We start from the raw sequence: 53,698 nt of genomic DNA on the forward strand, positions 1-53,698 counted from the left end.
GCGATCGTCACGAGATGCGGGCCGGGGTGCGGTGGACGCGGTAGCGCCGGCGCGATTGGCTTGAGGACAGGGCGGGCAACCGTGAGTCTCAGGCGATGCGCATACGACACGGCGCGGTCACAGCGGTTTGGTCGATGGTCTGGGGTGCGCACACCAAGCCCCGGGCGCTGAGGCCAAATCGTCCGCGGACGGAGAAGTCGTGTGGTCCTGACGCCCGGGGTCTGTGCGTCAAGGCTTGCGGTGATGCGGCGGCCCGACCGGGTGCGCGCATCAGAGAAGCCGCAAGGCGACGGGGGCAATAGTGCAACGCTCCCCGAGGAGAGCACGAAGGACACCGTTAAAACCATCCGCGCAGGGAAGGCCGGGCGACCGGCAACACCTGTGGTCCACCCCGTGTGCATGTCCTTGTACACGGACTCGGGTGCCACCGGCGCCCGGCCTTCCCTGCGCCCTCCGGCAACCGAAGGGCGCAAGCAACGAAGCAAAGCTCGGGCGAAATCCGCTGCGAGAACGCGAGGTCATGCATGCATCCGGATACGATCCGATATGACGAAGCCGTCGCGTTCCCCGGTTTGCGCCGCGGAGCCGCCACGAAGCGATCACGCCGCGACGGCGCGCCCGCTCCTCTTCAAACCCACATATTGCAGCTCGGCGAATACGCCGGTGGCGATGGCTTGCGCGACGACCATGAGCTCGCCGGCGAGGTTCGGCGACACCGCGCCCGAGAGCAGCAGCGCGATGCTGCCGACGGTCCAAGCGGCATTGCCGATCACGACCAGCAGCACCAGCGACTTCGCGACCGTGGCCCGCGAGGCGAGCCAGCCGACCAGGGCGGTGTAGGCAATCAGGAACAGGCCGCTCTCGCGCAGCAGCGCTTCGGGCAGGTTGAACAGCGCAGCGAAAGCGCTCGCGCCGAAGGTGAAGCCGAGCGCGGCGACGCCGCTGAAGAGGGCGTCGGCGAAGAGGGCGCGGCGCAGGAAGGTGGATGCATCGATCATCTCAGGTCTCCTTGGTTGGGCTGGGGTGGAACTTTAGCGCCGACCGCGCCACCAGGCGCGGAGCAGACGGGCGAGCCGGAACGGGCAGAGGCTCCTGCCGACGCCGTGCTCGAAGGCGATGACCTGCGCGACCACATAGTCGCCGGTCGAATGCAGCAGCGGCTCCGGCATGTTGAGGCTGCGCGCCAGCATCCGGGTTGCGAACGCCATGGCCCAGGGCAAGACGTGGTCTGCGACGGTCCGGTAGAGCAGCAACGCGATCATGGTCATCTCCTGTTGCGACCAAAGATGCGCGTGCTCGTCCCCCATTTCGATTACCTCGGTGGTAATGGAAGCGCCTAAATTCGCGTGCTAGTTTTTGATCATGAACGCACATGCATCCACCGTACGTACCGAACGCAGCCAGCCGGTCCATATCGGCGACCATTTGCGGGAATGGCGGCAGCGCCGCCGCATGAGCCAGCTCGATCTTGCCGGCGAAGCCGAAATCTCGGCGCGGCATTTGAGCTTCGTCGAGACCGGTCGCGCCGCGCCCTCGCGCGACATGGTGCTCAGGCTCGCCGAGCGGCTCGACGTGCCCTTGCGCGAACGCAACGTGCTGCTGGTCGCAGCCGGTTTCGCTCCGGCCTTTCCGCAGCGCCCGCTGGAGGATCCCGCCTTGAAATCAGCCCGTGCGGCGATCGACCTCGTCTTGAAAGCACATGAGCCCAATCCGGCGCTCGCGGTGGACCGGCACTGGAACCTGGTCTCCGCCAACCGCATGGTGGCGCCGCTGCTCGACGGCATCCCGCAGCATCTGCTCGGCCAGCCCGTCAACGTGCTGAGGCTGGCTTTCCATCCCGAGGCGCTGGCACCGCGCACGGTCAATCTCGCCGAGTGGTGCGGGCATCTCCTGGAACGGCTGCACCGGCAGTGCGAGGCGACGGCCGATCCGGAGCTGATCAAGCTGTACAACGATCTGAAGAGCTATCCGATTCCGGCGCGCTCGGCGCCGCTGCCAGCCGACAACGTCGCGATCCCCTTCAAGCTGAGGCATGGCGGGGAGATCCTCAGCTTCTTCTCCACCACCATGGTGTTCGGCACGCCGGTCGACATAACCCTGTCGGAGTTGGCGCTGGAGACGTTCTTTCCGGCGGACGAGCGCACCGCCGAACGGCTGAAGCAGATGGCGGCCGGGCTGCGCTAGCGCCGTTTACAGGACGGAGCAGCGCTCGCATAATCGGCGGATGGACACACGCTCCTTCCGGCGATTGCGGCCGGCCAATCCCATCGGCGATCTCCTGCGCGGCTGGCGCACCCGTCGTGCATTGAGCCAGGCGGAGCTGGCGTTCGAGGCCGGCATTTCGGTCAAGCATCTGAGCTATGTCGAGACCGGAAAGGCGGCGGCCAGCCGGGACATCCTGCTGCAGCTCGCGTCCGCGCTCGATCTGTCGTTGCGCGATCGCAATGCGCTGCTCGAGGCCGGCGGCTTCGCGCGGCAATATGGCGAGCGCGATCTGTCGGCGCCGGAGCTTGCCGAGGCGCGGCGTGCCATCGACCTGCTGCTCAGCCGTCACGAGCCGTTCCCGGCGATCGTCACCGACCGGCGCTGGAACGTGATGCAGGCCAATCGCGCCGCCGCGCGCCTGATGACCATGCTGCTTGGCCCTCTCCGCATGCAGCGCCCGCTCAACCACATGCGCATGTTCCTCGCTGCCGACGAACTCAAGCCTTTCGTCGAGAACTGGTCGATTGTCGCAGCCGCGCTGCTGGCGCGGGCGCGGCATGAGGCGATGGCCGCGCCGCTCGATGAGGCCCTGCAATCGACCTGGCGCGAATTGATGCGGCTGCCGCAGCTGCCTGAGGCGACCGAGGACAACGCGGCCCCGGGGCCGCTCTGCGAGGTGCGCCTGCGCAAGGGCGATATCGGCGTTGGTTTGATCGGTGCGGTGCTGACGCTCGGCACCCCGCAGGACGTCACGCTGCAGGAGCTTCGCGTCGAGATGTTCATGCCTGTTGATGCCGCCTCCGAGGCCGCCTTGGTCGCGCTTGCAGATCAGGACGCTTGAGCCTGCACGGCTTCGCGCCGCTCGAAGCTCATGGCCTGCATCACCTCCGCGAACGGCCCGTTGCGGTCACTCAGTGTCGCCGTGGTGAGGCCCGCGCCATGGGCGCCGACGCGCGTCGCGGCGCGGATCAGGATCCATTCGCCCTCGGGCGGACGGAAGAAATAGAGGCTGATCTCCGGGTTGATGAAGGTCCATTGGCGCATGTCGACGATCTGCGCGACGCCGCTGGAGAAGTCCGCGGCCTGCACCGCCTGGAGCAACGGCGTGTTGGGTTCGCCCTCGACCAGCGGCGCATCGAGCCGCATCCAGGCTGCCGCCGGGCCCGGCTTCTCCAGGGCGCCCTCGATGAGGCGCACCGACACATTCTGGAAATAGCGGCTCCATTTCTGCGCAAAGGCGGGCGGCGGGCTGCCGGCCTCGGGACCACTGTCGGGGGCCAAGGGCCTCGCGAATGGATCGATGGGCGACTCGCCGCTCGGCGCCGTCAGCAGCGCCGTGCAGCGGCCGATCTCGGTCTCGCCGTCCATCAGCCGCACCTGCAGGGTCTTGGCCTTGCGACCGTCGCGCAGCAGCTCGCTGACCGCCCTGAACAGGCGCAGGCCCGCCGGCCGCCACAGATCGAAGGTCAGACGCCGCACCGCAAAGCCGGATTTGGCGGCGAGGCGCTCGACCTCGCGGGTCATCAGCGCGGTGGTGGCGCTTCCCTGCAGCATGTCCGGCGACCACGGCCCGCCGGCATGCTCGGTGGCCCGGAACAGATCGCCTTCCGGCTCGAAAATGGCGTTCATCGCGGTCTCCTCTTTGGGCTTGATCGTGGCCGTGAGTATCGGGGCGGGGAGAACCGGTCACAATAACCGCAGAGGTGAAGTCGTGAGCCATGCAGGACGGGTGCCTTGCGCCGCCTCCGGTTCGGCCTATGTTCGGGCGGACCCTCGAAGTGCCCGAAGGAGGCGCCTGACATGAGCACGCTGAAACCGCTCCAGATCGACGTCGTCTCAGATGTGGTCTGCCCCTGGTGCTATATCGGCAAGCATCGCATCGAGAGCGCGCTGGCGCTGGTGCCTGACGTTCCGGTCAAGCTCAATTTCCGTCCCTTCTTCCTCAATCCCTGGGTGCCGCGCGAGGGCATCAGCCGCGAGGCCTATCTCACCCAGAAGTTCGGCTCGGTCGAAGCCTATAAGGGCATTGCGGGACGCGTCGTCGCGGCCGCGAGCGAGGAGGGGCTCGTCTACAAGCCGGAGCTCGTGGCGCGCCAGCCCAACACGACCGACTGCCACCGCCTGATCCTCTGGGCGGAAGCGATCGGCAAGGCGCCTGAGATGAAGCAGCGCCTGATGGAGCTGTACTTCCGCGACGGCGGTGATCTCACCGATGTGAACGTGCTGGTGCAGGCGGCAGCCGACATCGGCCTCGACGCCGACGACGTGCGCAAGCGCCTCGCCACCGACGAAGACGTCGCGCGCGTCTCGGCAGATGCGCAGGAAGCCGCCGACAAGGGCATCTCCGGCGTGCCGACCTACGTCTTTGCGCAGAAGTACGCCGTCTCCGGCGCGCAGGATCCGAACCTGCTTGCCCGCGCCATCCGCCAGGTCTCCGAGGAGATCAACGCGCAGGCGGCGGAGTAACTTTTTATTTTCGGAGCCGGCGAACCACGCCGCGCGCGGCCTCGTGCGCGGCGTTGAGGCCGACCAGCGCGCCGTGAATGAGCGCCACGACCGGGTCGTGCCGCCGCAGCGGGATCAGCACATCGCCAATCGCGAGGCGTCCGCGCCAGATCGGGTTGATCATGGGGTGATCGGCATTCGCCGTCGAGTCCGCGCTGGCGACGGCGGGGTCGGCGCAGAGATGGCGGGTGAGGTCGAGCGTGAGCTGCACGCCCGGCGAATATTTTGCAAAGCGCTCGTCGATCCCGAGCTTGAAGAAGAAGGCACGATCCTGATGGCGCAACACGATGCCGGCGGCAATCGGCGTCGCGCCGGCGCGAAGGGTGACGATCTCGCACTGCGCGGTCTCTGCCAGCGCCGGCACGGCGCGGCGAATGAAGGTCGCGTCGCCCGGATGCTGGACCAGCGCGGTGCCCCGCTTGCCCTTCCAGCCGCTCGCTTCGAGCTGCAGAAAGGTTTCGAGCGCACGTCCGATCTGGTCGGAGCTGCGCGCGATCTCGAACACGACGGCGCCGTGCTCCTCGAGACGGTGGCGCTGGCGCCGCAGCTCCTTGAGCTTCTTGGCGCCGAGCGCCTCGCGCAACAGCGTGTCGCCATCCTGCGTCGCATCGAGGCTGGCGCGGATGTAGGAGCTGAGGATTCTCGGCTTCAGGCCGTCGCGCTTCAGCACCTGGTTGAGTGATGCCATGGCTGCGCCATCGAGCGCGACGTCGGTCAGCACGAGCGCATGCGCGTCGGCCTCGCGCGCCTGCTGCAGCAGACGCGCAGCGGCTTCGAGCGGAGCGTCGCGGTCGAGCAGCGGGCTGCACAGCGTGCCATAGGGATGCGCGCTCACCAGGGCGGGCAGGGGAATCTTCAAAGCGCGCCAGAGTGAGACCACCGGCATCAGGCCGATCAGCCGGGCCGAAGTGCCGTCAAATGCGGACAGTGCCGAGGCATCCGTGCGACCGCGCGCAGTTGCGCTGACGGCGAGCTCCCAGGCGGGCAGGTAATATCCGTTCGGCTCGATCGCCCGCTGCGCCAGCGCGCGCCATTGGCCGGTGTCGACGGCCGCAAGCGGAACAGGCGCGCGCGCCATCGCGGCATCCCTTGCCGATGCCGGATTGATCGCAGCCTGATGCGCGATGTCGACCACGTCCCGTCGTCCCCGTTCACACGAGCTGGGGCCCGTGCCACCGGCCATGCTTAGCGCAAAGATTGGAAAATACCGTTGGCACGCCGCCGCAATTCGAGCGGTGGTGTTAACATTCCATTCAGCATCCGGCCGCGGCTTGACCCTGAGGAATCGTGGCTAGTCTCCCGGCACGAAATGATCGCGGGTGCTCGCGCGGCCGCCGCTGGTGGTATCGGTGATGGTGATCTCGATGTCGCGGGAGGTCTTCGGCAGGTCGCTGGGCCCGACCTGTACCGAGAGCCTGACCTCGCGGGTCTGATCCTGCCCGACCTCGATGATGGGCTTGCCGCCGGGTTCCGCCTCGATGCCGGCGACGCGAATGGTCGCGCCCGGCAGACCGGAGACTTCGAGCGCAAACGATCGCTGTGCACTCTTGTTGAGGATACGCACGGTGTAGTCGTTGCGCACGCCGCCGTCCGAAAGCTGGACGAAGAAGGGATTGCGCTCGTGCAGTACGTTGACGTCCATCGTCGCGCGAGTGGCGAGAGTGTACAGCATGATGCTGCCCACAATGGCGATGGCCGCGGCATAGATCAGCGTGCGCGGACGGATGATGCGGTAGATCGCCGGCTTGCCCTCGCGTCGGCGCTGCATGTTGATGTCGGTGTCGTAGCCGATCAGGCCCTGGGGCCGGCCGATCTCGCGCATGACGTTGTCGCAGGCGTCGATGCACAGGCCGCACTGGATGCAGCCGAGCTGGATGCCGTGGCGGATGTCGACGCCGGTTGGGCAGACATTGATGCACTGATGGCAGTCGACGCAATCGCCGGCGGGATCGCCATGGCCGCGCGCGGCATCCGCCTTCTTCACCGACATGCGCGGCTCGCCGCGGTCACGCCGATAGGTGACGTTGAGCGCCCATTCGTCGGTCAGCGCCGCCTGGATCCGCGGCCACGGGCACATGTAGATGCACATCTGCTCCCGGGCGTGACCGGCAAAGACATAGGTCGTGGCGGTGAGGATGCCGATCCAGAGATAGGCGATGAACGGGGCCTGGAAGGTCGCGAGCTCCTTCACCAGCGTCGGCGCGTCGGAAAAGTAGAGCACCCAGGCGCCGCCGGTCCACCAGGCGATCATGATCCAGAGGAAGTGCTTGAGCGCGACCTTGCGAAGATGGTCGAACGTCCAGTAGCGCTTGTCGCCCTGCATGCGCTCGCGCCGGTCGCCCTCGACCCAACGCTCGACCGCGTAGAACAGGTCGGTCCACACCGTCTGCGGGCACATGTAGCCGCACCACAGCCGTCCCGCGACCGCGTTCATCAGGAACAGAATCATCGCCGCGATGATGAGGAGACCGGTGAAATAATAGACCTCCTGCGGCCACAGCTCGATGAAGAAGAAGTAAAAGCGCCGATGCGGGAAGTCGATCAGCACGGCCTGGTCGGGCAGGCCGGGTCCGCGATTCCAGCGCACGAACGGCAGCAGATAATAGGTCCCGAGCGTGACGCACAGGATCGCCCATTTGATGCGGCGGAAAGGGCCATGCACCGATTGCGGATAGACCTTCCTCCGCTTCTCGTAGAGAGGTCCCTCGATGAAGGTGTCGTCGGTCATCCCATGCTCCCCGCGTTTTGCGAAGGCGAGAGTCCGACTTGCCGGCGCAGAAGAGCCGGCAAAGAATCTCCAGCACTGCGCGGACTTTCGGGCTCGCGATGTTGTAGTATATCGTTTGGCCGTCACGCTTTGGTTTGACCAAGCTCAATGCGCGCATCTTTCCGAGATGCTGGGATAGCGCGGCCATGGTATTTGCGTCCTACGCAAGGGCGCTCTCGCTCAGGAGAGGTCATGGTCACGACGTCTTTTACGCCGATCGCGTCGCTCGTTGGCGGTGCGATGATTGGCCTCGCGGCCGTTCTGCTGATGTGGGCAACGGGTCGGATCGCAGGCGTCAGCGGCATCGCGGCGCGGCTGTTTCCGCCCTATGAGGACAGCGAACTCGCTGGGCGCCTTGCCTTCGTCGCCGGTCTTGCTGCTGCGCCCGTGCTGGTCCGGCTCGTCACCGGAGGTCTGCCGGAGCAGACGATCGCGGCGGGGCCGGCCCTCCTGATCATCGGCGGATTGCTCACGGGTTTCGGTTCGGTGTGGGGCAGCGGCTGCACCTCGGGCCACGGCGTTTGCGGCCTGTCGCGGCTGTCGGTGCGCTCGCTGGTTGCGACCATCACCTTCATGGCCGCCGGCATGGCGACCGTGTTCTTGATGCGGCACTGGAACTGACGGCGATGGCAATCCTGGTTCAATTCGCGATTGGGCTGATCTTCGGCCTCGGCCTCATCGTCTCCGGCATGTCGAACCCCGCAAAGGTGCTGAACTTCCTGGACGTCGCCGGCATTCAGGCAGGGACATGGGATGCAAGCCTCGCCTTCGTGATGGCGGGCGCGGTGGCCGTGACCTTCGTCGGCTTCAGCCGCGTTCTCAAGCTTCCGCGTCCATTCTTCGCTGATCGATTCTATTTGCCGACGCGGCGAGACATCGATCCCAGGATCGTCGCAGGTCCGGCGATCTTCGGCATCGGCTGGGGGCTGGTAGGCTTTTGCCCGGGGCCGGCGCTGACCGCGCTCGGATTTGGCTCGCTCTCCGCCGTCATCTTTGTCGTGGCGATGTGCGCCGGCATGGTGCTCGCCCGCTTCATCGCTCAGCTGCCGTCATCGACGCGCTACATCACGCCGGCCGATCCACTCGAAACCTGAGGTTACGGGACCGGGCGAATAGTCTCGCCCGGTCTCCGACCATCAAGCCTTCATCGCTCACCAGCTACCGACGCCGACGCTGACGCCGGGCGCGCGAATGCCGACGCCGGCGCGCGGGCCGTCATCGTAGTGGCGATGATAGCTCCGGCGCTCATAGTAGCGGTCGCGCGGCATGTAATTGTAGGAATCGCGCACGATCACGCGCGACCCGCCGCGCGTGCGATAGCAGCGACCATCCTCGTCGCAGACGAGTCGCACCTGCTGCACGAGATCCGGATTGGTGTATTCGCTGGTCGTATAGATATCGGAAGCCTTGGCCCCCGAGGCGGCGGCCAAGGCCCCCACGCCTGCCAGCAGCGCAATAGTCAACGTCCTCATCATGTCCTCCTCGAAACTGCCCTCGGCGGTAACAAGAAGGGGAGGCGGTGATCGTTCCGGGTCATCTACAGGTTTTTCCCGGAACCTGTCGTCAGGGGCGGGTTCCTAGATCGGCTCGTAAGTCTCCGTGCCGCAGATGTCGTCGGCGTCGGCGCGCCGGCGGTCCACGACCCTGCCGTCGTTGATCGTCACGATGTAGGTCTGGGCGCCGAGCGACGTACCGGTCGCCGAGGTGAGCTGCGCGCGGACGCACGCGGTCCAGCCCGGTCCTCGCAGCTCACGATGCGGCGGGGCGACGTGAACCTCGCGCGGATAGGACGTTGCGAGAAAGACGACGTCGATCTGCTCGCGCACCACGCGCTTGACGTCGGGCGGCGCTTCCGGCGGCTGCTCGGGCTCCTTCATGCGCATGAATTCCGGCACCGGTGCGCGGCTGTCGGCAAAGCCGCAGGCACCGAGCGCAAGCGCGCCAATGAGCAGCGCCGCATGAGCAATGATCCGCAACATCCGTGGAGGTCCCCTGCGGGCCAACAGATAGGCACGATTGCGATCCGACGAAGTCCGGGCCGATCAAGATTTGCTGAAGTCTCGGAACCCGCGGCATTGCTGTTCCGCGATTGGGGGCTGGCTTGTACCCCAGAGGTGGGGGATTGCGGTAATGCGGATTCTGGTCATCACGCCGCCGTGCTGGCGCTGAGGGCCGCCTCGGCGCAGGCGCAGTGCCCGCCCAATGACCGCGTCGAGTCGATCGACGTTGCGGGGCTCATCATCGCTCGCGGGTGTTACGCGCGTGATTGCGAGCCAGTCATGATGGTGGTGTGCACGCGATGCGAACCTTCGTTCACATCGCGCCCGCTATTGCACGAAAGCGAGGCCGACGCGCTTGTCGCTGCGCCAAACTGTGCGACAATGCCGTACGAAATGGTCACAGGCGATCGAGAGCGTGACCGATTGCGGCAACATGACGGGAGTGTCGAGGTCGATCGCCGCGCCGCCCGCCGACATGTTTCGCACCGTGCAAGGAATGCCGCTGTTTTCGAACGTGATCTTTCCGCCCTTGAAAACACGGTGACGTTGCGATGTGCGCTTCTCAATCATCTGCATCAGTCCTGCCGATGAGTATGAAGTAGTGCATAGAAATTACGTTGAACTAAACTCAATACTGGCGCTACTTGCACGGCGTTTCAGACTTTGTTTACGACGTTAGAGCGGCGAGCCGCTCGTGCGAACCTGCCCAAAGAGCCTGCCCAAAGAGCCTACCCAAAGAGCCTACCCAAGTGCCTTTCCTTTATGGCGTGACACGCCGATGGAGATATTGATGAAGACTTCGCTTTCGATTTTGTTCGCCGCAGCGCTCTCGCTGGCCTCGATACCCGCCCACGCCGTCAAGTGGGACCTCTCGACCATGACCTGCAAGCAGTTCCTCGAGAGCGGCGAGGACAACATCGGCGTCGTGCTGACCTGGATGGACGGCTGGTACAAGGGCGACGAAGACAACGCGATCATCGACACCGACATCTTCATCGAGAATGCCAAGAAGTTCGGCGCCTATTGCGGAAAGAATCCGACCGTCAGCGTCGTCACCGCGGTCGACGAGATCCTCGGCAAGTGACATTTGCCGGCGCAATGACGGCAAGCGCGATCGCGCTTGCTGTCCCGACCCGATTTCCATCGAGAGCCGCGTCGAGCCTTGCGCTCCGTGCGGCTCTCTCGTTTTCAGCGCGCGTTCACCCCGGCAGCATCGCGAACGCGCTCGACACCATCGCGGTCGGCTTGCCGTCGGCGGCCGAGAGCAGCGTGACGCGGCCAAAGCTCATGGTGCGCCCGAGCCGCACCACGCGCGCATCCGCCAGCACGTCGGACGCGGCGATCGCGCGCATGAAATGCGTGGTCTGATCGACCGTGGTCATGGGACGGTAGCCGCGATTGGCCGCGAGGATCGCGATCACCATTGCGGTATCGGCGAGCGCCATCAGGGCCTGGCCGCAGACCACGCCGCCATTACGGCACAGCCGCTCCGAAAACGGCATGCGCAGCAGCGCGCCGGGCTGCCAATCCGGGACGTCCGCGCGCGGCACATGCTCGATGCGCTCGACCGCGAGGTTGAGGTCCTGGACCCAGGGCGCAAAGACCTCGCCGAGGATGCGTCTGGCGTCGGCGAGGCCGAACTCGGCTTCTGGCTGCGTTTGCATTGCTGTCGCGCTCTCCTGTGTTGCCGGATGTTTCGCCGCATTGTGCGCGCATCGGCGAGGCAAAGTCACCCGGTCTGGCGCCGGCCGCCTCGGCTTGAAAATGCCTGACTTGGCCCGATATGATGCCTGGCTTGGGTAGGGGTGGATGATGTTGCGTCGCTGTATCCTCGTCTTTTGCATGGGCCTGCTCGGTCTCGCGCTGAGCGGGTGCACCAAATGCGGTCCGATCTGGGACGATTGGCTGCAGACGCCCAAATCATGCCGATCGGATCGGCACTAGCGGCCACCGGTCCGTGACCGGGCTGACGAGGATGACAGGGCGCGGGGCGATCCGCGCCTCATGGAAGACTTAAGGAGTGAATGATGAAGCTTTTCCGTTTGGCCGCGGTGCTGGCCGTGCTGGCGGGACCTGCCTACGCGCAAATGCCCAACATCAATTTGATGCAGGATGCCCCGAGCAAGTCGCCGGAGGAGAAGGCCATCGAGGCCGAACGTGAGAAGGCCTACAAGGAAACACTGAAGAAGATTCCGGATACCAAGGCGTCCAGCGATCCCTGGGGTGGCATGCGTGCCGAACAGCCGAAGCAGCCGGCGGCGCCGAAGGCGTCGTCGGCCGCAACCAGTGCGCCGAAGAAGGCCAAGAGCGGGACGGCCGCCAATTGACCCGTTCCGGGGAGGCACAATGCTCCTCGGAAGGACTCCTCTTGATCCGGCCCGCGCCCTACATTGTCGGTAGCGTAGTGCGCAGAGGAAGGCAGGACATGGCCGATCGTCCGCGGGATCTCGCCGAGCGGATGGCGCGCCGGCGCAAGGCGGCCGGCAAGCCCGGCCAGTCCGCCGGCGATGGCTATCTGCGCGAGACCTTCACGCTGCCGCGGGCGGCGGCACGGGAGCGGGCGCAGGCCTTCTTCGCCCGCTACCCCAAGGCCGGCTATATGAGCGAGGTCGAGACCTGGCGCGAATTGCCCGGCGGCGATATCGAGTTCACCATGCGTCGGCTGCCCAGCGCCGACTGACGCGCGCTATGGCGCAGAGGGCGAAACGGTTCAGGCCGTCTTTCGCCCGATCGCCTTCAGCTCGCGGTCGATGCGCAGCTGCACGCGCCGGATCGCCAGCAGGTCGATCCGGGTCTCGGTCTTGCCGGTCTTGATCCGGTCGCCGATGCGAAACTGCCATTGCCAGATTCCGGGAATCGCCGTCTTGGCGATGGTGAACTCGACGCCCCTGTGATTCATGGTCACCTCCCACGATTCACCCTCATGCCTGCAAACATGTTGGTCGTCGCAATATTCCGCAGGCAAGAAAAATGTCGCCCGCGGCCTCCGTGGTTCTCCGACCATGAACAAAGTTCCTGGAGCCCGGCCGGGGTGCGTTCGGCAGGCCGCGGTTCCAACCTGCGGCGCCGGATCCGCTTTAGGTTAACGGCATGTGCCTTGCTTGCCCGACTCGCGGGCAAGCAACCATGGGCGCCTCATGCTCGGCATTCCCCGCCGCTACTCGCATTTCGTCTTCGGCATCATCCAGTCCGGGCTGACCTCGCTGATCGCGGCGGGGATCGCCAGCTTTCCCGCCGGCAGCCCGATGCTCTTCGTGCGGCACTGGATGGTGTCCTGGCTGATCGCATGGGCCGCGATGCTGCCGGTCGTGCTGCTGGCGGCGCCCGCGATCCGCGCCTTCTCGCTGCGCCTGACGCAGGAGGAGCAGGAGCCCCGCGCTGGCCGGTAGCCGGGCGACCCTAGCCGGCTGGCTGACGACAGCCTGACAGGCGAACCGCCGGCAGGTGCGCGATCGAAAGGCCGCACACTGGCCCCGTACCGGTCCCAATTTCGACATCCGTCCGCACCACTGCGGACACACCCGTCGGCAAGATTTTATCCGTTCGGCGCAGCCATGGGGGAAACGTGGCGCACCGGAAACGGGGTGGCATCATATGGATAACGTAGAGCGGTCATTCGCCGCCGCGACGGCGGCTGGCTTCGTCGTGCTGGTGATAGGTCTGGTTCTGCTGGCGGTGCTCTAGCAGGCGCTGCTGCAGACGGAACTGACGTGCTGGGCCGTCCTATCGAAGGCGCCGGCGCGCCTTGCCTCTCAAAAGTGGCAAAACAACCCCATGCACAGTAGGGGTCCTGGCGATTTCATCGCTTCGCCAAGGGGTTGCTGGTAGTATTTAGCTACCTGGTGCATCCGCGGTCGCGGCGCCCCGACCGGCGATACCGATCGGGGGTTCCGGGCAAGGAACAGAGCGGAGTGCCGCATCGCGGGCGGGCCTGGCCCGCTCCGGACGGCGGTCCTGGCAGTGCCTAATGAACCTTGATCTCGTTCAGCGGCAGACGGAGCTCGGCGGCGCGCTCTTCGCGGTCCTTCTTGCGGAACTCGTTTTCCTTGCGCTCGAACTTCACCATCTCCTCGTGGGCGGCGTCCAGCAGCGGCTTTCGCCTCAGCGTGTCGTGGTGCGTGTCGTTGTTCGTCATGACCAGAGATCCCCAAAAGTTGCGGTCCCATCCCCACAGAAGGCCCGAGACCGCGAAAAGGTTCGGTGCCGTAGGATTACGGAAACATGACGGCGCCCCGGTCGCGCGTCGTTGATCCCGGTCATGTTCGCTTCGAGGAACCCGGCGCAGGCCCGGCTATTTCGGCGGCTGCAGCCCTGGCGATTTGACCCAATCGTTCAGATGATTGGCAACGTCGGCCTGGCGCGCCTTCTTGAGCAGCGCGTCCCGCTCCGGCCCGGGAGGTAGCTTGGACGCCTGCTCGCGGACCTGCTTCACCCATGCCGACAGCCGGTCCTGAAGGGTCAGTTGCTGCTTGAAACGTCGTCGCTTCAACATGGCGCGCTCTTTCCTTGCGAGGAGGCGGGAGCGCGAGGTCAGCGTTCTCATCACCGATAGTGGCCAGGGTCCGCGCGGTGATGATGCATTAGGATCCAGAAATGGATCCGCGTCTGTTCAGTTGTGCACGCAGTGCGGACGGCGTGACGTCCAGCATGGCCGGTTCGACCAGCTCCGTTGTCTCCTGGTCCAGTCAAAATCGGGCAAAAGAACATATTGCGAACCTAGAACAAATGGGGTACATTGCTTTTATCGCCGAGCTGCCTCGCAACCGTTTGTCCCTCACGCGAATCCTCGCCATAAGGAGCACGACCCAATGTCCGCAACTGCCCTGCGTATCGTCGAAGGATCCTCCATGGACAAGAGTAAAGCTCTGGCCGCCGCGCTCTCCCAGATCGAGCGGCAGTTCGGCAAGGGCTCGGTGATGAAGCTCGGCAAGAACGACCGCTCCATGGACATCGAGGCGGTGTCCTCCGGCTCGCTCGGGCTCGATATCGCGCTCGGCATCGGCGGCCTGCCCAAGGGGCGCATCGTCGAGATCTACGGGCCGGAATCGTCCGGCAAGACCACGCTGGCGCTGCATACGGTGGCGGAAGCGCAGAAGAAGGGTGGCATCTGCGCCTTCATCGATGCCGAGCACGCGCTCGATCCGGTCTATGCCCGCAAGCTCGGCGTCAACATCGACGAGCTCCTGATCTCGCAGCCCGACACCGGCGAGCAGGCGCTGGAGATCTGCGACACCCTGGTGCGCTCGGGCGCGGTCGATGTTCTCGTGGTCGATTCGGTGGCGGCGCTGGTGCCGAAGGCCGAGCTCGAGGGCGAGATGGGCGATGCGCTGCCGGGACTTCAAGCACGGTTGATGAGCCAGGCGCTGCGCAAGCTCACGGCCTCCATCAACAAATCCAACACGATGGTGATCTTCATCAACCAGATCCGCATGAAGATCGGTGTGATGTACGGCTCGCCGGAAACCACCACCGGCGGCAATGCGCTGAAATTCTACGCCTCCGTCCGCCTCGACATCCGCCGCATCGGCGCGATCAAGGAGCGCGACGAGGTGGTCGGCAACACCACGCGCGTCAAGGTGGTCAAGAACAAGCTGGCCCCGCCGTTCAAGCAGGTCGAGTTCGACATCATGTACGGCGAGGGCGTCTCCAAGATGGGCGAGATCCTCGATCTCGGCGTCAAGGCCGGCATCGTCGAGAAGTCCGGCGCCTGGTTCTCCTATGACAGCCAGCGCCTCGGCCAGGGCCGCGAGAACGCCAAGGCGTTCCTGAAAGGCAACCCCGACATCACCGCCAAGATCGAGACCGCGATCCGCCAGAACTCCGGCCTGATCGCCGAGCAGATCCTGGCCGGCACGCCGGAGCGCGACGCCGACGGCGAGGAGCCGGCGGACGAGTAAGACCTAACGCGAAAATTTTTCGCGAGGAGCGGGCACTGAGGACGTTGAGTTGCCGACGTCTTCGGTGCCCGTTTCGTGTTGCGTGAGGGCGCGTCGACGATGAAGCGTGTGATTCTGACTAGTTCGTCCGGCGTTGGTCTCACCTATGCCGGTCGTGCTGACATGGTCGTCCCGTTGATCTTTCGGTTCGTTTGGGGGCCGTTGCCTACGTCGCACCACCTCGAGGACTATCTTACGGGAGGCTATTACAGGGGCGATCCGGAGGTGCGGTGGTCCGATCTTGTTGGCCGGTTGCCTCAGACCGGTCTCGCGCACAAGGAGACTGGCCTGGTTTGGTTTTGCGAGACCTATGGCGTCGAGTTCATCGAGCTGTGGTTCGACCCTGAGCCTAACAGTCAATTGCAACTGATCTGGATCCTGGACTATTTGCGGTCCCATCCATCGATCACCCATTGTCTTAGACTGCGACGAGTCAATTTCGATCTGCGCGAAGCGGACGGCCCGCAACTTCGCGATCGTACGGTGCGGGAATCGGAGATCGCAGAGTGCGACTTCGAGATAGCCAACATGGCCTGGGAGGCGTATCGGGCGCCGACGCCTGAACTTTGCTTCGGGTTGCTGACAAGGGATTTACCCAGGCTACCTTTCCTGAAGCCGGCTCTGGAAGCGTTGCTAGCTGAACTGCCGTCACCAATCACCGGATTGGGCGCGACGGAGGCGCGGCTTATCGAGCTGATTGCAAGGGGGCACAACCGTACAAAAGAACTGTTTCAGCCGGGCGGGCTGCTCGAAACGCGCGTGTTCGACCAGTGGGAGCTGGGTCCGTTGCTCGAAGGGCTTGCGTCGGGCCCGATGCCGGCGGTCGCAGGTCTCGATCCGAAACTCGCGACGCTCGCCCCGCACGATGCGCGAGGTCGCAACGCCGCCTATCGTCGGAGCCGGTTGTCGCTGACTGAATTTGGCAAAGCGGTTCTGGAAGGCCGCGAAGATTTCCGTCGCCACAATCCGATTCGACGTTGGTGGGGCGGCACGCTGCTCACCAATGAACGGCTTTGGCGGTGGGATGGCGAGCGCCGGTTGTTGATTGCGCCCTAGCGGCGCACGCAGTGCCGTAGGGCCGAAGGCGTAATCCACCACCGTTCGGTTCAGCGGACGCAGAAGTGGTGGGTTACGCGTCGCGGACTGCGCTTTGCGCAGCCGCGAGGCTAACCCACCCTGCACATCCTACTCCGCAGCTTCTGCGTAATCGCTCACCGGCGGGCAGGAGCACACGAGGTTGCGGTCGCCATAGACGTTGTCGACGCGGCCGACGGGGCACCAATATTTGTCAGAGCGCGAGACGCCGTCGGGGAAGCAACCCTCCGTGCGGGTGTAGGCGCGCTTCCAATCGTCGTCGGCGATGTCGTGCACGGTGTGCGGGGCGTGGCGCAAGGGCGAGGCTGCGATCTCAAAGCGACCGGCCTCGACCTCGGCGATTTCCTTGCGGATCGCGATCATGGCGTCGCAAAAACGATCCAGCTCGGCCTTGGATTCCGATTCGGTCGGCTCGATCATCAGCGTGCCCGGTACCGGGAAGCTCATGGTCGGGGCGTGGAAGCCGTAATCGATCAGGCGCTTTGCGATGTCGTCGACGGTGACGCCACTCGTCGTCTTCAGCGGACGCGGATCGACGATGCACTCATGCGCGACGCGTCCCTTCTCGTTCTTGTAGAGCACCGGGAAATGCGGATCGAGGCGCGCTGCGATGTAATTGGCGTTGAGGATCGCGATCTCGGTGGCGCGCTTCAGGCCTTCACCGCCCATCATCAGGATGTAGATGTAGGAGATGGTAAGGATCGACGCCGAACCGAACGGCGCGGCCGAGACCGGACCGACCGGCGCGTCTGCCTTCGTCGCGGGGTGGCCGGGGAGGAACGGGGCGAGATGCGCCTTGACGCCGATCGGGCCCATGCCGGGGCCGCCGCCGCCATGCGGGATGCAGAAGGTCTTGTGCAGGTTGAGATGGCTGACGTCGGCGCCGTAATCGCCGGGCCTGGAAAGGCCGACCTGCGCATTGAGGTTGGCGCCGTCGAGATACACCTGGCCGCCATGGCCGTGCACGATGTCGCAGATCTCGCGGATGTGCTCCTCGAACACGCCGTGGGTCGAGGGATAGGTGATCATGACAGCTGCGAGGTCGTTCGCGTGCTTCTCCGCCTTGGCGCGGAGATCATTGACGTCGACGTCGCCGTTCTTCTCGCAAGACACCACCACCACGTCCATGCCGACCATCGCGGCCGAGGCCGGATTGGTGCCGTGGGCGGAGGAGGGGATCAGGCAGATCTTGCGATGGCCCTGTCCGCGCGCGGCATGATAGCCGCGGATCGCGAGCAGCCCGGCATATTCGCCCTGCGCGCCCGAGTTCGGCTGCAGCGAGATCGCGTCATAGCCGGTGATGTCGCAGAGCCATTTCTCCAGGCGTGCGAACAGCGCGTGATAGCCTTGAGCTTGCTCGCGCGGGGCGAACGGATGCAGCGAGCCGAATTCCGGCCAGGTCAGCGGCATCATCTCGGTGGTCGCGTTCAGCTTCATGGTGCAGGATCCCAGCGGGATCATGGCGCGGTCGAGCGCGAGGTCGCGATCACTGAGCTTGCGCATGTAGCGCAGCATCTCGGTTTCCGAGCGATGCGCATGGAAGACGGGATGGGTCAGGAACGCGGTCCCGCGCTTCAAGTCGTCCGGCAGCGCCTCGCGCGTCTCGGCGTCGATCTCGGCATAGGCAAGCTTGCCGCCGAAGGCGCGCCAGACGGCTTCGACCGTCGCGGGCGTCGTGGTCTCGTCGAGCGCGATGCGAAGGGCGGTATCACTGATGCCGAGATTGATCTTCTCGGCCAAAGCGCGCGCGACGATCTCCTCGCGCTTGCCGCTGCAATCGACGCTGAGCGTGTCGAAGAAGCTTTCGCTGGCAGGCGCAAAGCCGAGCTTGCGCAAGCCGGTCGCGAGCACGGCGGCGCGGCGATGCACGTTGCGTGCGATCTGGGCCAGGCCCTCGGGACCGTGATAGACCGCATACATCGAGGCGATCACGGCGAGCAGCACCTGCGCGGTGCAGATGTTGGAGGTCGCCTTCTCGCGGCGGATGTGCTGCTCGCGGGTCTGCAGCGCGAGCCGATAGGCCGGCGCACCGCGGGAATCGACGGAGAGGCCGACGATGCGGCCGGGCAGCGAACGCTTCAGCGCATCGCGCACCGCCATATAGGCGGCGTGCGGCCCGCCATAGCCCATCGGCACGCCGAAGCGCTGGGCCGAGCCGATGGCGATGTCGGCCCCGAGCTCGCCGGGCGAGGCGAGCAGCGTCAGCGCGAGGAGGTCGGCGGCTAGAATCGCGAGTGCGCCCTTGGCCTTCAGCGCGGCGATCGCGGGCCTGAGGTCGCGCAACGCGCCCGAAGAACCGGGGTATTGCAGCAGCGCACCGAGCACGTCCGATTTGTCGAGATCGGTGAGGGGATCGCCGACGACCAGAGTCCACCCCAGCGGCTCGGCGCGGGTGCGCATCACGGCCAGCGTCTGCGGATGCACGTCCTTGTCGACGAAGAAGGCCCTTGCCTTGACCTGCGAGTGGCGCTCGGCGAGCGCCATGGCTTCGGCCGCCGCGGTGGCTTCATCGAGCAGCGAGGCGTTGGCGACGTCGAGCCCGGTGAGGTCGCAGATCATGGTCTGGAAGTTGAGCAGCGCCTCCAGCCGGCCCTGGCTGATCTCGGGCTGATAGGGTGTGTAGGCCGTGTACCAGGCCGGGTTCTCCAGGATGTTGCGCTGGATCACCGCGGGCAGGATGGTGCCTGAATAGCCCTGGCCGATCAGCGAGGTGAAGACCTGGTTCTGGCCGGCGAGCTCGGCCATATGCGCAATCGCCTCGGTCTCGCTGAGCGGCTTGCCGAGATCGAGCGGGGCGGCCTGTCGGATCGAGGCCGGCAGCGTCTCCGCCATCAGTGCATCGACGCTTTTCGCGCCGACCGCCTCCAGCATCGCGGTGACGTCGCGCGCGGACGGGCCGATGTGGCGGCGGACGAAACTGGCGGTGTCGCCGTTGGATTTGCGGTGCGCGGTCATCATTGGGTCCTCGCTTCAGATTTCGCTGTCAGTGTCATGCCCCGCGAAGGCGGGGCATCCAGTACTCTCCAGCAGCGCGGATTGAACCGAGGGGCCGCGGCGTACTGGATCACCCGCCTTCGCGGGTGATGACACTGAGCATGAGGTTAGACTTCGCTTCATCTCACGCCGTATGCGCCTTGTAGGCGGCTTCATCCATGAGGCCGCCGAGCTCGCTTCTGTCGGCCATCTTGATCTTGAAGAACCAGGCCTTGCCTTGCGCATCCGAGTTCACCAGCGCCGGCTCGGATGCGAGCTCGGCATTGGTCTCGAGCACTTCACCCGAGATTGGTGCGTAGACGTCCGAGGCAGCCTTGACGGACTCAACGACGGCGGCGGCTTCGGCCTTCTTCAGCGCGCGGCCGACCTTGGGCAGCTCGACGAACACGACGTCGCCGAGCTGCTGCTGCGCGTAATCGGTGATGCCGACCGTGGCGACATCGCCGTCGATGGCGAGCCATTCATGGTCGGAAGTGTACAGCGTCGTGGTCATGTCTCGTCCTCAGCGTTTGTAGGTGTTTTTCACGAAGGGCATGGCGGCGACCTGTAAGGGCAGTCGCTGGCCGCGCACCTCGGCGAAGAGCTTTGTGCCAAGCGCGCTCAGATTCGTGGGCACGTAGCCCATCGCAACCGGCGCATTCAGGCTCGGGCCGAAACCGCCCGAGGTGACTTGTCCGATCGGCTCGCCGCCCGCGTCATTCGCAAACAGCAGCGCGCCCTCGCGCACCGGCGCGCGGCCCAGGGCGAGCAGGCCGACGCGGCGGCGGGATGCGCCGCCATCGAAATGGGCGAGGATCTTCGCAGCGCCGGGAAAGCCGCCGGCGCGTGCACCGCCGGTGCGGCGGCTTTTCTGTACCGACCATTCCAGCGCGGCCTCGACCGGCGTGGTCGTGGTGTCGATGTCGTGGCCGTACAGGCAGAGCCCGGCTTCCAGCCGCAGGCTGTCGCGGGCCCCGAGGCCAATCGGCAGCACGTCGGGATTTTCAAGCAGCACCTTTGCGAGGCGTTCGGCATCGCCTGCTGGAACCGAGATCTCGAAGCCGTCCTCGCCGGTGTAGCCGGAGCGCGAGACGAAGCACTTGATGCCGGCGACCTCATGCGGGCCGGCGTCCATGAACTTCATGTCGGGCGCCTCTGCACAGAATTTCGCCAGCGCCGCTTCGGCCTTCGGGCCCTGCAACGCGATCAGCGCGCGGTCGGCAAGCTGCTCGATCACGCAGGCGTCGGACAGGTTGGCGCGCAGATGCGCCTCGTCCTCGGCCTTGCAGGCGGCGTTGACGACCAGGAACAGGTGATCGCCGAAATTGGCGACCATCAGGTCGTCGAGAATGCCGCCGTCGTCATTGGTGAACTCGGCGTAGCGCTGCCGCCCTGCGGCGATCGCCACGATATCCTGCGGCACCAGCCGCTCCAGCGCGCGGGCGGCGTCCTCCACATTGCCGGATTTCGGCCGGAGCGCGAGCTGGCCCATGTGGGAGACATCGAACAGGCCCGCTTTGGTGCGGGTATGGAGGTGCTCCTTCAAGACGCCCGCGGGGTACTGCACGGGCATGTCATAGCCCGCGAACGGCACCATCTTGCCGCCCAAGGACACATGGAGGTCGTAGAGGGGGGTACGTTTCAGGGTGTCTTGGTCGTGCGCTAGCATCTTGAGGGCCCTCGGCGGTTCCCCGGGGAGGATTCCCCGATGGACACCAGTCGAAGCCCCATCTGTCGCTGTGCCTGAGAGTATTATCCCGTCGGCGGACGCTGTCCGGGCCTACACCCGTCGGCGCCTCTTTCCAGATGCTGTCAAAGCCACGCGGTCCTTTTGCCTGAGAGTTTCCGGGGCGGTTGCTCCTTCGGCGCCGGCTGCCTAAAGCCGGTCTCTCCCGACGTGGCCGTACGATACAGATGGGTAGAGACCACAGCGGAGCCAAGCCTGTCAACGCGACACTCGCGCCTTTCAACCGGATTGCGCGGCTGCGGCAACCCTCTGATCTCTCTGCACAGTTTCTGGACAGCGAAGCTGGCCTTGTCTAAAAGCGCTTTGGCCCGCAGATATCAGCCTTAACGGTCCGGTTTGGACCGCGAAAAGCGGGCCCAAGCATACCCGATTGGATGAACATGAGCGGCGTCAACGAGATCAGGTCGACCTTTCTGAACTTCTTTGCCGAGAACGGCCACGAGATCGTGCCGTCCTCGCCACTCGTGCCGCGCAACGACCCGACGTTGATGTTCACCAATGCCGGCATGGTGCAGTTCAAGAACGTCTTCACCGGCGTCGAGAAGCGGCCCTATCAGCGCGCCACCACCTCGCAGAAATGCGTGCGCGCCGGCGGCAAGCACAACGACCTCGACAATGTCGGCTACACCGCGCGCCATCTCACCTTCTTCGAGATGCTCGGCAATTTCTCGTTCGGCGATTACTTCAAGGAGCGCGCGATCGAGCTCGCCTGGAAGCTGATCACGAGCGAGTTCGGGCTGAAGAAGGACAAGCTGCTCGTCACCGTCTACCACACCGACGACGAGGCGGCCGGCCTGTGGAAGAAGATCGCCGGCTTCTCCGACGACCGCATCATCCGCATCCCGACCTCGGACAATTTCTGGGCGATGGGCGACACCGGGCCGTGCGGCCCGTGCTCGGAGATCTTCATCGACCGCGGCGAGCACATCTGGGGCGGTCCTCCGGGGTCGCCGGAAGAGGACGGCGACCGCTTCCTCGAATTCTGGAATCTCGTGTTCATGCAATACGAGCAGGTGACGAAGGAGGAGCGCGTTAATCTGCCGCGTCCCTCGATCGACACCGGCATGGGCCTGGAGCGCATGGCCTGCATCCTCCAGGGCGTCGAGAGCGTGTTCGAGACCGACCTGTTCAAGAACCTGATCGACGCGACCTCGTCCGCGCTCGGCAGCGGACCGAACGAGCAGAACGTCGGCTCGTTCCGCGTCATCGCCGATCACTTGCGCTCGTCCGCCTTCCTGGTCTCGGACGGCGTGCTGCCCTCGAACGAGGGCCGCGGCTATGTGCTGCGCCGGATCATGCGCCGGGCGATGCGCCATGCGCAGCTCTTGGGTGCCAAGGAGCCGCTGATGCACCGGCTGGTCTGGGCGCTGGTGCGCGAGATGGGCCAGGCCTATCCGGAATTGATGCGCGCGGAAAAGCTGATCGAGGAAACGCTGCGGCTGGAAGAGACCCGCTTCCGCAAGACTCTCTCGCGCGGCTTGGCCATCCTCGACGAGAAGAGCGCGTCCTTAAAGAAGGGCGACATGTTCGACGGCGACGTCGCCTTCACGCTCTACGACACCTACGGCTTCCCGCTCGATCTGACGCAGGACGCGCTGAAGTCGCGCGGCATCGGCGTCGACCAGGCGGCGTTCACCGACGCGATGGAGCGCCAGAAGGCCAAGGCGCGCGAGTCCTGGAAGGGCTCGGGTGAGGCCGCCTCCGAGGCGATCTGGTTCCCGCTGCGCGAGAAGCTCGGCGCCACCGAATTCCTGGGTTACGAGACCGAGAGCGCCGAGGGCGTGGTCTCGGCGCTGGTCAAGGACGGCGCCGAGGTGACGAGCCTCAAGGCCGGCGAGACCGGCGCGATCGTGCTGAACCAGACGCCGTTCTATGCGGAGTCCGGCGGCCAGGTCGGCGACACCGGCGTGCTCTCGGGCGAGGGCGGCATCAAGGTTCGCGTCACCGATACGCAGAAGAAGCTCGGCGATCTCTTCGTCCATATCGGCACGGTCGAGAGTGGCGAAGTGAAGCTCGGCACGGCGCTGCAGCTCGAGGTGGATCACGCACGCCGCTCGACCATCCGCGCCCATCACTCGGCGACTCACATTATCCACGAGGCGCTGCGCCAGGTGCTCGGCGATCACATCGCCCAGCGCGGCTCGATGGTCGCGCCGGATCGGCTGCGCTTCGACTTCGTGCATCCGAAGCCGATCACGGCTGAGGAGCTCGCCCGGGTCGAGGACATCGCCAACGACGTGGTGTTGGAGAACGACGAGGTCACCACGCGCGTCATGGGCGTCGACGAGGCCCGCGAGGCTGGCGCGCGCGCGCTGTTCGGCGAGAAATATGGCGACGAGGTCCGCGTCGTCTCGATGGGCAGGACCGCGCGCGAGCGCGGCGCCAACGCGCTCGGCTGGTCGGTCGAGCTCTGCGGCGGCACCCATGTGAAGCGCACCGGCGATATCGGCCTGATCACGGTCACGAGCGAGAGCGCGGTCGCCTCCGGCGTGCGCCGGATCGAGGCGCTGACGGGCAACTACGCGCGAAAACATGCCAACGACACCATGGCGCTGGCGAAGATCGCGGCGAACGAGCTGCGCACCTCGCTCGACGACGTGCCGGCGCGCATCTCGGCGCTGATGGAGGAGCGCAAGAAGCTCGAGCGCGAACTCTCCGATGCCCGCAAGAAGCTGGCGATGGGCGGCGGCGCCGCAGCCGGCAACAACGGCGCAGCGTCGGGCGTGCGCGAGGCCGGCGGCGTCAAGCTGATGGCGCGTGCGGTCGAAGGCATCGAGATGAAGGATCTCAAGAGTCTCGCCGACGACGGCAAGAAGCAGATCGGCTCCGGCGTCGTCGCCATCGTCGGCGTCACCGGGGACGGCAAGGCCGGAATTGTGGTCGGCGTCACGCAGGACCTCACCGCGCGCTTCAATGCCGTGAATCTCGTGCGCATCGCCTCCGAGGCGCTCGGCGGCAAGGGCGGCGGCGGCCGGCCCGACATGGCCCAGGCCGGCGGCCCCGATGGCGCCAAGGCGTCCGAGGCCCTGAGCGCGATCGAAAAAGCGATGGCGGGCGCTTAGCTCAATGTCTACCGGACTGGCGAGCGCTCAGCCCTCTTCAGGAACACGTAGTCGGCGGAGTAGGGCGCGCTCCTGAACTCGCCGGCCTTGTCGCAGGCACCGTCGAGCTTGCCGCCATGGGTGTTGATGCGCTGGACCGTGGTCACGGGCGTGAGTGTGCCGCTGCCGCGATGCGAGGTGACGTTCAGTTTCAGCCAGGGAATGTCGGCTGCGGTCGCGCCCGGCGCATTGCCGGCGGCTTTACCCGTCACCGCGCTGCCGTCGGCGAGCTCCCAGTTCGGCCCGGCATAGTGTGATCGGCATGGTCGCATCTCCGCGCGAGGGCCACAGAATTGAAAAAGGGCCGCGCTTTGGCGCGGCCCTTGATCATGTCTGGCCCAGTCGGGCGAAATTGCGGACAGCTTACGCCGCCAGCTCTTTCGTGAGGTTCTCGGCGACCTTGTCGAGGAAGCCGGTGGTCGAGAGCCAGCGCTGGTCGGCGCCGACCAAGAGCGCGAGGTCCTTGGTCATATAGCCGGCCTCGACGGTGTCGACGCAGACCTTCTCCAGCGTGGCCGCGAACTTGGCGAGCTCGGGGTTGTTGTCGAGCTTGGCGCGGTGCGACAGGCCTCTCGTCCAGGCGAAGATCGAGGCGATCGAGTTGGTCGAGGTCTCCTTGCCCTTCTGGTGCTCGCGGTAATGGCGGGTCACCGTGCCGTGGGCAGCTTCCGCCTCGACGGTCTTGCCGTCGGGGGTGAGCAGCACCGAGGTCATCAGGCCGAGCGAGCCGTAGCCCTGCGCGACCGTGTCGGACTGCACGTCGCCGTCGTAGTTCTTACAGGCCCAGACATAGCCGCCGGACCATTTCAGCGCCGAGGCCACCATGTCGTCGATCAGGCGGTGCTCGTAGGTCAGGCCCTTGGCGTCGAACTCCTTCTTGAACTCGCGGTCGAAGATGTCCTGGAAGATGTCCTTGAAGCGCCCGTCATAGACCTTGAGGATCGTGTTCTTGGTCGACAGGTACACCGGGTAATTGCGCAGCAGGCCGTAATTGAAGGAGGCGCGGGCGAAGTCGATGATGGAATCGTCGAGATTGTACATCTCCATCGCGACGCCGGCGCCGGGCGCCTTGAACACTTCCTTCTCGATCACGGTGCCGTCCTCGCCGACGAACTTCAGCGAGAGGGTGCCCTTGCCGGGGAACTTGATGTCGGTGGCGCGGTACTGGTCGCCATAGGCGTGGCGGCCGATGATGATCGGCTTGGTCCAGCCGGGAACCAGGCGCGGCACGTTCTTGCAGATGATCGGCTCGCGGAAGATCACCCCGCCGAGAATGTTGCGGATGGTGCCGTTCGGCGACTTCCACATCTGCTTGAGATTGAACTCCTTCACCCGGGCTTCATCCGGGGTGATGGTGGCGCATTTGACGCCGACGCCGACCTTCTTGATCGCCTCGGCGGCGTCGATCGTCACCTGATCGTTGGTGTGGTCGCGGTATTCCATGCCCAGGTCGAAATAGAGCAGCTCGACATCGAGGAACGGGGTGATCAGCTTGTCCTTGATGTACTGCCAGATGATCCGGGTCATCTCGTCGCCATCGAGCTCGACGACGGGATTGGATACCTTGATTTTTGCCATGATCGGGGAAGCCTCTTGGGAACGGCGCTTTCGGCGCGCCACGGGAATATCCGCCGCCTCTTAGCACCTGATAGCAGCGGGCGAAAGCCAAGGGATTATGCACTTTTAGCTCATCCAGCTTGCGCAGGCGGGAAGCGGCCGGCCGGCCCTCGGCCCGGCCTTCGGGCCCGTTTCGGGCGAGATTCAAAGTCGAATCCAAGTCGTTATTTCCCTTGAGAATTTTGTCAGGACAGGCAAACGACAGACCGCGAGGCGGCCCGGTCGTGGGGGCCGCTTGAATCAATTCCTAAGGCGGCCTTGCCAAGGCCTTGAGACGAAGAGTGGAAGCGAAAGCAGATGTCGGGGACTGACAAGAGCAAAGCGGGCCTTTCCCTCGACGGTCCCATCGTGATCCTGGTCGAGCCGCAGCTCGGCGAGAATATCGGCATGGCCGCGCGCGCCATGGGCAACTTCGCCCTCGACCGGATGCGCATCGTCAATCCCCGGGACGGCTGGCCCAACATCGCGGCCCAGCGCGCCGCGGCCGGTGCGGACCATATCCTGGAGAAGGCGCAGCTGTTCGACACGGTCGAGCAGGCGGTTGCCGACCTCGACCTCCTGTTCGCCACCACCGCACGCCCCCACGACCAAGCCAAGCCCGTGGTCGGGCCGGAGGCCGCAGCGGCCGAGATCGCAGGTCACGTCGCGACCGGCGGCAGGGCCGGCATCCTGTTCGGCCGCGAGCGCTGGGGTCTGACCAACGAGGAGGTCGGGCTCTCCAACCGCATCATCACCTTTCCGGTCAATCCGGGCTTCGCCTCGCTCAACCTCGCCCAGGCCGTGCTGCTGGTCGGCTACGAATGGTTCAAGCGCGCGACGTCGGGCGAACTGCCGCACGCCATGCCGGAGCGCTCCGAGCGCGCCTCGCAGCACCAGATGCAGGCCTTCTTCGACAATCTCGTGCGCGAGCTCGACAAGGTCGAATTCCTGCGCCCGGCCGAGAAGCGCGACACCATGCTGGTGAACCTGCGCAACATCTTCACCCGGATGGAGCCGACCAAGCAGGATATGCACACGCTGCACGGCGTGATCATGGCGATCGCCGAGGGGCGCAAGGGTCCGGCCAAGGGCGGCGTGCTCGATGGCGAGCAGGCCACGCGCCTGCGCGCGCTGCTGGCCGAGCACGGGCAGGGCGGCGGCGTGCCGGACAGCGGCTCGACCGTGCGCGGCCTTGCCCGCCTGCTCCGCCGCAACCCGACCGACGCCGAACGCCTGCTCTGGCAGGCGCTGACGCGTGATCGCCGCTTCGCAGGTGGGTTCAAGCGGCAGACTCCCGTGGGGCGCCACATCCCCGACTTCGTCTCATTCCCGCACCGGATCGCGATCGAGCTGGTGAACCCGGGCGAGGGGGAGGCGATTGCGGCCGATCGCGCGGGACGGCGGACTTGGCTCGAGGCGCGCGACTATCGGGTGCTCGACATCCGGGCAGTGGATGTGGAGCGCGATCTCGAGGCGGAGCTGGTGCGGCTTGCCGGGATGTTGGGACAGTAGAATCTCAGCGGGCCGCGGCGTCATCGAAGCGAGCGGATGCGGTGACGATGGCGGCAAGCAGCGCGGCGATCAGGATGATGGCCAGTGCGGCCGTCCACCCATAGGCTTCAACGGCACTTCCGACCGCGACAGGCCCGGCCACCTGGCCGAGATTGCTGCCCTGCATCACCAGACCGGTGACAACAGGAATGAGTGCGGCGGATGGCGCGAGCAACGGGATCGATGAGATCAGGACGGCCGGCATCAGGCCACCAACCGCCGCGAACAGGATGCACAGCAGAAGCGTCGGCGTATCGCTGAACATCTGCAAGAAGATGCCAGGACCTGAAAAGCCCATGGCCAGACAGGCCGCGAAGATCAGCACTGAACGCCGGGCACCGCGCGCGAGCAGGTAGCCGGCAGCGACATTGCCGATGATGTTGCTTGCGGTGGCGAGGGCACTGAGCATGCCGGCCGTGCCATGGGGGATGTTCATCCGTTCCATCAGCAGCACCGGGAGGAAGCTGAACAGCGCGAAGAACATCAGGCTGTAGAGGACAAAACATCCGGCCAGCAGAAGCGGGCCTTTGCTTGCCGCCACGTACACGGCATCGGACATCGTCCGTCGCCACGATGCCGGGGTGCGCTTCGGAGCGGCCGGAATACTCATCCACGCGGCCACGATGGCGATCGCTGCAGGACCGGCGCTGCCCCACCACAGTGCGCGCCAGTCGCTGAAGAACGTCCCGACGAGCATCGCGAGCGCAATGCCGGCCGGCATGAAGCAGCTCCACAGGGCAAGCGGAACGTCCTGTTGCCCGGACGGGACTGCTCTGTTCAGGATCGCCGGACCCGCAACAATGATCAGAAGAAATCCTGAGCCTTCTACGATGCGCGATGCGAGAAGCACCGCATAGTCGGTTGCGAGCGCGCCGATGATGGCGCCAAGGATGAGCAGCCCGAGGCCGAGAATGAGACTTCGCCGATCTCCGGCGCGGGCGACGAGGGAGCCGGCAGGGATACCGCCCAACAGGCCGAGAACAGCGATGATCCCGGTCAGCCAGCCGGCAGCGGCGAGGTCAAGGCCCAGATCCTTTTGCAGCATGGGCGTGGCGATCGCAGCCTTCCCCACCTGGATCGCGGCGACGGCGCCGGAGCCCACGACGATGCTCACCACATGCCAATGCCGATCTCGCAAGGACGAGGCAGGTGCTGCCGCCGCCATCAGGCCGCCTCCGTGAGCCGCCCAGCGGCCAGGGCGCGAGCGATCTCGGCGACATGGCGTCCCTGAAAGCGTGCCCCGGCCAGTTCGTTGGCGCTTGGACGACGATCCCCGCCGCTGCCGTCGTCGGCGAGGGTCGATGCGCCGTAGGGCGAGCATCCGGTGACCTCGTCCATGCGCATCTGTCCCTTGAATGTGTAGGGCAGCCCGACCACGACCATGCCGAGGTGCAGCAGCACGCTGTGCACGGACAGAATGGTGCTTTCCTGGCCGCCATGCTGGCTGCCCGTCGATGTGAAGACGCTGCCGACTTTGCCCACGAGCTTGTTCTCGAACCACAGGCCGCCGCACTGGTCGAGGAAGTTCTTCATCTGCGCGGCCATGTTCCCGAAACGCGTCGGGGTGCCAAGGATGATCGCGTCGTAGTCCGGCAATTCGGCCACGGCGGCGGTGTCGGCGCGTTGATCGACCTTGTATCCGGCCCTCTGCGCGACGTGGTCGGGAACAATTTCCGGCACGCGCTTGATGGCGACTTCGGCTTCGGCCTCCCGTGCACCCCGGGCCATCTCTTCAGCCATCGTCTCGATGTGACCGTAGGACGAGTAGTACAGCACCAGGACCTTCGTCATTTTGCTTCCTCGCTCTTAGGTGGGGGCTAGCAGCCAAAATAGGTCTGTGCTTGATCAGCGGTAGCGCGATAAGATCGATGAGTTCGATCGATTGGACAGATCATGTTGGACGTGCTGACGCTAGATCAGTTGCGAACATTCGTGACGGTGGCGGAATGCGGGAGCTTCCGGGCGGCCGCGGCTCGGCTGTCCCGTGTTCAGTCCGCCATCAGCCATGCCATCGCCAATCTGGAGGCCGAACTGGGTGTTGCGCTGTTCGATCGCACGGGTCATCGGCCGGTCCTGACGCCCGAGGGGCAGTCACTGCTCGCCAACGCGCGTGACATTCTCCTCAGGGTCGATGCGATGCGGGCGCGAGCCCGGGGCCTTGGCGAGGGAGTCGAACTCGAGCTTTCCCTGACAATCGACACGTTGTTTCCGATCGGCATGGTCGGCGCAGCATTGACGAAGATGCGCGCTGCCTATCCCTCGGTTTCAATCAGGCTTGCGGTCGAGCCGCTGGGTGGACCGATCGCCTCGCTGATCGACAAGCGCAGTTCGCTTGCGATCGTGGTCGGCGAGGATTTTCGCGATCCCCGGATCGCACTCGAGGCGATCTCGTCGGTCGAGCAGGTTGCCGTCGTTTCCGTCGATCACCCATTGGCGAGGCGGCAATCGCGCAACAGGATCAACCTTCAGGATCTGGCCGATCATCTGCAGATCGTTCTGTCCGATCCGACGCCGCTGACGGAAGGGCGCATGTTCGGTGTGCTTTCGCCCCAGACCTGCCGGGTCACCAATCAAGACACCAAGCATGCGATGATTCTCGCCGGTCTCGGCTGGGGCCGCCTGCCGTTCTGGCTGGTGGAGCGCGATCTGAGGGAAAGGCGCCTCGTGCGCCTTGCCACCACCGCCCTCGGACGGCGCAGCCAGGTTGCCGCAGAAGCCTATCTCGCGCACCGGCTGGACCAGCCGCTCGGACCAGCCGCGCTGGCTTTTCGCGAGGCCTTGTTGCAGATCGCCGAGGCGTAGGCGGACACGGCTCGAGGCGCGTCGCGTGCTCGACATTAGGGCAGTGGATGTGGAGCGGTGATCTGGAGGCGGAACTGGTGCGGCTTCAGGGGATGATGGCCAAGTCGGCCTGAGCATCGGGCCGCACGGACCCGTCGCCTGCAAGTGCGCAACCAAGGGCTGTGCATAGACAAGATTGGTTGCTATGAAGTCTCTGGAAATTGAGTGGGGACTGCATGTTTGGAAGGATCGGCCGCGCAGGAGTTCGTGCGGCAGCAAGCTTCGGTGTTGTGGCGCTGACGGCCTTGCTCGAAATGTCAGGCGCTCGCGCGGAAATGCCGTTGGCTTCCAAGTGTAACGCGGTCGGCAATTTCAGCCTCGATGACAGGATCGCAGGCTGTACCGCCATCATTCAGGCGGCGGGGACGGGCATGCAGCAAGGTGTGGTCATGGCGCGCTTCCGCCGCGCCATGTTCTACCGCCAGAAGGGCGAGATCGACCTTGCGATAGCGGACTACAACGAGATCATTGAGCGCGATCCGGGCAATCTGAACTCCCGCATCGCGAGGGCTTCTGCGCTGATCCAAAAGCGAGAGCCCGAGGCTGCGCTGCTTGATTATGCCAAGGTGATCGAGCTCGATCCGAAGAATACCTACGCCTATATCGGACGTGCTCACGTCTATTCGGCGAGACGCGACTTCGTCCGTGCCATCGCCGATTATGATCAGGCCCTTCTGATTCATCCGGACAATGTCATAGCGCATGTCGAACGAGGCCTCTCTTACGTCCGGAATGGGGATCCCGATCGGGCCATGGCTGACTGCGATCGTGCGGTCGAGATCAGCCCGCAAAACGGTGGAGGCCAATTGTGCCGCGGTCGAGTTTACTTCGCAAAGGGTAAGAGAGAGCTCGCGTTGGCCGCACTGGATCAAACCATCCAGATCAAACCCAGAAGCGAGAATTTTTACTACTTCCGAGCCGAATCCTTTTCTCAACTGGGTGAACTCGACCGCGCGATCGCCGACTATGACCGGATCATCGAGCTAAACCCACAGAGCCGGTCTGCCTATGGTTGCCGGGGCGTCGCCTATTTTCAAAAGGGTGATTACGATCGCGCCATTGCCGATTACAATCAGGTGATCCAGCTGGCACATAAGGGTCAAGGAAACACCGGCGATCGGCAGAGTCAGCTTCAAGGTCAGGATGCAGATCCCATTTCTGCGTCCGTCGCAGGTGAATCGATTGCGCTCGCGTCCACGGATGGCCCCGTGCTCCGCGCTCGGGGTGGGGCCTACCACGCGAAAGGGGAGCTTGACCGCGCTATCGCAGACTTCGATGACGCGATACGCCTCAACCCCAAGGATAAGGATGCATTCGGGCTCCGCGCCAACGCGTACAAGGCCAAGGGGGACTTCGGCCGCTCGCTCGAGGACTACGATCAACTCGTGCAGCTCGATCCCAAGGATGCGCGCGCCTACTTTCATCGTGCGAGGCTCTATTGGCAGACCGCTTCCTTCGCCCAATCGTTGACCGATCTGGATCAGGCGATCGAGCTCGATCCGAAAGGTGCCTATCCAGTCATCTGGCGCGAAATTGTTGCAAGGCGCAGCGACCAACCGAGCCGGCTGAGCGAGGCTGCAAAGCGGCTCGACGCGACGAAATGGCCCGCGCCGGTCGTCAACCTCTTCCTGGGTACGACGACGCCGGAGCAAGTGCGCAGCGCAGCGGACGATGCCGACCCGGCGAAGAAGAAGGGGCAGGTCTGCGAGGCGAATTTCTATATTGCCGAGCGAGCCCTGCAGAGCGGCTCCAGGGAAGAGGCTTTAAAACTGTTCGAGCAGGCGGCTGCCGATTGCCCGAGGACCTTTATCGAGAAGTCGGCCGCCGACGTCGAGCTTGCCGCGCTGCGAGCGAGCCGCTGATCGAGCGGACGGGTCCGTAGGCGGGCAAATCAAAGCTTACAGTTGAGACGGAATGGTGGGCACGGCGCGTCGCGCCTTTGCCCACCCTACGAAGTCATCGTAGCCCGGATGGAGCGCAGCGCAATCCGGGACAGTGTCCCCGTTACGAAGCAAGAACCGTCACACGGCCTCCAACTGCTCCGCCGCCCGCTTCTTCTTCGCCTTCGCCTGGCCGAGCAGGGGACCTGCCGTAAGCGCCGCGGTATCGGCGACGCCCGGGTCGCGCGAGATCATCGCGGCGACGATGGCGCCGTCGATGATGAGGCCGAGCTGGTGCGCCAGCACTGCAGGCTCGGCCGAGCCGAGCTCGCCGGCGAGCTTCTCGATGTGGCCGAGCACGATCTTCTTGTGCTTCAGCGCGATGTTGCGGAATTGCTTGGCATCCTTGTCGTGCTCGCCGACGGCGTTGATGAAGGGGCAGCCGTAGAAGCGCTCTTCGGCGAACCAGCTCTTCAGCGCGGGGAAGATGCGCGTGAGTTTCGCCTGCGCATCGCCGCCGCCTTGCTCCATGGCGCCGATGAACCATTCGCGCCATTGCTTGCCTTCGCTCTCCAGCACCGCGTTGACGAGGTTGGTCTTGGAGCCGAACAATTTGTAGAGCGTGGTCTTGGCGGTGCCGGCCTCTTCGATGATCGCATCGATGCCGGTGGCGTTGATGCCGTTCTTGCAGAACAGATGCGTTGCGGCGCTGAGCAGGCGCCCGCGTGCGGATTCGTCGTCGCCGGCAGCGGCGTGGGGCGGATTCTTCTTCGATGACGGCTTTGCCATGAGCGACAACTTAATCGCAGCCGCCTCGCATCAGCAAGCCGCATCTGTTCGGCGCCGAAAAGATTCGCATCCGCGCGCGCGGCTGCTCCGCCTTTGAGCAGGAGTGGGCTGACCAATCTGCAGGCAGCGACGCTTAAGCGGCTCCAAAGCCTCGTGTTTTGTTTTTCGCGGGTTCTGGCACGCTCCATGCAAGGAAACAGACCGTTCGGTATCCTGAGATTTCCACTTCTGCCAGGGAGAAGATTGATGACTGCCGTCGTTCAGAAGACAGTGCTGACGGGTTGCCTCGCGCCCATCGACAAGAACGGGCTCGAGCAACTGATTGCCAACGGCAAGGCAAATCCGAAGGTCATCAAGACCTTGAAGTGCAAGACGGTCGCGGAGGGCAAATTCCGCCACGCCAACTATATCCGCAACCTGCCGCCCTACATCGTCGACGAGCCGCCGGGGCTTTTGGGTGACGACACCGCGCCCAATCCGTCGGAAGCCTCGCTCGCCGCGCTCGGCTCGTGCCTTGCGGTCGGCCTGCATGCCAACGCCGTGCACCGCGGCTGGATCGTCAACAAGCTCGAGCTCGAGCTCGAAGGCGATCTCAACATCACCGCGGTCTGGGGCACCGGTGACACCTCCGACAAGCCGGTCGGCTTCACCGATGTCCGCGTCAAGGTGGACATGGAATGCGAGGGCATCTCGCCGGACGAGATCAACGCGCTGGTCGCCCATGTGAAGAAATGGTCGCCGGTCGCCAACACCTTCACGCGGCCGGTCAATCTCGAGGTCGGCATCTAGCAGACGGCAATCAGGACAGGGTGCGGGAGACGATCATGGGTTCACTGGCTTTATCGCGGGCCGACGTTCTGGATCAGCCCGCACCGTCCATTGCGGACGAGGTGGCGCGGATCGCGCGCCAAGAGCTCGCGCCGCTGGCCGCCGGCATCGACGACGGTTCGGTCTATCCAGCCGAGGTGCTGCGCAAGTTCGGCGCGGTCGGAGCGTGGGGCAGCCATGTGCCGCACGAAGGCCCCGCCGATCTGCGCTGCGCGATCCAGGCGATGGCGGCGATCGGCGAGGTCTGCGGTGCCACGGCCTTCATGGCGTGGTGCCAGAACACGCTGGTCTGGTACGCGGCGAACTCCACCAATGTGAAGCTCGCAAAGCGCTTCGGAGATGCCTTCTCGACCGGCCGCGTGCTTGGCGGCACCGGGCTCTCCAATCCCATGAAGAGCTTCTTCGGCATCGAGAAGCTCAAGCTAAAGGGCCGCAAGGTCGAGGGCGGCTATATCGTGCGCGGTGCGTTGCCCTGGGTCTCCAACCTCGGGCCTGATCACTACTTCGGCACCATCTTCGAGCGCGAGGACGAGCCGGGCATCGCAAGTGGCGAGCCCGGCACGGTCATGTTCCTGGCCGATTGCTCCGACCCCGCGATCACGCTGACGCCCTGCAAGCCGTTCCTCGCGATGGACGGCACCGGCACCTATGGCGTGCAGTTCCGCGACGCTTTCGTGCCCGATGAGCTGATCCTGGCCGATCCCGCCGCGCCCTTCGTCAAGAAGATCCGCGCCGGCTTCATCCTGCTGCAGGCCGGCATGGCGCTGGGGGTGATCAAGGATTGCATCAACATCATGGACGAGGTCGACAATCCCCTCGGCCATATCAACCGCTATTTGCCGCAGCAGCCGGTGCATTTCCGCGAGCTCGCCGCCGAGCTCGAGGCCGAGACCATGGCGCTGGCGCGCGATCCCTACAACGAGGAGGAGACCTACTGGCGCAAGGTGATTGCGCTGCGGCTGCGCGCCGGCGAAGCCAGTGTCGCGGCGGCGCATGCGGCGATGCTGCATTGTGGTGCCCGCGGCTACCTCAAGAGCCACCGCGCGCAGCGGCGCCTACGCGAGGCCTATTTCGTCGCGATCGTCACGCCGGCCACCAAGCAGCTGCGCAAGATGCTGGCCGAGTCCTGAGTTCTACGAGTCCACCCGAAGACCCCCAACCTCAACGGAGAGGCTGCCATGACTGACGTTCTGATCACTGCCGTCGAACTCGCCGATCTCTTGAAGACCGAGCCGTGTGTCGTCATCGACACCCGCAATCCCGACGCCTACGCCGCCGGCCATCTGCCGGGCGCCGTCAACGTGCATGAGATCTTCACGTTCCTGGCGACCTCCACGCCCGAGGGCATGGCCGAGCTGAAGACCAAGTTCGCCGATGCGTTCGGCGGCGCCGGTCTTTCCGGCAAGGAGACGGCGGTGATCTACGAACAGTCGATGAACTCCGGCTTCGGCCAGTCCTGCCGTGGCTATTACCTGCTCACCATGCTCGGCTATCCCAAGGTGAAGGTGCTGCATGGCGGCTTCGACGCCTGGTCGGCCGCGGGCTTCCCGGTGAGCAAGGATGTTCCCACACCTGGGAAGGCCTCGTTCGCGATCGTGCCTGAAGCCGGCGAGATCCTGATCGATGCCAAGACCATGCTCGCCGCGGTCGGCAAGCCCGGCATCGCGATCCTCGACGTGCGCGACGTCGACGAGTGGATCGGCGACAGCTCGTCCCCGTACGGCAAGGATTTCTGCCCGCGCAAGGGCCGCATTCCCGGCGCGGTGTGGCTGGAATGGTATCGGATGATGAAGCCGACCGCCGAAGGCCCGCGCTTCAAGTCCAAGGACGAGATTCTGGCCGAATGCGCCACCGTCGGCATCTCGCAGACCACGCCGGTCTACCTCTATTGCTTCAAGGGCGCGCGCGCTTCGAACACGTTCCTGGCTCTGAAGAACGCCGGCGTGAAGGACGTGCGGATGTATTTCGGCTCCTGGAACGAATGGTCGCGCGATCCCTCGCTGCCGATCGAGCAGGGCCTGCCGATCGCATCGGACGTCACCACCAAGGCAGCCTGAGCGCGCGCCTCGTCCTTCGAGACGACCGCTTCGCGGTCTCCTCAGGATGAGGCTAAGCGGCACCGGTGTCTGTTGATACTGTTGCCGCGCCCTCCGACCTCATCCTGAGGAGCCCGCCTAAAGCGGGCGTCTCGAAGGATGGGCCCCTTGCGGACGAGGCGCGATTCCCAGCGCCTTGATCCGTGAGGCCAGCGTGGTCGGCTTGAGGTCGAGCATCTCGGCGGCGCCGCCGGGGCCGAAGACTTTTCCGGCGCAGGCCTCAAGCGCGGCGAGAATGTTGGCGCGCTCGTGGTCGCGCATTTCGGAAGACGTCATGATTGCGGGGCGCGCGTCGGGCCTCTGGCGGGTGGCGCCGCTGGGCGCTTGTTCACCTGAAGGATCGGGCAGATCGATGCGCAGGCGGCCGTTCTGCGACAGAATCGCAGCGCGCTCGATCACGTTCTGGAGTTCGCGGACATTGCCGGGCCAGTTGTAGCGGGTCAGCCGCCGCGCATCGCCCTCCGACAGACGGAGGTTCGATTTCAGCGCCTTGCTCTCGCGCGTCAGGAAATGCTGGGCCAGCAGGGGAATGTCCTCGCGGCGTTCGCGCAAGGGGACGGTCTCAATCGGAAACACGTTGAGACGGAAATAGAGATCCTCGCGGAAGCGGCCGCGCTGGACCTCCTGCTTGAGATCGCGATTGGTCGCGGCGATGACGCGAACGTCGACGGCGCGGGTGCGCGCCTCGCCGACGCGCTCGAAATGGCCTTCCTGCAAGACGCGCAGCAGCTTGCCTTGCAGCTCGAGCGGGATCTCGCCGACCTCGTCGAGGAATAGCGTGCCGCCGTCGGCGAGCTCGAAGCGGCCAATGCGGTCGCGCGTTGCGCCGGTGAAGGCGCCGCGGACATGGCCGAAGAACTCGCTCTCGAACAATTCGCGCGGGATCGCGGCGCAGTTGACGCGGATCAGCGGCCGGTCGCTGCGGGTGGAATCCTCGTGGATGGCGCGCGCGATCAGCTCCTTGCCGGTGCCGGATTCGCCGGTGATCATCACCGCCGCGGTGGTCGGCGCCACCAGCTTGACCTGGCGCAGCGTCTTCTGGATCGCCTCGCTTCCCCCGATGATGCCGCGCGGGTTGGTCTCGATGCGGATTTCCTCCTGGAGATAGGCGTTCTCCAGCTCGAGCCGCTCGCGCAAGCGGTCGACCTCGGCAAGGGCCGCGTGCAGCTTCTCGGCGGCCTCGCGGCGCTGGCTGACATCGCGAAACACCACGACGGCGCCGACCACGACGCCGCGATCGCGGATCGGCGTCGATGTGTATTCGACCCAGGCGGGCGAGCCGTCCTTGCGCCAAAACACCTCGCCGTCGACCTGGTGCACGGCGCCGTCGCGGAACGCCGCATAGATCGGGCAGTCGTGGTTGTGATAGTGCCGGCCGTCGTGATGGGTGTGGTGGACGATCGGGTGGATCTCCTTGCCGACCAGCTCCTCGGCGGTCCAGCCCAGCATGCGCTCGGCCGCGGGATTGACGAAGGTGGTCTTGCCTTCGGCGTTGACGCCATAGATGCCTTCGCCGGCGGCGCGCAGGATCAGCTGGTTCTCGCGCTCGATGTCCTGGAACACGCGCTCGACCCGCTGCCAAGTCGAGATGCCGCCGCGCATGTGGTCTTCGGCGGCAGCATCGACATTGCGCCGGCGGCGGGCTTCGAGGTCGGTCAGCGTCAGCAGCAGCAGCGTGCGGCCGTCATGCGGCAGCAGGCAGCCGGCATATTCGAGCTTGAGATCTTGCCCGGTGGCGTGACGGGGATTGAACGCGGTGGTCCAGTAGGCGCCCTTGTGCAGCACGGCCTGGGTGAAGACAGTGAGGGCGGCAAGCTCGCCGGCGTGGAGCGTGCTGGCCCTGGTCTGCCGCAGCAAAGCGCGGTCGTAACCGAGCAGGGCGCAGGCGGCGGGATTGGCATCGACGATCTGGTCGCCGTAGGGATCGACCAGCAGCATCGACTCGACCGAGGATTCGAAGGCCGCGATGCGCGGGTCGATGACGGGGGCCACCTCGTCGTGGGCGGGCATTGGCGTCGTTGCCATTGCGAAATCTCGTAATTGAACTACGAAATCTCGTTTATCACGAGTTTTCGTAGCGGCCAAGCGCGGGTGAAAATGCTGCGTCATCAAGGCAATGCCTGCCTATTCGTCGGTGGCATGCTCCTTGCGTAATTCCTTCTCGCATTGACGCGCAGGAGGGCCGATGTCCACGTTCGACAATCCGTTTGATCCCGATCGCAAGCTTCGAGCCGGCTGTGTTTGCGGCCAGCATCGTTCCGCAGCTGAGCATGAGCAGGCGACGGCGCTGCATTGCGAGCCGGTCGCAAGCGAAGAGCAGCGTTACGAGGGCGTGGTCGCCTCCGCATTGATGCGCGCGATGTTTCCGCAGGACGTGGCGCGGCGTGCTTTTCTGAAGTCGGTCGGAGCATCGACCGCGCTCGCGGCGCTGTCGCAATTCTTCCCGATTCAGACGGCGACCGAGGTGTTCGCGCAAGCCGGCGCGCCCGAGAAGAAGGACCTCAAGGTCGGCTTCATCCCGATCACCTGCGCCACGCCGATCATCATGGCAGCGCCCATGGGCTTCTATGCCAAGCACGGCCTCAACGTCGAAGTTGTGAAGACCGCCGGCTGGGCCGTGATCCGCGACAAGACCATCAACAAGGAATACGACGCTGCGCACATGCTGGCACCGATGCCGATCGCGATCTCGCTCGGCCTCGGCGCCAACGCGATTCCCTTCACCGTCCCGGCCATCGAGAACATCAACGGGCAGGGCATCGTGCTGGCGAGCAAGCACAAGGACAAGCGCGATCCGAAGGACTGGAAGGGGCTGAAATTCGCCATCCCCTTCGACTATTCCATGCACAATTATCTCTTGCGCTATTACCTCGCCGAGCACGGTCTCGATCCCGATACCGACGTGCAGTTGCGCTCGGTGCCGCCGCCGGAGATGGTCGCGAATTTGCGTGCCGACAACATCGACGGCTTCCTCGCGCCCGACAACATCTGCCAGCGCGCGATCTATGACGGCGTCGGCTTCATGCATCTCCTCTCCAAGGAGATCTGGGACGGTCATCCCTGCTGCAGCTTCGCGGCGAGCCGCGAGTTCATCACGACCGCGCCGAACAGTTTTGCGGCGCTGACGCGGGCGATCGTCGATGCCACCGCCTATGCCTCCAAGGCCGAGAACCGCAAGCAGATCGCCGAAGCGATCGCGCCCGCGAACTACATCAACGCGCCGGTCACCGTGCTGGAGCAGGTCCTGACCGGCACCTATGCCGACGGCCTCGGCGGGGTGAAGACCGATCCCAAGCGCGTCGATTTCGATCCGTTCCCCTGGCAGTCCTTCGCGGTGTGGATGCTGACGCAGATGAAGCGCTGGGGCCAGATCAAGGGCGACGTCGACTACAAGGCGGTGGCCGAGCAGGTGTATCTGGCAACCGATACCAAGAAGCTGATGGCCGAGATGGGCCTCACGCCGCCGGCGAGTGCCTACAAATCGTTCGCGGTGATGGGCAAGACGTTCGATCCGGCCAAGCCGGACGACTATTTGGCGAGCTTCAAGATCAGGAAGGCGTCGTGATGGGAGCTCCCGCCGCTTTCGTGTCCCGGACGCGATGCAGCACTCCCGGCGATGCGAAGCATCGTCCGGTGTGCTGCTTCGCTGAGCCGGGACCCAGTCAGACCCCATGGGTCCCGGTTCTACGGCGCATCACTTCGTGCTGCGCCGCGCCCGAGACATGAGAGGGCGCAGTATGACCTCCTCCCTTCGCCTCCGCGCCGGCCTCGTCTCCCTCGTGCTGCTCGCCGCTTTCCTCGGCATCTGGCATATCGCCACGCGCTCGACCGCCGCGACGACGACGATGAGCCCGGAATACGCCAAGCTGATGGGCCTGACCGCAACGCAAGGCAAATCTGCCATGCCGGGGCCGCTCGATGTCGGCGCCAAGCTGTGGGAGCACCTGAAGCGGCCGTTCTACGACAACGGGCCGAACGACAAGGGGCTCGGCATCCAGCTCGGCTATTCCATTGCGCGCGTCGGCACCGGCTATCTGCTGGCCGTGCTGGTGGCGATCCCGCTCGGCTTTCTGATCGGCATGTCGCCGCTGCTGAGCAAGGCGCTCGATCCGTTCATCCAGGTCTTGAAGCCGATCTCGCCTTTGGCCTGGATGCCGCTCGCGCTCTACACCATCAAGGATTCCTCGGTCTCCGCGATCTTCGTCATCTTCATCTGCTCGATTTGGCCGATGCTGCTCAACACGGTGTTCGGCGTCGCGAGCGTGCGCAAGGAATGGATCAACGTCGCGCGGACGCTCGAGGTCGGCACCGTCAGGCGGGCCTTCACCGTGATCCTGCCGGCAGCGGCCCCGACCATCCTGACGGGCATGCGCATCTCGATCGGCATCGCTTGGCTCGTGATCGTCGCCGCCGAGATGCTCGTCGGCGGCACCGGCATCGGCTACTTCGTCTGGAACGAGTGGAATAATTTGTCGATCACCAACGTCATCATCGCGATCCTCCTGATCGGGATCGTCGGAATGCTGCTCGACCAGATCCTGGCGCGCTTCACGCGCATGGTCACGTTTCCGGAGTAGAGGCGATGACCGACAAGTTCATCTCGATCGAAGGCATCGCCAAGCGCTATCCAGGTGCGGGCGGCGCGACGACCACCATCTTCGAGAACCTCTGGCTCTCGATGGCGCGCGGCGAGTTTTGTTGCGTGATCGGCCATTCCGGCTGCGGCAAGACCACGGTGCTCAACATCCTCGCCGGGCTCGATGCGCCGAGCGAGGGCGCGGTCATCGTCGACGGTCAGGCGATCTCGGGCACCAGCCTCGACCGCGCCGTGATCTTCCAGAGCCATGCGCTGCTGCCCTGGCGCACGGTACTCGGCAACGTCGCCTATGCCGTCAGCTCGAAATGGCGCAGCTGGGACCGCGCCAAGGTCAAGGCGCATGCGCAGAAGTTCATCGATCTGGTCGGCCTCTCCGGCGCCGAGCACAAGCGTCCCTCGGAGCTGTCGGGCGGCATGAAGCAGCGCGTTGGCATCGCACGGGCGCTGTCGATCACGCCGAAGATGATGCTGATGGACGAGCCGTTCTCGGCGCTGGACGCGCTGACGCGCGGCACGCTGCAGGACGAGGTGCGGCGGATTTGCCTGGAGACCGGGCAGACCGCGTTCATGATCACCCACGACGTCGACGAGGCGATCTATCTCGCCGACAAGATCTTCCTGATGACCAACGGTCCCGGCGCGGTGCTGGCGGAGGTGGTCGAGAACCCGCTGCCGCGGGACCGCGGCCGCACCGACCTGCACCGCCATCCGCTGTACTACGCGCTGCGCAACCACATCATCGATTTCCTGGTGACGCGCAGCAAGACTTTTACCACTGAAAAGCCGGATCACGATCCGCGCAATGTGCCGACGGTGCAGATCGGCAAGCCCGGGCTCTCGATTGCATCAAGCGGCGAAGAGCCGCGACAGACCTGGATGCCGGGGACAAACCCCGGATTGAGCGCCTGATTTTTGTAGACGCATGATCCACGGAAAAACCGCTTCACACTTTTCCGGATCATGCTTTTGAAAGGAGACCCCGACATGAAACGCGAAGACCTCACCGAAAAACTGCTCGACATCAAGCGCGAGAAGGGCTGGAGCTGGAAGCACATCTGCGAAAAGATCGGCGGCTATTCCGAGGTGCTGATCGTCGGCGCAATCATGGGCCAGATGAAGCTGACGAAGCCGCAGGCTGCCAATGCCGGCGAGCTGTTCGGCCTGTCGAAGGCGGAAGTTGCCATGCTCAACGAGGTGCCGATGCGCGGCACCGGCACGCCGATGCCGCCGACCGACCCGCTGATCTACCGCTTCTACGAGATGGTGATGGTGAACGGTCCGGCCTGGAAGGCGCTGATCGAGGAGGAGTTCGGCGACGGCATCATGTCGGCGATCGACTTCGACATGGGCATCGAGCGCGTCGCCAACCCCAAGGGCGACCGCGTCAAGATCACCATGAGCGGCAAGTTCCTGCCGTATAAATATTACGGCGCCAGCGGCAACGTGCCGGAGTACGGCTTCAAGGAGGAGTGACCGCGGCGAAGGCGGCGCGCAGCTCGCCGACCGGCGCCATCTCGCGGATGTAGGTGAAGGACCCCTTGTCCTTCATCTCGCGCGCGCAGTTCAGGAACGCTGCGAACGCGTAGCGCGACATGGCTCCGCCGACGCTGATGCGCTTGACGCCAGCGGCGGACAATTGCTCGACGGTTAGCGTCGGGTCGGCAAAGCCCATCACGTGGTTGAAGGGCTTGCCCAGCGAGGACACCACCGTCCTGATCGTGGCGAGATCGTACAGGCCCGGCGCATAGAGGACGTCGGCGCCAGCGGCCTCGAAGGCCTGCAGGCGGCGGATCGTATCGTCGATGTCCTTGCGGCCGTGCAGGAAGTTCTCGGCCCGCGCTGTCAGCGTGAACGGAATGGGCAGCGCGCGTGCCACCTCCACCGCGGCCTGGACGCGCTCGACGGCGTGGGAGAAGTCGTAGATCGGGCGATCGCGATCGCCGCTGAAATCCTCGATCGAGCCGCCCACCGCGCCAGTGTCTGCGGCACGCCGAATAGCTTCGGCGGCGCGTCTCGGCTCATGTGCGCCGCAATTCTCGAGGTCGACGCTGACGGGCAGGTCGGTCGCTTCCACGATCGTGCGTGCGTTGGCGAGGATGACGTCGAGGCTGACGCCGCTGCTGCCGAGCATGTTGGCGACCCCGAGGCTCGTAGTGGCCAGGGCTTCGAAGCCCATCGCCGCGAGCAGCTTCGCGGTGCCGGCATCCCATGGATTGGGAATGATGAAGGCACCGGGCCGCTCGTGCAACGCGCGAAACGCTCTCGCCTTGTCCAACTGGCTCGTCATGGCTCGTCTCCATTGTCTGTCCCAACGAGCTTTAGGCGCACTTTCGTCATCCGCCAAATTTGTTATTCTGTCAGATATCATCAGCTTTTTGCATGAGGTCGCGATGGACAGTGACGCCCTCAACACCTTCCTGGCGGTTCATCGCAGAGGCGGGATTTCGCATGCCGCGAAATTCCTGCACCGCTCGCAGCCGGCGATTTCGCGCCGTATCGCTCTATTGGAGCAGGAGCTCGGCGTTCCCCTGTTCGAGCGGGTGGCAGGCCGCACGCGACTCAGCGATGCCGGGCGCGTGCTGATCCCCTATGCCGAGCGCGCAGTGGCCGCGGCGCAGGATGCCGAACAGGCGATCCGCGCACTGACCAAGCAGAATGCAGGGCCGGTTTCGCTGGCCGTGACCGGGACGCTCGCTGACAGCCGCCTCTCGACCATCATGAAGCGGTTTACCAAGGAGCATCCCGCCGTCGTGCTGAGCTTGCGGACGGCGACCAGCGCGGAGGTCAGCGATCTCATCCGGCGCGGCGAGGCCACGATAGGCCTGCGCTACAACGCCGACGGCTCGGGCGATCTCGCCTGCGAGCAGATCCTGCGCGAATCGTTGCAAGTGGTCTGTGCGCCCGACCATCCTCGCGCCGGACAGCGGGTGAAACGCCTCGCCGAGCTTGGTGGCGAGCGCTGGATCGCATTCCCCGAGATTCGCGGGCGCCGCGAGATTGCCGCGGCTCACGTGTTCGCGCTGTTTCTGACGCGGGGACTTGGCGAGGTGGAATGGACGGCCGTGGACAGCCTCACTGCGCAGAAGCGGCTGGTGGAATCGGGCTTCGGTCTTGCACTGCTGGCAAAAAGCCATGTGGCGGAGGAGCTGCGTGCGGGCTCGATCGCGACGATCGCCGTGGGCGACCTTGGTGCGCACCAGGATATCATCCTCGTCACGCGTCGTGACGGGTTTTTGAGCGCTGCCGCAGAGCGCCTGCTCGAAACCATCCGCCGCAACTATGCCGGGCCGAATGTCTCGACCACGCGGGAAGGCAGAAGAAGAACGCCGGCGCGCAAGGCTATTGCGCGCCGGCGGGTCGGTTGACTCGATTATTTCCCCGCCTTCACCTCGGCGGCGGCTACCGCGAGCAACTCGCTCATCTTGGCGCGAATCGCCTGCTCGGTGACGACAACGTTCTTGGCGGCGAAATCGGCCGTCAGCTTGCGCAGGACGTCGGCATCGCCGGCCTCCTCGAAATCGGCCGCGACCACCTCCTTGGCATACGCGGTGGCGGCATCACCCGTGATTCCGAGCTTCTCGGCTGCCCACAGGCCGAGCAGCCGGTTGCGGCGGGCCTCCGCCTTGAACTTCTGCTCCTCGTCGAGGGCGTACTTCTTCTCAAAGCCTTCCTGGCGTTTGTCGAACTCGCTCATGCCTGTTCCCAAATCCTCGCTGAATGGAGCGGGAGCCTTCCGTTGCGGCGACCCGGCTGCATGCCTACATAGATAGCACGAATCGGCAAAACAACGGGCCGTTAAGCCGCAGGCAAGACGGTATAAGTTGGTGCCGGACGGCCGGATCGATTGTGCTCGGACAGCCAATCGGATAGGTTGCCTAAGGCTTGGTTCCCGTTCTGTTTCCAACGGGTTATAGATGGGTTCCTGGCCGTTCACGGCAGCTCCGCTGTGGGTCGTAATCCTAGTCAACCGGAGCACACCAAATTCATGGATTTCAACAAAACACGGTACATCCCCATGAGCCGTCGGCGTCGCATTTATGAAGGCAAGGCAAAGGTTCTTTACGAAGGCCCCGAGCCCGGTACCCTGATCCAGCACTTCAAGGACGACGCCACCGCGTTCAATGCGAAAAAGCATCAGGTGATCGAGGGCAAGGGCGTCCTCAACAACCGGATCTCGGAGTACCTGTTTCAGCACCTCAACGACATCGGGGTGCCGACCCATTTCATCCGCCGCCTCAACATGCGCGAGCAGTTGATTCGCGAGGTCGAGATCGTGCCGCTCGAGGTGGTGGTGCGGAACGTCGCCGCCGGCTCGCTGTCGCAGCGCCTCGGCATCGAGGAGGGCACGCAGCTGCCGCGCTCGATCATCGAGTTCTATTACAAGAACGACCAGCTCAACGACCCCATGGTGTCGGAAGAGCACATCACAGCCTTCGGCTGGGCGACGCCGCAGGAGATCGACGACATCATGGCGCTCGCCATCCGCGTCAACGACTTCCTCACCGGCCTCTTCCTCGGCATCGGCATCCGCCTCGTCGACTTCAAGATGGAGTGCGGGCGCCTGTTCGAGAACGAGATGATGCGCATCATCGTCGCCGACGAGATCTCGCCGGACAGCTGCCGGCTGTGGGACATCAAGTCGAACGAGAAGCTCGACAAGGATCGTTTCCGTAGGGATCTCGGCGGCCTGCTCGAGGCCTACACCGAAGTTGCAAAGCGTCTCGGCATCCTCATGGAGAACGAGCGTCCCCAGGGCACCGGCCCGGTGCTGGTGAAGAGCTGAAGAGGACTTTTGACGTGAAGGCACGTGTCACCGTTACCCTGAAGACGGGCATCCTCGATCCGCAGGGCAAGGCCATCGAAGGCGCGTTGAAGTCGCTCGGCGTCGACGGCGTCGCCAGCGTCCGCCAGGGCAAGGTGTTCGACATCGAGCTCGCCGGCGCGGACAAGGCCAAGGCGGAGGCGGCACTGAAGGAAGCCGCGGACAAGCTCTTGGCGAACACCGTGATCGAAAATTATGCGATCGAGATGAAAGCCTGAGCGGAGTGGCGGATATCGGCAAAGAGCTGATTTTCGAGCTGCTGAAGCAGATCGAGCAAACGCTCGGTGATGTCGAATACAAGATCGACGAAATCAGGTCTGAGCTGAGCGCCTGTCGAGAAGAGCAGCTTCTCATGCTGCACGACCTTCAGGTGGCGCAGAGCACGTGGTCTGGCAGACGAGGCATGTAACCCGTCTGAGCGTCTGGACTCACAGCCACCCGGCCCGCCGAAAACGCCAGTACAGCGAGCCGCATGCCGTCAGCATCACGCCCAGCAGCATGAAATAGCCGTACTCCCATTCCAGCTCCGGCATGTGCTTGAAGTTCATGCCGTAGATGCCGGCGAGCGCGGTCGGGACCGCGATGATGGCGAGCCAGGATGCGAGCTTCTTGGATACCGCCGTCTCCTGGGCCTGGCCGACCAAAAGGCTCGCCTCGAAGGCGAAGGCCAGCACCTCGCGCATGGAATCGATGCGCTCCTGGATGTTGCGGACGTGGTCGGTGACGTCGCGGAACAGCGGCTGCATGGCCTGCCGCACCATCGACAGGTCGTCATGCTCCAGCCGGCGGCAGACCTCCACCAGCGGGCCGATCGCGGTCCTGAGCCGCAACAGGTCGCGGCGCAGCATGTAGAGCCGCTCGATCTGCGCCTTGCTGATCTGCTTGGAGAGCACGTCATCCTCGATGCTCTCGATCTCGTCGTGAATGCTCTCCAGCACGGGCGAGTAATTGTCGACGATGAAATCGAGGATGGCATAGAGGATGTAGTCCTCGCCGCGCGCGAGCGCCCGCGGACAGCTCTCGCAGCGCTCGCGCACCGGCGTGTAGGAGGTCGAGGCGCCGTGGCGCACCGAGACCAGATAGCCTTCGCCGACGAAGATGTGGGTCTCGCCGAAGGCGATGCGTCCCTCGATCAATTGCGCGGTGCGCGCGACGATGAACAGGGCCTCGCCATATTGCTCGATCTTCGGCCGCTGATGGGCGTGGTTGGCGTCCTCGATGGCGAGGTCGTGCAGGTCGAACTGCTTCTGCACCGCGCCGAGCAGCGCCATGTCGGGCTCGTGCAGCCCGATCCACACGACATGGCCGGGCTTGGCTCGCCAGCTCGAGGCCTCGCTGATGGCGATATTGGCGACCCGGCGGCCGTCGACATAAGCGCCGGCGGCGACCACGCCCTCGGCGGATACTGCTTCGGCGAGAGATGCAGGCAGCGACGGGACGTTCATGGCTTCAATCCCGGTCAAATCGAGCGGCCAAAGGCGCGTGGCTATGGCCTGTGTACAAGGGCGCTCCGCAACGCTAGCACTGGTAAAATCCCCGTCAAATGGTTATGTCTGTTCGCGAATTGGCCCGTTGGCCAGCTTCGATTCCCAGCCGCGTCGGAACCCTGCCATGAAAGCCGCCATCCTCGTCTTTCCCGGAATCAACCGCGAGCGCGACATGGCGCGCGCGTTGAGGCTGATCTCCGGCAGCGAGCCCGCGATGGTCTGGCACGCCGAGACCTCGCTGCCATCAGGCACCGATCTCGTCGTGGTGCCCGGCGGTTTCTCCTACGGCGATTATCTGCGCTGTGGCGCGATTGCGGCGCGTGCGCCGGTGATGGATGCGGTGCGCGACTATGCGGCCAAGGGCGGCCTCGTGCTCGGTGTCTGCAACGGTTTTCAGATCCTCTGCGAGTCCGGCCTCTTGCCGGGCGTGCTGATGCGCAACGCGCGGCTGAAATTCATCTGCCGCGACGTGCATCTGCGCGTCGAGCGTTCCGACACGCCGTTCACCCGCGGCTACAATGCCGGCCAGGTGATCCGCGTGCCGGTCGCCCATGGCGAGGGCAATTACGAGGCGGACGAAGAGACCATCAAGCGGCTCGAAGGCGAGGGGCGGGTGCTCTATCGCTATTGCTCCGCTGCCGGCGAAGTCGACGATTTCAACAACATCAACGGCGCCGCGCATTCGATCGCCGGCATCGTCAACGACCGGGGCAACGTGCTCGGCATGATGCCGCATCCGGAAAACCACGTCGAAGACATCATGGGCTGCACCGATGGTCGCGGCTTGTTCGCCGGTCTCGCCCAGCATCTGGAAAAAGCCGCGTGATTTCGCGCGTCGTGAAGCGTGCTCTCGCCGCGATCGCGGCGCTGGCGTTCGCGACATTTTCGGTAGCGACTTGCGCATCCGCGCAGGATTATCCCAAGCGTCCCATCACCATGATCGTGCCGTTCGCGGCCGGCGGCACCTCGGACGTGATCGCGCGCGCGGTGGCCGAGCAGATGGGCATCGCGCTCGGCCAGACCATCGTGATCGAGAATGTTGCAGGGGCCGGCGGTTCGACCGCGCTGGCGCGGGCCTCCCGTGCCGAGGCCGATGGTTATACGATTGCGATCGGCAATGCCGGCACCAATGCCGCGACCTACACGATCTATCCAAAACTGCCGTTCACGCCTGATTCCTTCGTGCCGATCGCGATGGTGGCGAAGACCTTCGGCATCATCGCGCTGCGCAAGGACTTTCCGGCGAAGGACCTGAAAGAGTTCATCGCCTATGCCAAGGCCAATCCGGGCAAGATCAATCTCGGCCATGCCGGCGTCGGCTCCTCGAACTATCTGATCTGCAAAAGCTTCGTCACAGCAGCCGGGATCGACGCGACGCTGATCGGCTATCGCGGCGCCGCGCCTGCGCTGACCGACGCGGTCGGTGGCCAGATCGACGGCGTCTGCGACGCGGCCGCCTCGGTGTCGCAGTCGATCAACGACAAGCTGGTGAAGGGCCTCGTGGTCGGCTCGACCGTTCGGCTCTCAACGCTGCCGGATCTGCCGACCTCGGCGGAAGCGGGCCTGCCCGAGTTCGAGGCACAAGGCTGGAACGGCCTGTTCGCGCCCAAGGGCACGCCGCAGGCCGTCATCGCCAAGCTGAATGCCGCGGCGCGCACAGCCGTCGAGACCGAAGCGGTGAAGAAGCGCTTCGCCGACCTGTCGACCGTCGCCCCCGATGCCGACGAACACGCGCCCGACGTGCTGCAAAAGCTCGTGACGCGCGACGTCGAAAAGTACCGCAAGATGCTGGCGGACGACGCCAACAAGTAGCTTGGCCAAGTTGCCTGCCGGCGGCCGGTGTATGGCCGCCCGGAAGCTTACTGGAGCACAGGAATGCGGGCGATGACCTTGATCTCGAAGTCGAAGCCGGCCAGCCAGTTCACGCCGACGGCCGTCCAGTTCGGATAGGGCGGCTCGCCAATCTCTTCGGCGCGAACGGCCATCACCGTCTCGATCTGGCTCGCCGGATCGGTGTGGAACGTGGTGACATCGACGACATCGTCCAGCGTGCATCCACCAGCGGCGAGCACGGCACGCAAATTGGCGAACGCGCGCCGGACCTGGTCCTCGAATACCGGTTCGGGCGAGCCGTCCTCGCGGCTGCCGACCTGCCCCGACACGAACAGCAGGTCACCGGAGCGGATCGCTGCGGAGTAGCGATGCACTTGATAGAGCGCGTGGCGGTTGGCGGGGAAGATTGCCTCTCGCTGGGGCATGGCAGGGCCTTTCGGTTGATGGGCGTGAGCGGATCGCGGGTGTTCCATGGCTGGCGCGTCACGGCAATTTCAGATACGTTTCGTATGTGAGATATCGCTCACATACGAGGCGTATGTCAAGGGGGCAGGGCATGGCAAAGGGGAAGCGCGCCGCGGCCATGGCGGAAAACCGGGCCAGGCTCATCCGCGCCGCACGCGCGGCATTTGCCACGCAGGGCTATGCAGACGCGTCGATGGACGAACTCACTGCGGCCGTCGGTCTGACGCGGGGCGCGCTGTATCACAACTTCGAAGACAAGAAGGGGCTGCTCTGGGCCGTCGTCGAGCAGATCGACGGTGAAATGGCGGAGCGGCTCCGCATCGTTCGGGAGCAAGCGCCCAACCCGTGGCTGGGCCTGCTGGCGGAGGGAAGTGCTTATATCGAGATGGCGCTCGAACCCGAGATCCAGCGCATCATGCTTCTGGATGGACCTGCGGTGCTCGGCGATCCCTCCAAATGGCCCGGCGAGAACGCCTGTCTCGATATCACCATGCGAACGATCCGTGCGCTGATCGAGCAGGGAATCGTGAAGCCGGTCGACGTCGAAGCGGCGGGGCGGTTGCTGAACGGGGCTGCGCTCAGCGCCGCCTTGTGGGTCGCGGCCGCCGACGATCCCAAGAGCGTGCTGAGCAAGGCTGTTGATGCGTTTCGAGTGCTGGCGAGTGGATTGCTACGCGAGGCGCGTGAACCTGCATAGGTTTTGCGGCGACTGACTCCTCGTCACCATTAAGGCGCGCGTCCGGGTTCGCTGATTTCTTGCCGGTTGACGCAACTCAAAGTTGTTTCATCGGTTCGATTGCATTATCAGGAGGCCGGCTGTCGTTGTGCTTTCCGGATGTCACATGCCCGTTGCTTTGGTCGTTCTGCTGCTCGATATCACGCTGATCTATCACGCCTCGCGAACCGGACGGTTGCGGCCCTGGGCCTTCATCATCCTGCTGGTGCCGATGATGGGCGCGCTCGCCTATATCGCGGTCGAGCTCATTCCCGAATGGTTTTCCAGCCCCGGTGCCCGGCAGGCGCGCCAGCGTGTCGCCAATCGCCTCGATCCCGAGAAGCGCTATCGCGAGCTGTCCGACCAACTCGCCGGCACCGATACCATCGCCAACCGCGCCGCGCTGGCGGAAGAGTGCGCGAATATCGGCCGGTTCGGCGAAGCGGAAGCGCATTATGATCACATCCTGAAGCTGCCGATGGGCCACGATCCTGCCTACGCGCTGCGCAGGGCGCAGGCGCAATTTGCCGCCAGCCGCCCAGCCGATGCGCTGGCGACGCTGGACGATCTGCAGAAGCAATGGCCCGATTTCGATTCCGCCGACGCGCATCTGCTCTATGCCCGCGCGCTCGCCGAGGTCGGACGTGTCGACGAGGCGCTGGAGGAATATCACGCGCTCGCCGGCTACTTCCCCGGCGCCGAGGCGCGGGTGCGCTACGGCATGCTGCTGCAAACGGTCGGCCGCACCGCAGAGGCGCGCATGGTCTTCAACGAGCTCCTGATCCAGATGCGGCGCGCGCCGAAATATCTGCGCAAGGCGCAGGCGGAGTGGCTGTCGATCGCGGAGAAGCAGTTGTCGGCGTGAGGAGTCCGGCCCGCGTGAGTTGTTTTGATGCCTTGGGCGATTCCTTTTGATTGTTCGGCCTACGTTTGAGAGATACGCCTGCCCGTTGACGTCGCCGAGCGGCGTCGTCATTCGCAGCAACGCCAGGAAGCATGCCACATGGTGAGTGACACAAACGTCCGGGCTGGTCAGTGCCATTGCGGAGCGGTGCGTTTCGAGGCGTCGCTGAGCGACGGTTTCAATTCGATCCGCCGCTGCACCTGCTCTTACTGCCGGATGCGCGGTGCGGTCGTCGTCATGGCGGAGATGGGCGGCATAAAGTTCCTGAAGGGCGAGGATGCGCTGACGAGCTACCGCTTCCATACCGGATCAGCGCAGCATTTCTTCTGTTCCCGCTGCGGAATCTACACGCATCATCAGCGTCGATCGGACCAGAATCTGTATGCTGTCAACGTGGCTTGCCTCGACGGGGTAAGTCCGTTCGATTTTCCTGAGGTGCCCGTCATGGACGGTGTCAATCACACCAACGACACAGGAAAACCGACGCGCCGTGCAGGTACCCTCCGCTTTATTTCGGCGGATTGACCATCGCCGTCGGCTACCGCCACTTCAACCGCTCCGCCGGCACCGTCATCGCCGCAACACCGGCCATCACCAGCAATAACCCCAGTGCGAGGTTCGACGGCACGCTCTCGCCGAGCAGCAGCACGGAGAGCCCGACACCGATCGGGATGCGCAAATAGCCTTGCGCGTTCGTCGTCAGCGTGCCGAGCCGGCCGAGGCAGACGTAGAACAGCATCAGGCCTAACGCGCTCGACACGATCCCCATGACGATGGTGGCGATGATTGCGGTCGGCGTCGGCTGCAGCGTCCACGGCTGATCGATGAGCAGTGAGGGCGGCAGCAGCACGAGGCCGCCGAACAGCAGCGAGCCGGCTGCCACCACCATCGGATCGTATTCGGACAGGCGGAGGCCGAAGATCGTCGCGCAGGCAAAGGAGATGGTGGCGAGCAGGATCGCGATCTCCGCCACGATCTCGCTACCGAAGCCGCGCAGCGCATCGAGCCCGACGATAGCGACGGTGCCGGCGAGTCCCAAAATCGCACCAGTGAGCTTGAGCAAGGTCGCCGGCTCGTGCCGCGTGATCAGCGAGGTAATCAGGAAGGCGAAGATCGGCGTGGTCGAGGCCAGCACCACGGTGTTCGAGGCCGGTACATATTGCTGCGACCAGGTGATGATCAGGAACGGGAAAGTCGAGTTGATCAGTTGCTGGGTCGCGAACAGCTTCCAGGCTTTTGCGTCGGTGGGGATCCTGGTGCCGCGCATCCACAGGATCGCGAACAGGAAGGCGGCGGCGATCAGCGAGCGCGCCGAGATGAAGGTGATGGGTGGGATCGTGGGAAGCGCCAGCTTGGTCAGCGGATAGGTCGAGCTCCAGCAGCAGGCGAGCGCCAGCAGCAACGCATAATCGCGCCAGTTGCGTGCGCCGGTGGCGATGGACGGCAATTGCGTTGATGCGGCCGCCGTCGCGCGACCCGCCTCGGATGTGCTCTGCGGCACCTTGTTCTTGCTCCCCGACGCAAACGCGCTTGCCGGCGAGTCTGGGCGAGGGCGCGCGAAAAGGGAAGGCGGAGAGCTATGCGTTTGGATGAGGGAGTGCCGTCCGCTTCATCCGCTTGATCGTTCCGGAAAAGGTGAGCAGCACGCGCTCGCCGGACATCATCTTGCCGCGCAGGAAGATCAGCGAGCCGCCGGCGCGGGTGACCTCGCCGGTGCATTCGATGAGCTCGCCCTCGCGTGCCGCATCGAGGAACTCGCAGGCGAAATTGGTCGTCACCGCCCGGCTGTCCAGGACGTGGGTGGCGATCGCAAACAGGGAGTAGTCGGCAAAGGCCATGTAGCAGCCGCCATGGACGTTGCCGGAGCCATTGAGGTGCTTCTTCTCGACGCGGAAGGCGCTGCGGACGCTGCCGTCCGCTTCGATCCGGTGCCAGAAGGGGCCGACATGGGACTCAAAACTGTCGCGAATCCAGGTCCGCCAGCCCACAAATTCGCCCTCGGTGGCGACGTGGAGGTCGGGGCGGCGGGGCGGGGGCGCTTTGGTCAATTCGTGCAAGGAAATAGGCCTTCAATTGCGGGTCTTTAGACCTTAAATCCGATCCGACCGCGCCGTGCAATTCCCGTTCCCGCCGGCCCTGCCGGCGCAAAACGTGGGACAGCGGGAAAATGCGCCATAAAGGGCTTTTCGAAGCCGTCCGATGTTCCTAAGAACGGCCAAACCGCCGCCGAAAGCCTCGAATCCATGAAGAACGAACCCAAGATCACCCCCGAACTGGTTGCCGCCCACGGGCTCAAGCCCGACGAGTATGAGCGCATCCTGAAGCTGATCGGGCGGGAGCCGACCTTCACCGAGCTCGGCATCTTCTCGGCGATGTGGAACGAGCATTGCTCGTACAAGTCCTCGCGCATCCATCTGCGCGGCCTGCCGACCAAGGCGCCCTGGGTGATCCAGGGCCCCGGCGAGAATGCCGGCGTGATCGACATCGGCGACGGCCAGGCCGTGGTCTTCAAGATGGAGAGCCACAACCATCCGAGCTATATCGAGCCTTATCAGGGCGCGACCACCGGCGTCGGCGGCATTTTGCGCGACGTCTTCACCATGGGCGCGCGCCCGATCGCCTGCCTCAATGCGCTGAGCTTCGGCGCGCCCGAGCATCCGAAGACGCGGCATCTCGTCTCCGGCGTCGTGGCGGGCGTCGGCGGCTACGGCAATTCCTTCGGCGTGCCGACGGTGGGCGGGCAGGTCCGCTTCCACACCCGCTACGACGGCAACATCCTCGTCAATGCCATGGCGGTCGGCCTCGCCGATGCCGACAAGATCTTCTATGCGGCGGCCTCCGGCGTGAACATGCCGATCGTCTATTTGGGCTCCAAGACCGGCCGCGACGGCATCCACGGCGCCTCGATGGCCTCGGCCGAGTTCGACGACAAGTCCGAGGAGAAGCGCCCGACCGTGCAGGTCGG

The 53,698-nt window shown here is 64.8% G+C and carries 58 protein-coding genes, 2 pseudogenes and 1 riboswitch (1 of these 61 running past the window's edge); of the genes and pseudogenes, 32 read left to right on the plus strand and 28 right to left on the minus strand.

All coding sequences use genetic code 11. The features are described 5' to 3' along the window. Positions 1-599 precede the first annotated feature (599 nt). Both I6F20_RS00285 and I6F20_RS00290 read right to left on the minus strand, forming a co-directional pair. Positions 600-998: a hypothetical protein gene (locus tag I6F20_RS00285; RefSeq protein WP_225124713.1), complete on the minus strand. Its 399-nt coding sequence runs from the start codon at positions 996-998 to the stop codon at positions 600-602. A 33-nt stretch (positions 999-1,031) separates the two neighbouring features. After that, on the minus strand, positions 1,032-1,262 hold the full coding sequence (locus I6F20_RS00290) for a hypothetical protein (RefSeq protein WP_192893150.1): 231 nt from the start codon (positions 1,260-1,262) through the stop codon (positions 1,032-1,034). Between the two features lie 100 nt (positions 1,263-1,362). Between I6F20_RS00290 and I6F20_RS00295 the strand changes: the two genes are divergently transcribed. Together I6F20_RS00295 and I6F20_RS00300 are read left to right on the plus strand one after the other, a co-directional pair. Continuing rightward, positions 1,363-2,184, plus strand: coding sequence for a helix-turn-helix domain-containing protein (locus I6F20_RS00295; RefSeq protein WP_225124715.1), 822 nt, complete (start codon positions 1,363-1,365; stop codon positions 2,182-2,184). A 40-nt stretch (positions 2,185-2,224) separates the two neighbouring features. Beyond that, entirely contained in the window at positions 2,225-3,046 is an 822-nt protein-coding gene (locus tag I6F20_RS00300; protein ID WP_225124716.1) for a helix-turn-helix domain-containing protein, read from the plus strand. Here the strand turns inward: I6F20_RS00300 and I6F20_RS00305 are convergent. After that, complete coding sequence (locus I6F20_RS00305) at positions 3,034-3,834, minus strand: thioesterase family protein (RefSeq protein ID WP_225124717.1); 801 nt, start codon at positions 3,832-3,834, stop codon at positions 3,034-3,036. The two genes, I6F20_RS00300 and I6F20_RS00305, sit on opposite strands and share 13 nt — an antisense overlap. Before the next feature lie 171 nt (positions 3,835-4,005). Here I6F20_RS00305 and I6F20_RS00310 point away from each other — a divergent pair, with 171 nt between their 5' ends. Continuing rightward, positions 4,006-4,671 carry a DsbA family oxidoreductase gene (locus I6F20_RS00310; protein ID WP_036043828.1) on the plus strand — a complete coding sequence of 222 codons (666 nt, stop codon included), beginning with the start codon at positions 4,006-4,008 and terminating at the stop codon, positions 4,669-4,671. Between the two features lie 4 nt (positions 4,672-4,675). Here I6F20_RS00310 and I6F20_RS00315 read toward each other — a convergent pair whose 3' ends face one another. The 3 genes and pseudogenes from I6F20_RS00315 to I6F20_RS00325 all read right to left on the minus strand — a co-directional run. Beyond that, entirely contained in the window at positions 4,676-5,845 is a 1,170-nt protein-coding gene (locus I6F20_RS00315) for a GNAT family N-acetyltransferase (protein ID WP_225124719.1), read from the minus strand. A gap of 156 nt (positions 5,846-6,001) precedes the next feature. After that, positions 6,002-7,438 carry a cytochrome c oxidase accessory protein CcoG gene (gene ccoG / locus I6F20_RS00320; protein WP_225124721.1) on the minus strand — a complete coding sequence of 479 codons (1,437 nt, stop codon included), beginning with the start codon at positions 7,436-7,438 and terminating at the stop codon, positions 6,002-6,004. Positions 7,439-7,481: 43 nt separating this feature from the next. Beyond that, a pseudogene (locus I6F20_RS00325) lies at positions 7,482-7,622 on the minus strand (ArsR/SmtB family transcription factor); the annotation flags it as partial. Between the two features lie 47 nt (positions 7,623-7,669). On the opposite strand from I6F20_RS00325, the gene I6F20_RS00330 reads away from it, so the two are divergent. Continuing rightward, on the plus strand, positions 7,670-8,098 hold the full coding sequence (locus tag I6F20_RS00330; protein WP_036013017.1) for a YeeE/YedE family protein: 429 nt from the start codon (positions 7,670-7,672) through the stop codon (positions 8,096-8,098). Between the two features lie 5 nt (positions 8,099-8,103). After that, a complete protein-coding gene (locus I6F20_RS00335) occupies positions 8,104-8,571 on the plus strand; it encodes a DUF6691 family protein (RefSeq protein ID WP_036013015.1) in 468 nt (155 codons plus the stop codon). Between the two features lie 57 nt (positions 8,572-8,628). Here I6F20_RS00335 and I6F20_RS00340 read toward each other — a convergent pair whose 3' ends face one another. From I6F20_RS00340 to I6F20_RS00350, 3 genes are all read right to left on the minus strand, one after another. Continuing rightward, entirely contained in the window at positions 8,629-8,952 is a 324-nt protein-coding gene (locus I6F20_RS00340; RefSeq protein WP_036013014.1) for a hypothetical protein, read from the minus strand. 102 nt (positions 8,953-9,054) lie between these two features. Continuing rightward, positions 9,055-9,456: a hypothetical protein gene (locus tag I6F20_RS00345; RefSeq protein WP_036027875.1), complete on the minus strand. Its 402-nt coding sequence runs from the start codon at positions 9,454-9,456 to the stop codon at positions 9,055-9,057. A 348-nt stretch (positions 9,457-9,804) separates the two neighbouring features. Further along, a complete protein-coding gene (locus tag I6F20_RS00350; RefSeq protein ID WP_036013011.1) occupies positions 9,805-10,047 on the minus strand; it encodes a PilZ domain-containing protein in 243 nt (80 codons plus the stop codon). 220 nt (positions 10,048-10,267) lie between these two features. Here I6F20_RS00350 and I6F20_RS00355 point away from each other — a divergent pair, with 220 nt between their 5' ends. Then, positions 10,268-10,561, plus strand: a complete 294-nt coding sequence (locus I6F20_RS00355; protein ID WP_225124723.1) for an HdeA family protein — start codon at positions 10,268-10,270, stop codon at positions 10,559-10,561. Between the two features lie 115 nt (positions 10,562-10,676). Here the strand turns inward: I6F20_RS00355 and I6F20_RS00360 are convergent, their stop codons facing one another. After that, a complete protein-coding gene (locus I6F20_RS00360; RefSeq protein ID WP_225124725.1) occupies positions 10,677-11,141 on the minus strand; it encodes a PaaI family thioesterase in 465 nt (154 codons plus the stop codon). Between the two features lie 363 nt (positions 11,142-11,504). Here I6F20_RS00360 and I6F20_RS00365 point away from each other — a divergent pair, with 363 nt between their 5' ends. Both I6F20_RS00365 and I6F20_RS00370 read left to right on the plus strand, forming a co-directional pair. Continuing rightward, a complete protein-coding gene (locus I6F20_RS00365; protein WP_128264514.1) occupies positions 11,505-11,804 on the plus strand; it encodes a hypothetical protein in 300 nt (99 codons plus the stop codon). A gap of 98 nt (positions 11,805-11,902) precedes the next feature. Further along, positions 11,903-12,157, plus strand: coding sequence for a hypothetical protein (locus I6F20_RS00370; protein ID WP_036013009.1), 255 nt, complete (start codon positions 11,903-11,905; stop codon positions 12,155-12,157). A gap of 30 nt (positions 12,158-12,187) precedes the next feature. On the opposite strand, the gene I6F20_RS00375 is transcribed toward I6F20_RS00370, so the two are convergent. Then, a complete protein-coding gene (locus I6F20_RS00375) occupies positions 12,188-12,376 on the minus strand; it encodes a hypothetical protein (RefSeq protein WP_109143203.1) in 189 nt (62 codons plus the stop codon). Positions 12,377-12,614: 238 nt separating this feature from the next. Here I6F20_RS00375 and I6F20_RS00380 point away from each other — a divergent pair, with 238 nt between their 5' ends. Beyond that, positions 12,615-12,866 (plus strand): DUF2798 domain-containing protein, encoded by a 252-nt coding sequence (locus I6F20_RS00380; protein ID WP_109143204.1) that lies wholly within the window; start codon positions 12,615-12,617, stop codon positions 12,864-12,866. 575 nt (positions 12,867-13,441) lie between these two features. On the opposite strand, the gene I6F20_RS00385 is transcribed toward I6F20_RS00380, so the two are convergent. Further along, entirely contained in the window at positions 13,442-13,612 is a 171-nt protein-coding gene (locus I6F20_RS00385; RefSeq protein ID WP_109143205.1) for a hypothetical protein, read from the minus strand. A gap of 156 nt (positions 13,613-13,768) precedes the next feature. Then, entirely contained in the window at positions 13,769-13,969 is a 201-nt protein-coding gene (locus tag I6F20_RS00390; RefSeq protein WP_109145725.1) for a hypothetical protein, read from the minus strand. A 316-nt stretch (positions 13,970-14,285) separates the two neighbouring features. Here I6F20_RS00390 and recA point away from each other — a divergent pair, with 316 nt between their 5' ends. Both recA and I6F20_RS00400 read left to right on the plus strand, forming a co-directional pair. Next, a complete protein-coding gene (gene recA, locus I6F20_RS00395) occupies positions 14,286-15,374 on the plus strand; it encodes a recombinase RecA (RefSeq protein ID WP_027577058.1) in 1,089 nt (362 codons plus the stop codon). Between the two features lie 99 nt (positions 15,375-15,473). After that, positions 15,474-16,469: a hypothetical protein gene (locus tag I6F20_RS00400; protein WP_036012995.1), complete on the plus strand. Its 996-nt coding sequence runs from the start codon at positions 15,474-15,476 to the stop codon at positions 16,467-16,469. Between the two features lie 129 nt (positions 16,470-16,598). Here I6F20_RS00400 and gcvP read toward each other — a convergent pair whose 3' ends face one another. From gcvP to gcvT, 3 genes are all read right to left on the minus strand, one after another. Next, positions 16,599-19,463 carry an aminomethyl-transferring glycine dehydrogenase gene (gcvP, locus tag I6F20_RS00405; protein ID WP_225125316.1) on the minus strand — a complete coding sequence of 955 codons (2,865 nt, stop codon included), beginning with the start codon at positions 19,461-19,463 and terminating at the stop codon, positions 16,599-16,601. A 163-nt stretch (positions 19,464-19,626) separates the two neighbouring features. Then, positions 19,627-19,995: a glycine cleavage system protein GcvH gene (gene gcvH / locus I6F20_RS00410; protein ID WP_225124727.1), complete on the minus strand. Its 369-nt coding sequence runs from the start codon at positions 19,993-19,995 to the stop codon at positions 19,627-19,629. A gap of 9 nt (positions 19,996-20,004) precedes the next feature. After that, positions 20,005-21,150 (minus strand): glycine cleavage system aminomethyltransferase GcvT, encoded by a 1,146-nt coding sequence (gene gcvT, locus I6F20_RS00415; protein WP_225124729.1) that lies wholly within the window; start codon positions 21,148-21,150, stop codon positions 20,005-20,007. Positions 21,151-21,295: 145 nt separating this feature from the next. Beyond that, positions 21,296-21,386: riboswitch (glycine riboswitch) on the minus strand. A gap of 222 nt (positions 21,387-21,608) precedes the next feature. Between gcvT and alaS the strand changes: the two genes are divergently transcribed. Next, positions 21,609-24,290 (plus strand): alanine--tRNA ligase, encoded by a 2,682-nt coding sequence (gene alaS / locus I6F20_RS00420; protein ID WP_225124731.1) that lies wholly within the window; start codon positions 21,609-21,611, stop codon positions 24,288-24,290. A gap of 8 nt (positions 24,291-24,298) precedes the next feature. Here alaS and I6F20_RS00425 read toward each other — a convergent pair. After that, positions 24,299-24,607: pseudogene (locus I6F20_RS00425) on the minus strand (DUF3455 domain-containing protein); the annotation flags it as partial. Positions 24,608-24,692: 85 nt separating this feature from the next. Next, positions 24,693-25,907, minus strand: coding sequence for an NADP-dependent isocitrate dehydrogenase (locus I6F20_RS00430; RefSeq protein ID WP_225114235.1), 1,215 nt, complete (start codon positions 25,905-25,907; stop codon positions 24,693-24,695). A 336-nt stretch (positions 25,908-26,243) separates the two neighbouring features. On the opposite strand from I6F20_RS00430, the gene I6F20_RS00435 reads away from it, so the two are divergent. Beyond that, positions 26,244-27,437 carry a TrmJ/YjtD family RNA methyltransferase gene (locus I6F20_RS00435; protein ID WP_036027863.1) on the plus strand — a complete coding sequence of 398 codons (1,194 nt, stop codon included), beginning with the start codon at positions 26,244-26,246 and terminating at the stop codon, positions 27,435-27,437. Between the two features lie 4 nt (positions 27,438-27,441). Here the strand turns inward: I6F20_RS00435 and I6F20_RS00440 are convergent, their stop codons facing one another. Both I6F20_RS00440 and wrbA read right to left on the minus strand, forming a co-directional pair. Then, positions 27,442-28,641 (minus strand): MFS transporter, encoded by a 1,200-nt coding sequence (locus tag I6F20_RS00440; protein ID WP_225114234.1) that lies wholly within the window; start codon positions 28,639-28,641, stop codon positions 27,442-27,444. Then, positions 28,641-29,267, minus strand: a complete 627-nt coding sequence (wrbA, locus tag I6F20_RS00445; protein ID WP_036012985.1) for an NAD(P)H:quinone oxidoreductase — start codon at positions 29,265-29,267, stop codon at positions 28,641-28,643. Before wrbA ends, I6F20_RS00440 begins: the two co-directional genes overlap by 1 nt. Positions 29,268-29,369: 102 nt before the next feature. Between wrbA and I6F20_RS00450 the strand changes: the two genes are divergently transcribed. Both I6F20_RS00450 and I6F20_RS00455 read left to right on the plus strand, forming a co-directional pair. Continuing rightward, on the plus strand, positions 29,370-30,278 hold the full coding sequence (locus tag I6F20_RS00450) for a LysR family transcriptional regulator (RefSeq protein WP_225124733.1): 909 nt from the start codon (positions 29,370-29,372) through the stop codon (positions 30,276-30,278). Positions 30,279-30,493: 215 nt separating this feature from the next. After that, positions 30,494-32,179 carry a tetratricopeptide repeat protein gene (locus I6F20_RS00455; protein WP_036012965.1) on the plus strand — a complete coding sequence of 562 codons (1,686 nt, stop codon included), beginning with the start codon at positions 30,494-30,496 and terminating at the stop codon, positions 32,177-32,179. A gap of 159 nt (positions 32,180-32,338) precedes the next feature. Here the strand turns inward: I6F20_RS00455 and I6F20_RS00460 are convergent, their stop codons facing one another. Continuing rightward, entirely contained in the window at positions 32,339-32,986 is a 648-nt protein-coding gene (locus tag I6F20_RS00460) for a TetR/AcrR family transcriptional regulator (RefSeq protein ID WP_225124735.1), read from the minus strand. A gap of 246 nt (positions 32,987-33,232) precedes the next feature. On the opposite strand from I6F20_RS00460, the gene I6F20_RS00465 reads away from it, so the two are divergent. From I6F20_RS00465 to I6F20_RS00475, 3 genes are read left to right on the plus strand one after another with little or no spacing between them, the layout of a single operon-like run. Beyond that, positions 33,233-33,775: an OsmC family protein gene (locus I6F20_RS00465; RefSeq protein WP_027576569.1), complete on the plus strand. Its 543-nt coding sequence runs from the start codon at positions 33,233-33,235 to the stop codon at positions 33,773-33,775. Positions 33,776-33,810: 35 nt separating this feature from the next. Further along, on the plus strand, positions 33,811-34,944 hold the full coding sequence (locus I6F20_RS00470; protein WP_225124737.1) for an acyl-CoA dehydrogenase family protein: 1,134 nt from the start codon (positions 33,811-33,813) through the stop codon (positions 34,942-34,944). Between the two features lie 48 nt (positions 34,945-34,992). Next, the gene (locus I6F20_RS00475; RefSeq protein WP_225124739.1) at positions 34,993-35,871 is read left to right on the plus strand and encodes a sulfurtransferase; all 879 of its coding nucleotides are present in this window, start codon (positions 34,993-34,995) and stop codon (positions 35,869-35,871) included. 117 nt (positions 35,872-35,988) lie between these two features. Here the strand turns inward: I6F20_RS00475 and I6F20_RS00480 are convergent, their stop codons facing one another. Further along, positions 35,989-37,935 (minus strand): sigma 54-interacting transcriptional regulator, encoded by a 1,947-nt coding sequence (locus I6F20_RS00480; protein WP_225124740.1) that lies wholly within the window; start codon positions 37,933-37,935, stop codon positions 35,989-35,991. 160 nt (positions 37,936-38,095) lie between these two features. Between I6F20_RS00480 and I6F20_RS00485 the strand changes: the two genes are divergently transcribed. The 4 genes from I6F20_RS00485 to cynS all read left to right on the plus strand — a co-directional run bounded on the left by I6F20_RS00485 (position 38,096) and on the right by cynS (position 41,980). Further along, positions 38,096-39,475 carry a CmpA/NrtA family ABC transporter substrate-binding protein gene (locus tag I6F20_RS00485; RefSeq protein ID WP_225124743.1) on the plus strand — a complete coding sequence of 460 codons (1,380 nt, stop codon included), beginning with the start codon at positions 38,096-38,098 and terminating at the stop codon, positions 39,473-39,475. A 172-nt stretch (positions 39,476-39,647) separates the two neighbouring features. Beyond that, positions 39,648-40,487, plus strand: coding sequence for a nitrate ABC transporter permease (ntrB, locus tag I6F20_RS00490; RefSeq protein WP_225124745.1), 840 nt, complete (start codon positions 39,648-39,650; stop codon positions 40,485-40,487). A gap of 5 nt (positions 40,488-40,492) precedes the next feature. Next, a complete protein-coding gene (locus tag I6F20_RS00495; protein ID WP_057029473.1) occupies positions 40,493-41,416 on the plus strand; it encodes an ABC transporter ATP-binding protein in 924 nt (307 codons plus the stop codon). A gap of 75 nt (positions 41,417-41,491) precedes the next feature. Continuing rightward, positions 41,492-41,980 (plus strand): cyanase, encoded by a 489-nt coding sequence (gene cynS / locus I6F20_RS00500; protein WP_025037304.1) that lies wholly within the window; start codon positions 41,492-41,494, stop codon positions 41,978-41,980. Here cynS and I6F20_RS00505 read toward each other — a convergent pair. Then, entirely contained in the window at positions 41,967-42,794 is an 828-nt protein-coding gene (locus I6F20_RS00505; RefSeq protein WP_225124746.1) for an isocitrate lyase/PEP mutase family protein, read from the minus strand. The genes cynS and I6F20_RS00505 overlap by 14 nt on opposite strands. On the opposite strand from I6F20_RS00505, the gene I6F20_RS00510 reads away from it, so the two are divergent. Next, positions 42,775-43,872, plus strand: a complete 1,098-nt coding sequence (locus I6F20_RS00510) for a LysR family transcriptional regulator (RefSeq protein ID WP_225124747.1) — start codon at positions 42,775-42,777, stop codon at positions 43,870-43,872. The two genes, I6F20_RS00505 and I6F20_RS00510, sit on opposite strands and share 20 nt — an antisense overlap. A 5-nt stretch (positions 43,873-43,877) precedes the next feature. Here the strand turns inward: I6F20_RS00510 and I6F20_RS00515 are convergent, their stop codons facing one another. Further along, on the minus strand, positions 43,878-44,201 hold the full coding sequence (locus tag I6F20_RS00515; protein ID WP_057029475.1) for a DUF1476 domain-containing protein: 324 nt from the start codon (positions 44,199-44,201) through the stop codon (positions 43,878-43,880). Between the two features lie 321 nt (positions 44,202-44,522). Here I6F20_RS00515 and purC point away from each other — a divergent pair, with 321 nt between their 5' ends. From purC to I6F20_RS00530, 3 genes are read left to right on the plus strand one after another with little or no spacing between them, the layout of a single operon-like run. Next, the gene (gene purC / locus I6F20_RS00520; RefSeq protein ID WP_172782948.1) at positions 44,523-45,290 is read left to right on the plus strand and encodes a phosphoribosylaminoimidazolesuccinocarboxamide synthase; all 768 of its coding nucleotides are present in this window, start codon (positions 44,523-44,525) and stop codon (positions 45,288-45,290) included. A 14-nt stretch (positions 45,291-45,304) separates the two neighbouring features. Continuing rightward, positions 45,305-45,547, plus strand: coding sequence for a phosphoribosylformylglycinamidine synthase subunit PurS (purS, locus tag I6F20_RS00525; protein WP_036012950.1), 243 nt, complete (start codon positions 45,305-45,307; stop codon positions 45,545-45,547). 5 nt (positions 45,548-45,552) lie between these two features. Then, the gene (locus I6F20_RS00530; RefSeq protein WP_036043481.1) at positions 45,553-45,738 is read left to right on the plus strand and encodes a hypothetical protein; all 186 of its coding nucleotides are present in this window, start codon (positions 45,553-45,555) and stop codon (positions 45,736-45,738) included. 19 nt (positions 45,739-45,757) lie between these two features. On the opposite strand, the gene I6F20_RS00535 is transcribed toward I6F20_RS00530, so the two are convergent. Further along, a complete protein-coding gene (locus tag I6F20_RS00535) occupies positions 45,758-46,774 on the minus strand; it encodes a magnesium and cobalt transport protein CorA (protein ID WP_036027847.1) in 1,017 nt (338 codons plus the stop codon). A gap of 166 nt (positions 46,775-46,940) precedes the next feature. Here I6F20_RS00535 and purQ point away from each other — a divergent pair, with 166 nt between their 5' ends. Together purQ and I6F20_RS00545 are read left to right on the plus strand one after the other, a co-directional pair. Then, positions 46,941-47,642 (plus strand): phosphoribosylformylglycinamidine synthase subunit PurQ, encoded by a 702-nt coding sequence (purQ, locus tag I6F20_RS00540; protein ID WP_109143222.1) that lies wholly within the window; start codon positions 46,941-46,943, stop codon positions 47,640-47,642. After that, a complete protein-coding gene (locus I6F20_RS00545; protein ID WP_109143223.1) occupies positions 47,639-48,628 on the plus strand; it encodes a tripartite tricarboxylate transporter substrate binding protein BugD in 990 nt (329 codons plus the stop codon). Before purQ ends, I6F20_RS00545 begins: the two co-directional genes overlap by 4 nt. A gap of 47 nt (positions 48,629-48,675) precedes the next feature. Here the strand turns inward: I6F20_RS00545 and I6F20_RS00550 are convergent, their stop codons facing one another. Next, positions 48,676-49,074 carry a RidA family protein gene (locus tag I6F20_RS00550; RefSeq protein ID WP_109143224.1) on the minus strand — a complete coding sequence of 133 codons (399 nt, stop codon included), beginning with the start codon at positions 49,072-49,074 and terminating at the stop codon, positions 48,676-48,678. A gap of 131 nt (positions 49,075-49,205) precedes the next feature. On the opposite strand from I6F20_RS00550, the gene I6F20_RS00555 reads away from it, so the two are divergent. The 3 genes from I6F20_RS00555 (at position 49,206) to I6F20_RS00565 (ending at position 51,258) form a co-directional block, all read left to right on the plus strand. Continuing rightward, positions 49,206-49,811 carry a TetR/AcrR family transcriptional regulator gene (locus tag I6F20_RS00555; RefSeq protein WP_225124748.1) on the plus strand — a complete coding sequence of 202 codons (606 nt, stop codon included), beginning with the start codon at positions 49,206-49,208 and terminating at the stop codon, positions 49,809-49,811. 145 nt (positions 49,812-49,956) lie between these two features. Further along, complete coding sequence (locus tag I6F20_RS00560) at positions 49,957-50,694, plus strand: tetratricopeptide repeat protein (RefSeq protein WP_225124749.1); 738 nt, start codon at positions 49,957-49,959, stop codon at positions 50,692-50,694. A 138-nt stretch (positions 50,695-50,832) separates the two neighbouring features. Further along, entirely contained in the window at positions 50,833-51,258 is a 426-nt protein-coding gene (locus tag I6F20_RS00565; RefSeq protein ID WP_225114258.1) for a GFA family protein, read from the plus strand. 13 nt (positions 51,259-51,271) lie between these two features. On the opposite strand, the gene I6F20_RS00570 is transcribed toward I6F20_RS00565, so the two are convergent. Continuing rightward, positions 51,272-52,234 (minus strand): DMT family transporter, encoded by a 963-nt coding sequence (locus I6F20_RS00570; RefSeq protein WP_225124750.1) that lies wholly within the window; start codon positions 52,232-52,234, stop codon positions 51,272-51,274. A gap of 76 nt (positions 52,235-52,310) precedes the next feature. Then, positions 52,311-52,790, minus strand: a complete 480-nt coding sequence (locus tag I6F20_RS00575) for a PaaI family thioesterase (protein WP_036012934.1) — start codon at positions 52,788-52,790, stop codon at positions 52,311-52,313. 186 nt (positions 52,791-52,976) lie between these two features. Between I6F20_RS00575 and purL the strand changes: the two genes are divergently transcribed. Continuing rightward, a protein-coding gene (gene purL / locus I6F20_RS00580) for a phosphoribosylformylglycinamidine synthase subunit PurL (protein WP_225124751.1) crosses the window boundary here: on the plus strand, positions 52,977-53,698 show its 5' end (the start). 1,489 nt of this gene lie beyond the right edge of the window; 722 of the gene's 2,211 nt are visible here — the first part of the coding sequence; its start codon is at positions 52,977-52,979; its stop codon lies off the right edge, out of view.

It is taken from the genome of Bradyrhizobium sp. IC3123, assembly GCF_020193625.1.
Classification (GTDB): Bacteria; Pseudomonadota; Alphaproteobacteria; order Rhizobiales; family Xanthobacteraceae; genus Bradyrhizobium; species Bradyrhizobium yuanmingense.

Excerpts from the sequence above, each read along its gene's own strand:
- alaS (WP_225124731.1), top strand. The coding sequence starts at position 21,609 with ATGAGCGGCGTCAACGAGATCAGGTCGACCTTTCTGAACTTCTTTGCC.
- I6F20_RS00305 (WP_225124717.1), bottom strand. The coding sequence starts at position 3,834 with ATGAACGCCATTTTCGAGCCGGAAGGCGATCTGTTCCGGGCCACCGAG.
- I6F20_RS00495 (WP_057029473.1), top strand. The coding sequence starts at position 40,493 with ATGACCGACAAGTTCATCTCGATCGAAGGCATCGCCAAGCGCTATCCA.
- I6F20_RS00515 (WP_057029475.1), bottom strand. The coding sequence starts at position 44,201 with ATGAGCGAGTTCGACAAACGCCAGGAAGGCTTTGAGAAGAAGTACGCC.
- I6F20_RS00435 (WP_036027863.1), top strand. The coding sequence starts at position 26,244 with ATGTCGGGGACTGACAAGAGCAAAGCGGGCCTTTCCCTCGACGGTCCC.
- I6F20_RS00430 (WP_225114235.1), bottom strand. The coding sequence starts at position 25,907 with ATGGCAAAAATCAAGGTATCCAATCCCGTCGTCGAGCTCGATGGCGAC.
- I6F20_RS00290 (WP_192893150.1), bottom strand. The coding sequence starts at position 1,262 with ATGATCGCGTTGCTGCTCTACCGGACCGTCGCAGACCACGTCTTGCCC.
- I6F20_RS00470 (WP_225124737.1), top strand. The coding sequence starts at position 33,811 with ATGGGTTCACTGGCTTTATCGCGGGCCGACGTTCTGGATCAGCCCGCA.
- I6F20_RS00365 (WP_128264514.1), top strand. The coding sequence starts at position 11,505 with ATGAAGCTTTTCCGTTTGGCCGCGGTGCTGGCCGTGCTGGCGGGACCT.
- I6F20_RS00300 (WP_225124716.1), top strand. The coding sequence starts at position 2,225 with ATGGACACACGCTCCTTCCGGCGATTGCGGCCGGCCAATCCCATCGGC.
- I6F20_RS00390 (WP_109145725.1), bottom strand. The coding sequence starts at position 13,969 with ATGTTGAAGCGACGACGTTTCAAGCAGCAACTGACCCTTCAGGACCGG.
- I6F20_RS00375 (WP_109143203.1), bottom strand. The coding sequence starts at position 12,376 with ATGAATCACAGGGGCGTCGAGTTCACCATCGCCAAGACGGCGATTCCC.
- I6F20_RS00440 (WP_225114234.1), bottom strand. The coding sequence starts at position 28,641 with ATGGCGGCGGCAGCACCTGCCTCGTCCTTGCGAGATCGGCATTGGCAT.
- I6F20_RS00355 (WP_225124723.1), top strand. The coding sequence starts at position 10,268 with ATGAAGACTTCGCTTTCGATTTTGTTCGCCGCAGCGCTCTCGCTGGCC.
- I6F20_RS00505 (WP_225124746.1), bottom strand. The coding sequence starts at position 42,794 with ATGACGAGCCAGTTGGACAAGGCGAGAGCGTTTCGCGCGTTGCACGAG.
- I6F20_RS00535 (WP_036027847.1), bottom strand. The coding sequence starts at position 46,774 with ATGAACGTCCCGTCGCTGCCTGCATCTCTCGCCGAAGCAGTATCCGCC.
- I6F20_RS00340 (WP_036013014.1), bottom strand. The coding sequence starts at position 8,952 with ATGATGAGGACGTTGACTATTGCGCTGCTGGCAGGCGTGGGGGCCTTG.
- I6F20_RS00400 (WP_036012995.1), top strand. The coding sequence starts at position 15,474 with ATGAAGCGTGTGATTCTGACTAGTTCGTCCGGCGTTGGTCTCACCTAT.
- wrbA (WP_036012985.1), bottom strand. The coding sequence starts at position 29,267 with ATGACGAAGGTCCTGGTGCTGTACTACTCGTCCTACGGTCACATCGAG.
- I6F20_RS00475 (WP_225124739.1), top strand. The coding sequence starts at position 34,993 with ATGACTGACGTTCTGATCACTGCCGTCGAACTCGCCGATCTCTTGAAG.
- I6F20_RS00560 (WP_225124749.1), top strand. The coding sequence starts at position 49,957 with ATGCCCGTTGCTTTGGTCGTTCTGCTGCTCGATATCACGCTGATCTAT.
- I6F20_RS00555 (WP_225124748.1), top strand. The coding sequence starts at position 49,206 with ATGGCAAAGGGGAAGCGCGCCGCGGCCATGGCGGAAAACCGGGCCAGG.
- I6F20_RS00465 (WP_027576569.1), top strand. The coding sequence starts at position 33,233 with ATGACTGCCGTCGTTCAGAAGACAGTGCTGACGGGTTGCCTCGCGCCC.
- gcvT (WP_225124729.1), bottom strand. The coding sequence starts at position 21,150 with ATGCTAGCGCACGACCAAGACACCCTGAAACGTACCCCCCTCTACGAC.
- I6F20_RS00550 (WP_109143224.1), bottom strand. The coding sequence starts at position 49,074 with ATGCCCCAGCGAGAGGCAATCTTCCCCGCCAACCGCCACGCGCTCTAT.
- recA (WP_027577058.1), top strand. The coding sequence starts at position 14,286 with ATGTCCGCAACTGCCCTGCGTATCGTCGAAGGATCCTCCATGGACAAG.
- purC (WP_172782948.1), top strand. The coding sequence starts at position 44,523 with ATGAGCCGTCGGCGTCGCATTTATGAAGGCAAGGCAAAGGTTCTTTAC.
- cynS (WP_025037304.1), top strand. The coding sequence starts at position 41,492 with ATGAAACGCGAAGACCTCACCGAAAAACTGCTCGACATCAAGCGCGAG.
- I6F20_RS00450 (WP_225124733.1), top strand. The coding sequence starts at position 29,370 with ATGTTGGACGTGCTGACGCTAGATCAGTTGCGAACATTCGTGACGGTG.
- I6F20_RS00480 (WP_225124740.1), bottom strand. The coding sequence starts at position 37,935 with ATGGCAACGACGCCAATGCCCGCCCACGACGAGGTGGCCCCCGTCATC.
- purQ (WP_109143222.1), top strand. The coding sequence starts at position 46,941 with ATGAAAGCCGCCATCCTCGTCTTTCCCGGAATCAACCGCGAGCGCGAC.
- ccoG (WP_225124721.1), bottom strand. The coding sequence starts at position 7,438 with ATGACCGACGACACCTTCATCGAGGGACCTCTCTACGAGAAGCGGAGG.
- I6F20_RS00330 (WP_036013017.1), top strand. The coding sequence starts at position 7,670 with ATGGTCACGACGTCTTTTACGCCGATCGCGTCGCTCGTTGGCGGTGCG.
- I6F20_RS00380 (WP_109143204.1), top strand. The coding sequence starts at position 12,615 with ATGCTCGGCATTCCCCGCCGCTACTCGCATTTCGTCTTCGGCATCATC.
- ntrB (WP_225124745.1), top strand. The coding sequence starts at position 39,648 with ATGACCTCCTCCCTTCGCCTCCGCGCCGGCCTCGTCTCCCTCGTGCTG.
- I6F20_RS00360 (WP_225124725.1), bottom strand. The coding sequence starts at position 11,141 with ATGCAAACGCAGCCAGAAGCCGAGTTCGGCCTCGCCGACGCCAGACGC.
- I6F20_RS00460 (WP_225124735.1), bottom strand. The coding sequence starts at position 32,986 with ATGGCAAAGCCGTCATCGAAGAAGAATCCGCCCCACGCCGCTGCCGGC.
- I6F20_RS00385 (WP_109143205.1), bottom strand. The coding sequence starts at position 13,612 with ATGACGAACAACGACACGCACCACGACACGCTGAGGCGAAAGCCGCTG.
- I6F20_RS00295 (WP_225124715.1), top strand. The coding sequence starts at position 1,363 with ATGAACGCACATGCATCCACCGTACGTACCGAACGCAGCCAGCCGGTC.
- I6F20_RS00565 (WP_225114258.1), top strand. The coding sequence starts at position 50,833 with ATGGTGAGTGACACAAACGTCCGGGCTGGTCAGTGCCATTGCGGAGCG.
- I6F20_RS00350 (WP_036013011.1), bottom strand. The coding sequence starts at position 10,047 with ATGATTGAGAAGCGCACATCGCAACGTCACCGTGTTTTCAAGGGCGGA.
- I6F20_RS00485 (WP_225124743.1), top strand. The coding sequence starts at position 38,096 with ATGTCCACGTTCGACAATCCGTTTGATCCCGATCGCAAGCTTCGAGCC.
- I6F20_RS00310 (WP_036043828.1), top strand. The coding sequence starts at position 4,006 with ATGAGCACGCTGAAACCGCTCCAGATCGACGTCGTCTCAGATGTGGTC.
- gcvH (WP_225124727.1), bottom strand. The coding sequence starts at position 19,995 with ATGACCACGACGCTGTACACTTCCGACCATGAATGGCTCGCCATCGAC.
- I6F20_RS00285 (WP_225124713.1), bottom strand. The coding sequence starts at position 998 with ATGATCGATGCATCCACCTTCCTGCGCCGCGCCCTCTTCGCCGACGCC.
- I6F20_RS00345 (WP_036027875.1), bottom strand. The coding sequence starts at position 9,456 with ATGTTGCGGATCATTGCTCATGCGGCGCTGCTCATTGGCGCGCTTGCG.
- gcvP (WP_225125316.1), bottom strand. The coding sequence starts at position 19,463 with ATGACCGCGCACCGCAAATCCAACGGCGACACCGCCAGTTTCGTCCGC.
- I6F20_RS00370 (WP_036013009.1), top strand. The coding sequence starts at position 11,903 with ATGGCCGATCGTCCGCGGGATCTCGCCGAGCGGATGGCGCGCCGGCGC.
- I6F20_RS00455 (WP_036012965.1), top strand. The coding sequence starts at position 30,494 with ATGTTTGGAAGGATCGGCCGCGCAGGAGTTCGTGCGGCAGCAAGCTTC.
- I6F20_RS00335 (WP_036013015.1), top strand. The coding sequence starts at position 8,104 with ATGGCAATCCTGGTTCAATTCGCGATTGGGCTGATCTTCGGCCTCGGC.